This window comes from Spiribacter salilacus (assembly GCF_009649225.1).
In the GTDB taxonomy this organism is placed as follows: domain Bacteria; phylum Pseudomonadota; class Gammaproteobacteria; order Nitrococcales; family Nitrococcaceae; genus Spiribacter; species Spiribacter salilacus.
Genome location: NZ_WJPP01000002.1, coordinates 396806 through 452722, shown reverse-complemented (window position 1 = coordinate 452722; position 55917 = coordinate 396806). Strand labels below are relative to the sequence as shown.

General features: G+C 54.3%; 60 protein-coding genes (2 of these 60 only partly in view). 24 read left to right on the top strand and 36 right to left on the bottom strand.

Annotated features, from left to right (window positions below; genetic code table 11):
* Positions 1 to 382, bottom strand: partial view of a primosomal protein N' gene (locus GH984_RS05195; RefSeq protein WP_153719131.1) — the 5' end (the start) only. It extends 1808 nt beyond the left edge of the window; 382 of the gene's 2190 nt are visible here — the first part of the coding sequence; it begins with the start codon at positions 380 to 382; its stop codon lies beyond the left edge, outside the window.
* Positions 383 to 453: 71 nt separating this feature from the next.
* On the opposite strand from GH984_RS05195, the gene GH984_RS05190 reads away from it, so the two are divergent.
* On the top strand, positions 454 to 969 hold the full coding sequence (locus tag GH984_RS05190; RefSeq protein WP_153719130.1) for a TIGR02444 family protein: 516 nt from the start codon (positions 454 to 456) through the stop codon (positions 967 to 969).
* Here GH984_RS05190 and GH984_RS05185 read toward each other — a convergent pair.
* From GH984_RS05185 to GH984_RS05170, 4 genes are read right to left on the bottom strand one after another with little or no spacing between them, the layout of a single operon-like run.
* The gene (locus GH984_RS05185) at positions 966 to 1385 is read right to left on the bottom strand and encodes a hypothetical protein (protein WP_153719129.1); all 420 of its coding nucleotides are present in this window, start codon (positions 1383 to 1385) and stop codon (positions 966 to 968) included. The genes GH984_RS05190 and GH984_RS05185 overlap by 4 nt on opposite strands.
* A gap of 27 nt (positions 1386 to 1412) precedes the next feature.
* Complete coding sequence (locus GH984_RS05180) at positions 1413 to 2906, bottom strand: NAD(P)(+) transhydrogenase (Re/Si-specific) subunit beta (protein ID WP_153719128.1); 1494 nt, start codon at positions 2904 to 2906, stop codon at positions 1413 to 1415.
* On the bottom strand, positions 2903 to 3208 hold the full coding sequence (locus GH984_RS05175; protein ID WP_153719127.1) for an NAD(P) transhydrogenase subunit alpha part 2: 306 nt from the start codon (positions 3206 to 3208) through the stop codon (positions 2903 to 2905). Before GH984_RS05175 ends, GH984_RS05180 begins: the two co-directional genes overlap by 4 nt.
* Positions 3208 to 4341, bottom strand: a complete 1134-nt coding sequence (locus GH984_RS05170; protein ID WP_153719126.1) for an NAD(P) transhydrogenase subunit alpha — start codon at positions 4339 to 4341, stop codon at positions 3208 to 3210. The genes GH984_RS05175 and GH984_RS05170 overlap by 1 nt, the downstream gene beginning before the upstream one ends.
* Before the next feature lie 233 nt (positions 4342 to 4574).
* On the opposite strand from GH984_RS05170, the gene GH984_RS05165 reads away from it, so the two are divergent.
* Positions 4575 to 5129, top strand: coding sequence for an HNH endonuclease (locus GH984_RS05165; protein WP_153719231.1), 555 nt, complete (start codon positions 4575 to 4577; stop codon positions 5127 to 5129).
* Here the strand turns inward: GH984_RS05165 and GH984_RS05160 are convergent.
* From GH984_RS05160 to prlC, 6 genes are read right to left on the bottom strand one after another with little or no spacing between them, the layout of a single operon-like run.
* A complete protein-coding gene (locus GH984_RS05160) occupies positions 5126 to 5884 on the bottom strand; it encodes an MlaA family lipoprotein (RefSeq protein WP_153719125.1) in 759 nt (252 codons plus the stop codon). The genes GH984_RS05165 and GH984_RS05160 overlap by 4 nt on opposite strands.
* Entirely contained in the window at positions 5881 to 6897 is a 1017-nt protein-coding gene (locus GH984_RS05155) for a CDP-6-deoxy-delta-3,4-glucoseen reductase (protein WP_153719124.1), read from the bottom strand. The genes GH984_RS05160 and GH984_RS05155 overlap by 4 nt, the downstream gene beginning before the upstream one ends.
* Positions 6897 to 8372: a 4-hydroxy-3-polyprenylbenzoate decarboxylase gene (gene ubiD / locus GH984_RS05150; protein ID WP_153719123.1), complete on the bottom strand. Its 1476-nt coding sequence runs from the start codon at positions 8370 to 8372 to the stop codon at positions 6897 to 6899. The genes GH984_RS05155 and ubiD overlap by 1 nt, the downstream gene beginning before the upstream one ends.
* A 6-nt stretch (positions 8373 to 8378) precedes the next feature.
* Entirely contained in the window at positions 8379 to 9152 is a 774-nt protein-coding gene (gene xth / locus GH984_RS05145; RefSeq protein WP_153719122.1) for an exodeoxyribonuclease III, read from the bottom strand.
* Positions 9153 to 9186: 34 nt separating this feature from the next.
* Positions 9187 to 10290, bottom strand: coding sequence for an FAD-dependent oxidoreductase (locus GH984_RS05140; RefSeq protein WP_153719121.1), 1104 nt, complete (start codon positions 10288 to 10290; stop codon positions 9187 to 9189).
* A complete protein-coding gene (gene prlC / locus GH984_RS05135; protein ID WP_153719120.1) occupies positions 10290 to 12335 on the bottom strand; it encodes an oligopeptidase A in 2046 nt (681 codons plus the stop codon). Before prlC ends, GH984_RS05140 begins: the two co-directional genes overlap by 1 nt.
* Positions 12336 to 12412: 77 nt before the next feature.
* Between prlC and gorA the strand changes: the two genes are divergently transcribed.
* Positions 12413 to 13780 (top strand): glutathione-disulfide reductase, encoded by a 1368-nt coding sequence (gene gorA, locus GH984_RS05130; RefSeq protein ID WP_153719119.1) that lies wholly within the window; start codon positions 12413 to 12415, stop codon positions 13778 to 13780.
* A 10-nt stretch (positions 13781 to 13790) separates the two neighbouring features.
* Complete coding sequence (locus GH984_RS05125) at positions 13791 to 14315, top strand: gamma carbonic anhydrase family protein (protein WP_153719118.1); 525 nt, start codon at positions 13791 to 13793, stop codon at positions 14313 to 14315.
* Here the strand turns inward: GH984_RS05125 and aroE are convergent.
* From aroE to pilM, 14 genes are all read right to left on the bottom strand, one after another.
* Complete coding sequence (gene aroE / locus GH984_RS05120; protein WP_153719117.1) at positions 14312 to 15130, bottom strand: shikimate dehydrogenase; 819 nt, start codon at positions 15128 to 15130, stop codon at positions 14312 to 14314. The genes GH984_RS05125 and aroE overlap by 4 nt on opposite strands.
* 1 nt (position 15131) lies before the next feature.
* Positions 15132 to 16148 carry a porphobilinogen synthase gene (gene hemB, locus GH984_RS05115; protein ID WP_369691947.1) on the bottom strand — a complete coding sequence of 339 codons (1017 nt, stop codon included), beginning with the start codon at positions 16146 to 16148 and terminating at the stop codon, positions 15132 to 15134.
* A 25-nt stretch (positions 16149 to 16173) separates the two neighbouring features.
* Complete coding sequence (locus GH984_RS05110; RefSeq protein ID WP_153719115.1) at positions 16174 to 16626, bottom strand: NUDIX domain-containing protein; 453 nt, start codon at positions 16624 to 16626, stop codon at positions 16174 to 16176.
* Positions 16607 to 17683, bottom strand: a complete 1077-nt coding sequence (gene hemE, locus GH984_RS05105) for a uroporphyrinogen decarboxylase (RefSeq protein WP_153719114.1) — start codon at positions 17681 to 17683, stop codon at positions 16607 to 16609. The genes GH984_RS05110 and hemE overlap by 20 nt, the downstream gene beginning before the upstream one ends.
* Positions 17680 to 19098, bottom strand: a complete 1419-nt coding sequence (locus tag GH984_RS05100) for an FAD-dependent oxidoreductase (RefSeq protein ID WP_153719113.1) — start codon at positions 19096 to 19098, stop codon at positions 17680 to 17682. The genes hemE and GH984_RS05100 overlap by 4 nt, the downstream gene beginning before the upstream one ends.
* Before the next feature lie 11 nt (positions 19099 to 19109).
* Positions 19110 to 23573, bottom strand: a complete 4464-nt coding sequence (gene gltB / locus GH984_RS05095; RefSeq protein ID WP_369691946.1) for a glutamate synthase large subunit — start codon at positions 23571 to 23573, stop codon at positions 19110 to 19112.
* A 70-nt stretch (positions 23574 to 23643) separates the two neighbouring features.
* Positions 23644 to 24816, bottom strand: a complete 1173-nt coding sequence (locus GH984_RS05090; protein ID WP_153719112.1) for a deoxyguanosinetriphosphate triphosphohydrolase — start codon at positions 24814 to 24816, stop codon at positions 23644 to 23646.
* Positions 24809 to 25909, bottom strand: a complete 1101-nt coding sequence (gene aroB / locus GH984_RS05085; protein ID WP_253939124.1) for a 3-dehydroquinate synthase — start codon at positions 25907 to 25909, stop codon at positions 24809 to 24811. The genes GH984_RS05090 and aroB overlap by 8 nt, the downstream gene beginning before the upstream one ends.
* Positions 25893 to 26426, bottom strand: a complete 534-nt coding sequence (gene aroK / locus GH984_RS10890) for a shikimate kinase AroK (RefSeq protein WP_153719110.1) — start codon at positions 26424 to 26426, stop codon at positions 25893 to 25895. The genes aroB and aroK overlap by 17 nt, the downstream gene beginning before the upstream one ends.
* Positions 26423 to 27526, bottom strand: a complete 1104-nt coding sequence (gene pilQ / locus GH984_RS05075; RefSeq protein ID WP_153719109.1) for a type IV pilus secretin PilQ — start codon at positions 27524 to 27526, stop codon at positions 26423 to 26425. Before pilQ ends, aroK begins: the two co-directional genes overlap by 4 nt.
* Positions 27523 to 27942: a hypothetical protein gene (locus tag GH984_RS05070; RefSeq protein WP_153719108.1), complete on the bottom strand. Its 420-nt coding sequence runs from the start codon at positions 27940 to 27942 to the stop codon at positions 27523 to 27525. Before GH984_RS05070 ends, pilQ begins: the two co-directional genes overlap by 4 nt.
* On the bottom strand, positions 27939 to 28478 hold the full coding sequence (locus tag GH984_RS05065) for a type IV pilus inner membrane component PilO (protein WP_153719107.1): 540 nt from the start codon (positions 28476 to 28478) through the stop codon (positions 27939 to 27941). Before GH984_RS05065 ends, GH984_RS05070 begins: the two co-directional genes overlap by 4 nt.
* On the bottom strand, positions 28475 to 29020 hold the full coding sequence (locus GH984_RS05060; protein ID WP_153719106.1) for a PilN domain-containing protein: 546 nt from the start codon (positions 29018 to 29020) through the stop codon (positions 28475 to 28477). The genes GH984_RS05065 and GH984_RS05060 overlap by 4 nt, the downstream gene beginning before the upstream one ends.
* Before the next feature lies 1 nt (position 29021).
* A complete protein-coding gene (gene pilM / locus GH984_RS05055) occupies positions 29022 to 29918 on the bottom strand; it encodes a type IV pilus biogenesis protein PilM (protein ID WP_172973170.1) in 897 nt (298 codons plus the stop codon).
* A 66-nt stretch (positions 29919 to 29984) separates the two neighbouring features.
* On the opposite strand from pilM, the gene GH984_RS05050 reads away from it, so the two are divergent.
* A complete protein-coding gene (locus GH984_RS05050) occupies positions 29985 to 32255 on the top strand; it encodes a penicillin-binding protein 1A (RefSeq protein ID WP_153719104.1) in 2271 nt (756 codons plus the stop codon).
* Positions 32256 to 32275: 20 nt separating this feature from the next.
* A complete protein-coding gene (locus GH984_RS05045) occupies positions 32276 to 32878 on the top strand; it encodes a hypothetical protein (protein ID WP_153719103.1) in 603 nt (200 codons plus the stop codon).
* Here the strand turns inward: GH984_RS05045 and GH984_RS05040 are convergent.
* Entirely contained in the window at positions 32875 to 34176 is a 1302-nt protein-coding gene (locus GH984_RS05040; protein ID WP_153719102.1) for a citrate synthase, read from the bottom strand. The genes GH984_RS05045 and GH984_RS05040 overlap by 4 nt on opposite strands.
* Before the next feature lie 57 nt (positions 34177 to 34233).
* Positions 34234 to 34500 (bottom strand): type B 50S ribosomal protein L31, encoded by a 267-nt coding sequence (locus tag GH984_RS05035; RefSeq protein WP_153719101.1) that lies wholly within the window; start codon positions 34498 to 34500, stop codon positions 34234 to 34236.
* A 121-nt stretch (positions 34501 to 34621) separates the two neighbouring features.
* On the opposite strand from GH984_RS05035, the gene GH984_RS05030 reads away from it, so the two are divergent.
* Positions 34622 to 35002, top strand: coding sequence for a SirB2 family protein (locus GH984_RS05030; RefSeq protein ID WP_153719100.1), 381 nt, complete (start codon positions 34622 to 34624; stop codon positions 35000 to 35002).
* Positions 35003 to 35008: 6 nt separating this feature from the next.
* On the opposite strand, the gene GH984_RS05025 is transcribed toward GH984_RS05030, so the two are convergent.
* Genes GH984_RS05025 through rph form a run of 4 tightly spaced genes read right to left on the bottom strand, consistent with a single transcriptional unit; the run spans position 35009 to position 37675 of the window.
* A complete protein-coding gene (locus GH984_RS05025; protein ID WP_153719099.1) occupies positions 35009 to 35191 on the bottom strand; it encodes a CPXCG motif-containing cysteine-rich protein in 183 nt (60 codons plus the stop codon).
* Positions 35188 to 36357 carry a radical SAM family heme chaperone HemW gene (gene hemW, locus GH984_RS05020; protein WP_153719098.1) on the bottom strand — a complete coding sequence of 390 codons (1170 nt, stop codon included), beginning with the start codon at positions 36355 to 36357 and terminating at the stop codon, positions 35188 to 35190. Before hemW ends, GH984_RS05025 begins: the two co-directional genes overlap by 4 nt.
* The gene (gene rdgB / locus GH984_RS05015; RefSeq protein ID WP_153719097.1) at positions 36339 to 36956 is read right to left on the bottom strand and encodes an RdgB/HAM1 family non-canonical purine NTP pyrophosphatase; all 618 of its coding nucleotides are present in this window, start codon (positions 36954 to 36956) and stop codon (positions 36339 to 36341) included. The genes hemW and rdgB overlap by 19 nt, the downstream gene beginning before the upstream one ends.
* A complete protein-coding gene (gene rph / locus GH984_RS05010) occupies positions 36953 to 37675 on the bottom strand; it encodes a ribonuclease PH (protein WP_153719096.1) in 723 nt (240 codons plus the stop codon). Before rph ends, rdgB begins: the two co-directional genes overlap by 4 nt.
* Before the next feature lie 58 nt (positions 37676 to 37733).
* Between rph and gmk the strand changes: the two genes are divergently transcribed.
* Genes gmk through ubiA form a run of 7 tightly spaced genes read left to right on the top strand, consistent with a single transcriptional unit; the run spans position 37734 to position 44817 of the window.
* A complete protein-coding gene (gene gmk, locus GH984_RS05005; protein ID WP_153719095.1) occupies positions 37734 to 38372 on the top strand; it encodes a guanylate kinase in 639 nt (212 codons plus the stop codon).
* 46 nt (positions 38373 to 38418) lie between these two features.
* On the top strand, positions 38419 to 38724 hold the full coding sequence (rpoZ, locus tag GH984_RS05000) for a DNA-directed RNA polymerase subunit omega (RefSeq protein WP_153719094.1): 306 nt from the start codon (positions 38419 to 38421) through the stop codon (positions 38722 to 38724).
* 10 nt (positions 38725 to 38734) lie between these two features.
* Positions 38735 to 40906 (top strand): bifunctional GTP diphosphokinase/guanosine-3',5'-bis pyrophosphate 3'-pyrophosphohydrolase, encoded by a 2172-nt coding sequence (gene spoT, locus GH984_RS04995; RefSeq protein WP_153719093.1) that lies wholly within the window; start codon positions 38735 to 38737, stop codon positions 40904 to 40906.
* 13 nt (positions 40907 to 40919) lie between these two features.
* Positions 40920 to 41312: a RidA family protein gene (locus GH984_RS04990; protein WP_153719092.1), complete on the top strand. Its 393-nt coding sequence runs from the start codon at positions 40920 to 40922 to the stop codon at positions 41310 to 41312.
* Between the two features lie 3 nt (positions 41313 to 41315).
* On the top strand, positions 41316 to 43391 hold the full coding sequence (recG, locus tag GH984_RS04985) for an ATP-dependent DNA helicase RecG (RefSeq protein ID WP_369691944.1): 2076 nt from the start codon (positions 41316 to 41318) through the stop codon (positions 43389 to 43391).
* 3 nt (positions 43392 to 43394) lie between these two features.
* Entirely contained in the window at positions 43395 to 43955 is a 561-nt protein-coding gene (locus GH984_RS04980) for a chorismate--pyruvate lyase family protein (RefSeq protein ID WP_153719091.1), read from the top strand.
* Positions 43945 to 44817 (top strand): 4-hydroxybenzoate octaprenyltransferase, encoded by an 873-nt coding sequence (gene ubiA, locus GH984_RS04975; RefSeq protein WP_153719090.1) that lies wholly within the window; start codon positions 43945 to 43947, stop codon positions 44815 to 44817. Before GH984_RS04980 ends, ubiA begins: the two co-directional genes overlap by 11 nt.
* On the opposite strand, the gene GH984_RS04970 is transcribed toward ubiA, so the two are convergent.
* Positions 44810 to 45484 (bottom strand): ComFC family protein, encoded by a 675-nt coding sequence (locus GH984_RS04970; protein WP_153719089.1) that lies wholly within the window; start codon positions 45482 to 45484, stop codon positions 44810 to 44812. The genes ubiA and GH984_RS04970 overlap by 8 nt on opposite strands.
* Positions 45485 to 45539: 55 nt before the next feature.
* Here GH984_RS04970 and GH984_RS04965 point away from each other — a divergent pair, with 55 nt between their 5' ends.
* The 5 genes from GH984_RS04965 (at position 45540) to GH984_RS04945 (ending at position 50545) form a co-directional block, all read left to right on the top strand.
* Entirely contained in the window at positions 45540 to 46481 is a 942-nt protein-coding gene (locus tag GH984_RS04965) for a methyltransferase domain-containing protein (RefSeq protein WP_253939123.1), read from the top strand.
* Between the two features lie 76 nt (positions 46482 to 46557).
* Positions 46558 to 47085: a DUF2244 domain-containing protein gene (locus GH984_RS04960; RefSeq protein WP_153719087.1), complete on the top strand. Its 528-nt coding sequence runs from the start codon at positions 46558 to 46560 to the stop codon at positions 47083 to 47085.
* Positions 47082 to 47927 (top strand): cytochrome c oxidase subunit II, encoded by an 846-nt coding sequence (gene coxB / locus GH984_RS04955; RefSeq protein WP_253939122.1) that lies wholly within the window; start codon positions 47082 to 47084, stop codon positions 47925 to 47927. The genes GH984_RS04960 and coxB overlap by 4 nt, the downstream gene beginning before the upstream one ends.
* A 29-nt stretch (positions 47928 to 47956) precedes the next feature.
* Entirely contained in the window at positions 47957 to 49531 is a 1575-nt protein-coding gene (ctaD, locus tag GH984_RS04950) for a cytochrome c oxidase subunit I (RefSeq protein WP_153719086.1), read from the top strand.
* 153 nt (positions 49532 to 49684) lie between these two features.
* Positions 49685 to 50545, top strand: a complete 861-nt coding sequence (locus tag GH984_RS04945) for a cytochrome c oxidase subunit 3 (protein ID WP_153719085.1) — start codon at positions 49685 to 49687, stop codon at positions 50543 to 50545.
* Between the two features lie 6 nt (positions 50546 to 50551).
* Here GH984_RS04945 and GH984_RS04940 read toward each other — a convergent pair whose 3' ends face one another.
* Positions 50552 to 50770 carry a twin transmembrane helix small protein gene (locus GH984_RS04940; RefSeq protein ID WP_153719084.1) on the bottom strand — a complete coding sequence of 73 codons (219 nt, stop codon included), beginning with the start codon at positions 50768 to 50770 and terminating at the stop codon, positions 50552 to 50554.
* Between the two features lie 66 nt (positions 50771 to 50836).
* On the opposite strand from GH984_RS04940, the gene GH984_RS04935 reads away from it, so the two are divergent.
* From GH984_RS04935 to cyoE, 4 genes are read left to right on the top strand one after another with little or no spacing between them, the layout of a single operon-like run.
* On the top strand, positions 50837 to 51589 hold the full coding sequence (locus GH984_RS04935) for an SURF1 family protein (protein ID WP_153719083.1): 753 nt from the start codon (positions 50837 to 50839) through the stop codon (positions 51587 to 51589).
* A complete protein-coding gene (locus GH984_RS04930) occupies positions 51590 to 52180 on the top strand; it encodes a redox-active disulfide-containing membrane protein (protein WP_153719082.1) in 591 nt (196 codons plus the stop codon). It abuts the gene before it with no gap.
* Positions 52177 to 53187 carry a COX15/CtaA family protein gene (locus tag GH984_RS04925; protein WP_153719081.1) on the top strand — a complete coding sequence of 337 codons (1011 nt, stop codon included), beginning with the start codon at positions 52177 to 52179 and terminating at the stop codon, positions 53185 to 53187. Before GH984_RS04930 ends, GH984_RS04925 begins: the two co-directional genes overlap by 4 nt.
* Positions 53184 to 54122: a heme o synthase gene (gene cyoE, locus GH984_RS04920; protein ID WP_153719080.1), complete on the top strand. Its 939-nt coding sequence runs from the start codon at positions 53184 to 53186 to the stop codon at positions 54120 to 54122. The genes GH984_RS04925 and cyoE overlap by 4 nt, the downstream gene beginning before the upstream one ends.
* A 216-nt stretch (positions 54123 to 54338) precedes the next feature.
* Here cyoE and GH984_RS04915 read toward each other — a convergent pair whose 3' ends face one another.
* The 3 genes from GH984_RS04915 to GH984_RS04905 form a co-directional block, all read right to left on the bottom strand.
* Positions 54339 to 54653 (bottom strand): HigA family addiction module antitoxin, encoded by a 315-nt coding sequence (locus GH984_RS04915; RefSeq protein ID WP_153719079.1) that lies wholly within the window; start codon positions 54651 to 54653, stop codon positions 54339 to 54341.
* A gap of 109 nt (positions 54654 to 54762) precedes the next feature.
* A complete protein-coding gene (locus tag GH984_RS04910) occupies positions 54763 to 55140 on the bottom strand; it encodes a TM2 domain-containing protein (RefSeq protein WP_153719078.1) in 378 nt (125 codons plus the stop codon).
* 3 nt (positions 55141 to 55143) lie between these two features.
* Positions 55144 to 55356 carry a DUF4177 domain-containing protein gene (locus GH984_RS04905; RefSeq protein WP_153719077.1) on the bottom strand — a complete coding sequence of 71 codons (213 nt, stop codon included), beginning with the start codon at positions 55354 to 55356 and terminating at the stop codon, positions 55144 to 55146.
* Between the two features lie 130 nt (positions 55357 to 55486).
* Here GH984_RS04905 and GH984_RS04900 point away from each other — a divergent pair, with 130 nt between their 5' ends.
* Positions 55487 to 55917 carry the 5' portion of an NAD(P)-binding protein gene (locus GH984_RS04900; RefSeq protein ID WP_153719076.1) on the top strand. The gene runs 748 nt beyond the window's last position, so 431 of the gene's 1179 nt are visible here — the first part of the coding sequence; the start codon lies at positions 55487 to 55489; its stop codon lies beyond the right edge, outside the window.

The following is a 55917-nucleotide window of genomic DNA, read 5'->3' as shown; positions in this document are numbered from 1 at the left end:
TTTTTCCCTGCTCGGTGATCTGCCACTGGCGTTGTGCCGAGGGCATTGCTGGATGCCCTTGGCGCAGCCTGACCGGTAATGCAGTTGCCAGACATTCTCCGATGGGGTGATGGTAATAGCGCGCAGTCCACTCGATTAGGCCGAGCAACTCTGGATCTAGCACGGGCGTATCATCCAAAACCTTAATGATGGCGCGAAGCCGTGAGGCATCGATTGTGGATTGCGCCACCTGCTGCAGCACAATTCCAATCACCCGACGCCTGCCAAGGGGTACCTCCACACGAGCACCGATCGGCGGGGCTTTTTGGTCTTCTGGGAGCAAATAATCCAGGGGTTCTGGAAATGGCCCCGGTAGGGCAATGCGTAAGATCGGCGAACTCATGGGTATGATTGTTGGCTGCTGCGGGCTGTTGTGCAAGCCATACAGATGACTGGTTTTGCTAGGATAACAAAATGACCGATCAAAACATGGCTTGGGCATTGATGTTAAAACTGTATGACGCAGAGGGCATACAGCCGGTGTGCTTGCAGTTGCAAGATGAGTTTGATGTAGGCGTTAGCGCTTTGCTAACAGTGATGATTATTGGCTATTTAGGCCAGCCGCCATTGACCTTGCCTGTGATTCAACAGGCGCTCAAGCGCGCAACACATTGGCAGCAGACGGTGATCGAGCCTTTGCGGAACGTGCGCCGTGGGCTGCGCGAAGTGACGCCAGCGGATCAATCCGAAGCCGCTGAGGCGCTAAGAAAATCACTGTTAAGTCAGGAGATTGCGGCAGAAAAAATTCAGCAGGCGTTGATTTGCCATGATGCGCCGGCGACAAAACCGCTTACCCTGTCGCGCCCTGAATGCATGGCAAATGCCCATGCTAATGCACTGATGTACTTAAGTTATATTGGCCAAGCAAACAATAAAAAAGCCGCTGAGCCATTGCTGCAGCGGCTGGTTGAAGCGTTAGGTACGCTTTAGCGCATCTGGATGCCGCCGCCAGGCGCACCGCCGCCACCGCCCATACCACCCATGCCACCGCCAGCAAGCTGATCAGGCGTCATGATTCGGGAGGCTTGTTCGCGCTGCATTTCACGCAGTTGCTCCATCGTCTGCTCTAGCGCTGCATTGGCGGCCGCAGGGAAGGCTTGGGCAGCTTCTTCTAAGCTGCCAGCTTCGAGCTCAAAGTTTAGCGGCAGTGCTCCTGCGGGGGTCATTACCTGTGTCTGCCCGACATAAAGGACGGGGCGGCTCGGGTCTGATTGCCCGTCGCTTGTAACCGGGGTTAGCCGCTGAATGCTGCCAACACGCCGATCTGTAAAGACCTCTTCCTGATACAGCCCATCGGTATCTAAGCTGAGCTGAGCCAGTGCGTCTTGTTCGTTAGACTCGTTCATTTAAACTCCACAATTCGTTAATGGGGTCTACAGGCCTTTAACAGCCTGAACCATGGCGCCAGCTACTTTTTGTCCATCACCAAACACCATGCGGGTGTTTTCGCTGAAGAACAGGGCATTTTCTACGCCTGAGAAGCCAGTTCCCTTGCCGCGTTTGATGACCAGTACATTCTCGGCTGCATCAACATCAAGAATGGGCATGCCAAAAATGGGGCTGGAAGGATCGTTTTTAGCGGCTGGGTTCACCACATCGTTAGCGCCGATGACAACGGCAACGTCAGTAGTTGCAAACTCCTCATTGATCTCTTCCATATCAAAGATCATGTCGTAAGGAACGCCGGCCTCTGCCAACAGCACATTCATATGCCCCGGCATCCGACCTGCCACGGGGTGAATGGCAAATTTGACATCAACCCCGCGCCCTTGCAGAAGCTCGACAAGCTCCCAAATCTTATGCTGAGCCTGCGCAACTGCCATGCCATAACCCGGCACGATAACCACTTTGTCGGCAAACGCCATCATGATGCCGGCATCTTCTGCGCTCACATCTTGCATTTCGCCTTCCGGCCCTTCAGAGCTGGCTTGTACCGTTGTTCCAAAACCAGCAAACAGCACATTGGCTATGGATCGGTTCATTGCCTTTGCCATTAGCTGCGTGAGCAGGGTGCCAGCAGCACCCACCACGGTACCGGCAATAATCATGGCCGGGTTGCCAATGGCATAGCCCTCAAACGCCACGGCCAGACCGGTGAGGGCGTTAAACAGCGAAATAATGACGGGCATATCGGCACCGCCGATCGGTACCGCCACAAACACCCCAAACAGCAGGCCAAGGGCAAAGAAAATCACCACAATGGCCACACTGTCTGTAAAGAAGGTCATGATGCCGAAGATAACTGCTAGCGCGAAAACCACCACATTGACGATCTGCTGCGCAGGCACCAGCGAGTTACGCTGCATGCGACCATCTAGTTTGGCCCAAGCAATGAGCGACCCTGAAAATGCCACCGTACCAATGAGCGCGCCGAGAATGGCCAGCACGGTAACGTCTGCGCCTAATGCCGCAGCGATAGACCCGCTTGCTGCACCCTCTGCTCGCAGTGCTGCCTCAGCAGCTGCAACGCTCAGGCCAGACTCTTCCGCTAGAGACGCTGCCCGGGCCTGCAGATCATCAGGGAGCATGCGCAATGCACGTAGCATTTCAACCGCCGCGATAGCGGCCGCGGCGCCGCCACCCATGCCGTTATACAGGGCTACCATTTGCGGCATTTCGGTCATGGCCACACGCCGACCCGACCACCAAGCCAGCACACCGGCAACAGCAATACCAATCACAATAAGAATGTAGTTGGAAACGCCATGAATATCTGGGTGCAAGAAGGTAACCAGCGTAGCCAGCACCATACCAAATCCGGCCCAAATAATGCCCTTACGCGCCGTGCGAGGCGAGCTCATGGCCTTGAGGCCAAAGATAAAAAGAACGGCGGCGAGCAAGTAGCTCAGTTGTACAAACCAACTCATTTCTCAGCCCCCTTCTTTTCGTCCTTACTCTTAAACATCTCAAGCATGCGTTCGGTGACAACGTAGCCGCCAACGGCATTGCCCGCGCCAAGAATAACGGCGATAAAGCCAATGATTTGCTCGGTTACCGTTTCGGCATGACCCAGCACAACCATGGCGCCAACAATCACGATGCCGTGCACAAAGTTAGAGCCTGACATTAAAGGGGTATGCAAAATAACGGGCACGCGGCTGATGACCTCAAAGCCAACAAAGCCGGCGAGCATGAAAATATAGAGTGCGACAAAGCCTTCGATGGCCATTACGGGTTGCCTCCTTCAATACGCTCGCGAGTGGGGGCATGACGAATTTCGCCATCATGCGTCAGGCAACTATCGGCGACGACTTCGTCATCCCAATTCAAATCGATGTTGCCTTCCTTAATAATCAGAGCCAATAAATTGCAGAGGTTGCGTGCATACATTTCACTGGCATGCGTGGCCGCCATGCTAGGAATGTTGCGTGGCCCTGCAATCAGTACGCCTTGATGCTGAATTTCTTTACCAGCTTCAGTTAGCTCACAGTTGCCACCGGTTTCTGCCGCCATATCGACAATAACGGAACCTGCCTTCATGCGCTCAACGGTGGCTTTGTCGATAATTTTTGGTGCTGGGCGGCCAGGAATGGCGGCCGTTGTGATGACTGCGTCTGCCTGAGCAATATGTTTTGCGAGCACCTCAGCCTGCTGGGCCTTTTCTTCATCAGTTAGCTCACGGGCATAGCCGCCTTCGCCCTCGGCGCTAACGCCGGTATCGATGAACTTACCACCTAACGACTCGACCTGCTCACGCGTGGCCGATCGTACATCGTAGGCCTCAACAATGGCTCCAAGCCGACGTGCCGTTGCAATGGCCTGCAAACCCGCCACGCCGGCGCCAACCACAACAACGCGGGCGGGCTTTACGGTGCCAGCAGCGGTTGTCAGCATTGGAAACAGCTTGGGGCTTAAGTGGGCCGCAAGCAGGGCACATTTATAACCCGCGATGTTGCCTTGAGAAGACAAAGCATCAATTGACTGAGCTCGGGTAATGCGCGGTACCAGCTCTAGGGCAAAGCTCGTGACCTTGCGCTTGACGAGATTGCTAATGCGCGAGTCGCCCTCATGCGGCGTCATATAGCCGGCAATAATAATATTTTCTGGCAGCTTGGCTGCCTCTTCTGCGGTGGGGGGCTGAACGCGCAAGACAATGTCAGCACCTTTGTACAGCTCGGCTGTGGTTTTTGCCCACTCCACCCCATCGTATTGATTGTCTGTAAACCCGGCCGCATCGCCAGCGCCATGCTGGATGCGCACGGTGGCACCGAGTTTTGTCAGCAACTTAAGTGCGCTGGGAACCATGGCAACCCTGCGCTCTCCGTTGGCCGTTTCTTTGGGTACGGCGATGGTGATGCTCATCGACTGTCTCTCCTGTCCGTAGAACGTTTCCGCCACCGGCGGACGGATGATTTTACAGCATCTGGCACAGGAAACACCCCCAGTCTTGGTCATATTGCTGTAACCCTTGCACATTAGGCTAATCTCGGTGATGATTTGAAGAGGTATTGAGGGTTACGACAACGCGGCAAGGGCCGGAGGGTGAAAGCGTGGAGACGCTGCAGCACCACATCCTGCGCACCGACGTTTCAGGCATGCCACTTGAGTGGATTACCTATCAAGACGCGGTGCGGCTTTACCATCTCGATCAGGTGGCTTACGCCTGCGGCAACGAGCTATACCGCATTCGCGGCGGGCATAACGCTAAAACCGGGCGCCGTAGCGTCATCGCCGTCAACTCAATTATTGCCACTGCCGGTGCAATGCAGGCCACGCTGAAAGGCAATCCGGCTTATACACCACCACTAAACAACGCCACGCTTTTTCGGCGCGATGATCACTTCTGTTTATATTGTGGCGACCAAAAGCTTGCCCGCGATCTCTCACGTGATCACGTCAAACCGATTAGTCGCGGTGGGCAGGATATTTGGAATAACGTGGTCACCGCCTGTAAACGATGCAATAACCTCAAAGGCAATCGCACGCCCGAGCAATCACGTATGCATCTGCTTGCGGTGCCCTTTGTGCCGACGCATGCTGAGTATGTTTACTTACAAGGTAGGCGGATTCTGGCTGACCAAATGGAATTTTTGCGAGCGCATTTTCCGCGCCGCAGCCCGCTTCGCGAGCGATTGACACGACTGGCCTAGTTATCGCCTTCTAACTCATCAAAAAAATCGCTGTAGGGGTCTTCGTCCAGCGGTGGGTTGCCATCGTAAACTAGGCTTTGTCGGCGCTGCAGGTAGGCAGAGCGAGAAAACGCATACGGGTCGGGCGCATCACGCTGCATTTGTACCTGCTGCTCAAACCGCGCGCGTGTATTAATCACATAAAGGGCGGTAAAGGCACCAAGCGTTGCGCTATCCAGTGCTAACCACACCAAAGCATCGGTGTACCAATCTACAGGGTAGCGGGCAACATCACGGGTGCTTGAAGACCCTAAAAGTGGCAATACAAGATAGGGCCCTTGCTCAACACCCCACACGCCCAAGGTTTGGCCAAAATCTTCACGATCGGTGTTTAGGCCCATTGAGGCGGCGGGATCAAACAGCCCCAGCAGGCCGATGGTGCTGTTTACCACAAACCGCCCCGATACCTCGCCGGCTTGCCCCCATTTTCCTTGTAAGGCCGCATTGAGCGCATGGCCTGGAGCCGCTAGGTTGCGGTAGAAATTGGTTACCCCGGTACGCATACCGTCTGTTGTTATCGCCACCCAGCCGCGCGACAGGGGGCCGACTGCGTAGATGTCGACTTGTTCGTTAAATGTGAATACGCCGCGGTTAACGCTCTCTAGTGGGTCATTAACCTGTTCTGGGCCATTGGTACTGGCACAGCCAATCAATAAACTGGCTACCAGCAGCATAACGCCTAGTTTAATAAAGCGATTGAAGCGTATCTCCATCATGCTGCACCGCCCGCTTCAAAAGAGTCATAAAAGAGCCGCTCCGGCGGCAGTCCCGCTTGAGTAAATCCGGCTTTGGCCGCATTAATCATAGGAGGGGGCCCTGCCATGTACACGTCGTAGGCTTGCATATCCGGATAATCGTTTAAAACCTGCTCGTGAACAAACCCAACCGCACCTGACCAGTTATTATTTGGACTAGGCTCAGATAAAACCGGGGTGTAATCGATATGCGCCTGCGTTTGAGCCCATTGGGTGGGCAGATCAGTTAGGTAGAGATCAGGCACATCGCGTGCGCCCCAGTAAACGTGCATGGGCTGTGTGCAGCCGATATGTAGGGCATGTTCAATGATCCCCTTTATGGGCCCAAATCCGGTGCCGCCCGCAATAAACAGCATGGGGCGGTCGCTTTGTTCTCTTAGGTGGAAGTTGCCCAAGGGCCCTTCAAATCGAAGCAATGCGCCTTGTTTAAGCGTGGTAAACACCTGCTCTGAGAATACGCCGCCGGGCAGGTGACGAATGTGTAATTCCAGCAATTCACTAGCATGCGGAGCGTTTGCTAGAGAATAGCTACGGCGCTGCCCATCGCGCAGTAAAATATCAACATACTGGCCTGCCAAAAACGGCATCGTCTTTGCAGCGGGCAGGCGTAAAAAGAGCCGGCGTACATCAGGGGCGCAGGTTTGAATTTGCTCAACGCGAGCGGGTAGGCGCTGGGGCCGGATTTCGCCAGCCTCTTGGACTTCATTAACCGCAATGACTAAATCACTCGCGGGCCTGGCTTGGCAGAAAAGCGCCATGCCGGCCCTATCTTGCTCGCTATCAATGGCCGGCGGTAAGCCGTTAAGATATTGAATTTGCCCCTCAACAACGCGGCCCATACAACTGCCGCATGTGCCGTTACGGCAGCTGTAAGGCAGCATTAAACCGGCGCGCATTGCCGCGTCAATCACAGATTCTTCGGGCTCTACGGCAAATTGGTAGTCCGTGCCATCAATGCTCACGTTAAAGGTCATTAATCTTCTCCATCCAAGCCAAGCTCTGGCCATAAGGCATCCACTCGGGCTTTGGTTGTTTCATCCATCACAATCGGGTTACCCCATTCGCGCGTGGTTTCTCCGGGCCATTTATTGGTGGCATCAAACCCAATTTTTGAGCCTAAGCCAGAGACGGGCGAGGCAAAGTCGAGATAATCGATGGGCGTATTTTCTACCATAACGGTATCGCGGGCAGGATCCATTCGGGTGGTCATCGCCCAAATCACATCCTCCCAGCTGCGCGCATTCACATCTTCGTCTACCACAATAATGAACTTGGTATACATGAACTGCCGTAAAAACGACCAGGCACCCATCATGACGCGTTTGGCATGCCCCGGGTATTGCTTGCGCATAGAGATAACGGCCATGCGATAACTACAACCTTCGGGCGGCAGGTAAAAATCGACAATTTCAGGAAACTGCTTTTGCAGGATGGGCACGAAAACTTCATTGAGCGCAACGCCCAGCACAGCCGGTTCATCGGGTGGGCGGCCGGTGTAGGTGCTGTGATAAATCGGATCTTTGCGCTGAGTGATGCGCTCAACCGTAAAGACCGGAAACTCATCAACCTCGTTGTAGTAACCGGTGTGATCGCCAAATGGACCTTCTGGCGCCATGTCATCTGGGTAAATATGGCCTTCTAAAACAATTTCGGCAGACGCGGGCACTTGCAGATCAGAGCCAATACAGCCCACTAACTCGGTACGACTGCCGCGCAGTAAGCCAGCAAAGGCATATTCCGATAATGTATCTGGCACTGGTGTGACGGCGCCTAGGAGTGTGGCCGGATCAGCACCAAGGGCAACGGCAATGGGGAAAGGTTCGCCCGGATGGGCTTTTTGCCAGTCGCGAAAATCCAGAGCACCACCGCGATGCGACAGCCAGCGCATAATTACACGATTACGCCCAATGACCTGCTGCCGATAAATGCCGAGGTTTTGGCGCTTTTGATGTGGGCCGCGGGTAATCACCAACGCCCAGGTAATGAGTGGCCCCGCATCGCCTGGCCAGCAGGTTTGGATGGGTAGATTGCCAAGATCAACCTGATCACCCTCTAACACCACATCTTGGCAAGCGGCGCTGCGCCTGACCTTGGGTGCCATATCCAGCACCTTGCGAAAGATAGGTAGATTTTGCCAAGCATCACGCATCCCTTTGGGCGGTTCGGGTGATTTTAAAAAGGCCAGCAGCTCGCCGATTTCACGCAATGCACTGACTGATTCGGCGCCCATGCCCAGTGCCACGCGCTGAGGCGTGCCAAAGAGATTGCCCAGCACGGGTACGGAATGCCCCACCGGGTTTTCAAACAGCAAGGCAGGCCCGCCAGCACGCAGCACCCGGTCGCAGATTTCGGTCATCTCGAGGTTGGGGTCAACCGCCGCTTTAATGCGTTTAAGCTGACCGCGGGCTTCGAGTTGGTTAATAAAATCCCGCAAATCTTTGTATTGCATAGCGCCCTAGCCCTGGTCAGTAATGTCAGCAACCGCCGGTGCATGGTCCGATGGCCGCTCCCAAGTGCGCGGCTCGCGATCGATGGTGCTACTGACCAAGCGCTGGGTGAGCTCAGCACTGGTTAGCACCAAATCAATCCGCAAACCGCGGTTACGTCGAAAGTTATTCATTCGATAGTCCCACCACGAAAAAGTGCCCGCCGGGTGGTCAAACTGGCGGAAACTATCGGTTAGCCCAAGTGCAAGCAGGCGTGCAAAGGCTTCTCGTTCAGGCACAGAGCAAAGAATTTGATCTTGCCATTCGGCTGGGTCATGCACATCGGCATCGGCTGGTGCGATATTAAAATCACCCACCACGGCCACTTGTTTGTGCTCTTTGAGCTCTTCTGCAAGCCAGCGCTCTAAAGCGGACAGCCACTCGAGTTTATAAAGATATTTATCTGTGCCAACGGCTTTGCCATTGGGGACATACAAATTAATAAAGCGACAGCCATTAACGGTAACGGCCAGCACGCGGCGTTGTGGGTCTTCAAAACCGGGAATATCAGTGATGACATCACTGATTGGCGCACGCGCGAGTACGGCAACCCCGTTATAAGTTTTCTGCCCGCTAAAGACGACTTGGTACCCCGCCTCTGCCAGTGCATCGACCGGAAATTTCTCATCGGTTAGCTTGGTTTCTTGCAGGCCGAGAACATCCGGCTGAGCAGACTCAAGCCACTGCAGTACATGTGGCAGCCGTACGTTAAGTGAGTTCACGTTCCAAGAGGCAAGCTTCATGGGTTCATCCTGCGGTTATAAAAGGGGCAAGTCGTTAATTGTAACGTCGCATGAAGCGCCGATCGATCCAATCTTTATAGTGCCAAAGCCAGCGGCCGCTGGCGGTGAACGGCCCGCGCGAGGCCACGGCATACGGATCACCGGTGCTAATCAGCGCAAGCCAGTGCCGCTGCGGCCGATAGGGCTTCAATGGCTGTCCATTAAGAGCGCTGCGCAAGTTATGAGCAAGAATCGGGGCTTGCCTAACCGCTACAACACCTGATTTTTCAAGGGGGTAATTGAGCATGCTGGCCACATCACCGGCTGCAAAAATGCTTGGGTCGGTGCGCGTTTGTAAGGTGTCAGCCACCTCAATAAAGCCGTTTTGGTCAAGGGCAAGGCCGGTTTGTTTAAGCCAGTCGGCACCACTGGCACGAGTCACCCAAATCACCTCATCGGCAGTGTGATGTTGAGTATCAGCAGTGATCAGTCCGCTTGAGTTAACCGCGCTAACGGGTGCTTGGCAATGCACCTCAACCCCACGGGCTTGAAGTACTTGCATAAACTTTTTTTGCACGGCGGTGTTATGAGTGGGCAGGATTTTTGCGCCGCGTGTCCATAAGCTAAAGCGGGGCTGATAGGGTGCTAGGCGATACTGCATGGCAAGCAAAAGCTCGATACCCCCGGCACCGCCACCCACCACCGCAATATGCATAGGCGCTGGGGCTGCCTTTATGCGTTCAAGCAAATTCAGCCAGCGCTGATTAAAATCGCGAATGGGCTTAACGGCAATGGCATGCTCCCTCGCACCGCTGGCATCCGCTAAATTGGGGGTAGAGCCGATATTGATCGATAGCTGATCGTAGTGCAGCGGCGGGTGCTGCTCGGTATGTACCGCTTGCTTTGCCCGGTCAATACCATTGGCGGCGGTTTCATAAAACTCGGCGCCGGCGGCTTTGGCGAGTGGGCGAAGGTCGATATGCACCTGTTCATAACGATAATGCCCCGCCACATACCCCGGCAACATGCCGGAGTAGGGCGTGTGGGCAGTTTGGCAAATCAGCGTCAGGCGCGTATCTGGCAGCGGCTTTAACGCAAACTGACGAAGTACCTCGACATGACTATGCCCACCTCCAATCAGAACCAAATGATTTGGCATTAATGGCTGGGCACCAAACCGCTGGATGCCAGCAGTGGCTCAATGCTCGGCTCACGACCGCGGAACTCATAAAACAGCTTTGCTGCATCCTCTGAGCCGCCTTTTTCTAAAATATGCTCCAAAAAGGATCGACCCGTTACCGGGTTAAAGATGCCTTCTTCACTAAAGCGGGCAAATGCATCAGCGGAAAGCACCTCTGCCCACTTGTAGCTGTAATATCCGGCTGCATAACCGCCGGCAAAAATATGCGCAAAGCTATTGGGGAAACGGTTAAACGCGGGTGGGCGTACCACGGCCACTTGATCACGAACCTGTTCTAGTAGCGGGTAAATTTGCTCACCAACCGTACGGTCATGCTCGGCATGTAAGCGTAAATCAAATAACGAGAATTCGATTTGCCGAACCATCTGCATGGCAGCATGAAAATGCCGTGCCGCCGTCATGCGCTGAAATAGCGTCTCAGGAATAGGCGCATCCGTTTCATGATGGCGGGCAAATAGATCAAGCGCTTCACGCTCCCAGCACCAGTTCTCAAGAAATTGACTGGGCAGTTCAACGGCATCCCAAGCAACACCGTTAATGCCGGCAACGCTGGCTGCGTCAATCCGTGTCAGCATGTGATGCAACCCATGGCCAAACTCATGGAATAAGGTCAGCACCTCGTCATGCGTGATTAACGCAGGTTTGCCGGCCACAGGCGGGGTGAAGTTACAGGTGAGAAAGGCCACGGGTGTTTGCACTTGGTTGCCCATGCGCATGCGTGACTGACAAGTGGCCATCCATGCACCACCGCGTTTATGAGAGCGGGCATATAAATCGGTATAAAACTGCCCGCGCAATTCACCCTGCTCGTCGTGGATTTCGTAAAAGCGCACATCGGCATGCCAGGTTTCAACATCGCTGCGGGGCGTGATGTGAATGCCAAACAGGCGTTTAACCACCTCAAACATACCGCTCATCACCCGATCGGCCTGAAAATACGGGCGCAAATCTTCGGGCGATAGGGCAAAGCGTGTTTCGCGCAGGCGCTCGCTGTAGTACCCCACGTCCCATGCTTCTAGGGTTTCAAGCCCATCACGTTCACGCGCAAACTCAACTAGCTCGGCGTATTCCTGTTGGGCAATCGGCAATGCGCGCGTTGCCAAATCCTCTAAAAACGTAATGACCTGAGCGGCGGAATCGGCCATTTTGGGAGCCAAAGAAAGTTCTGCGTAGTTTGAAAAACCCAACAGCTCGGCTTGTTCTTGCCGCAAATCGAGAATTTCAGTCATGACGGGGTGGTTATCCCACTGCCCGGCATTGGGGCCAACATCTGAGGCGCGAGTCGAAAACGCGGTATAGACCGTTTGCCGCAATGCACGATTATGGGCATGCGCCAGTACCGCTTGCACAACCGGCATGTCTAGACTGATACGCCAGCCTTTAACCTCGGCCTGTTCGGCATTTTGTTGCATCACGCCTAACGCGGTTTCAGGAATCCCCGCCAGAAAATTGGCATCTTCGGTGTCTTGATGCCAGGCGTCAGTGGCATCTAGCAGGTTCTCCTGAAAGCTCGAGGCAAGCTTGGCAAGCCGTGCGGCAATTTCGGCGTAGCGCTTTTTGGCATCGTTTTCTAATGCCACGCCAGCGAGTTGAAAATCGCGCAAGGCATTATCGATGGTTTGCTTTTGAGCTTGGTTAAGCGCTGCGTAGCCATCGCTATTGCGTAATTCACGAAATGCCGAATAGAGCTTGGCGTTTTGGCCCATTTCGGTGTGATATGCCGATAGTGCAGGCAGGCAAGCATTATAGGCTTCTCGCAAGGCCTCTGAATTCATAACGCCGTTTAAATGAGAAACGGGCGACCACGCTTTTTCAAGCCGATCTTCGATTACCTCAAGCGGTGCAACCAAGGTGTGCCAAGTTGGCGTGCCCTGCAAGTTGGTCAGCTCGGCGATGGTGGCGCGATTTTGCGCCAATATCTCCTCAATCGCCGGTTTAACATGGGCAGGCTCGATTGCAGTGAATTGCGGTAACTGGTTGGGCTGAAGTAGCGGATTGGTCATATTGGTTTGGCTCGTCTTTGCAGCATGGGTCTGGGAGAATACCTGTAGTGGAAACCAAACAGTAGCAGGAGTTCAATATGACCGGGCAGAGCCAGCCTTATGATTTGATTTGCATCGGCGGCGGCAGCGGGGGCATTGCCACGGCAAGGCGGGCAGCAGCCTATGGCGCAAAATGCGCGGTTGTTGAGTCAAGCCGGCTTGGGGGCACCTGTGTCAATGTGGGCTGCGTTCCCAAAAAGGTCATGTGGCAGGCCGCGCACGCCACCGAAGTGATGGCGCGTGCGAGTGATTATGGTTTCAGCGGCGTCGCACCCCGGCTAGATTGGGCTGCATTAGTGGCCTCGCGCGAGGCCTATATTGAGCGGCTTAACGGTATTTATGATCGCAACCTGGGTAAATCGGGTGTTGATGTTATTCAGGGTTATGCGCGTTTTGTTGACCCACACACCATCGAGGTGGAAGGCGTGCGCTATCAGGCCAAGCGGTTTGTGATTGCCACGGGCGGTGTGCCGGGGCGCCCCGGCATTCCTGGGGGTGATTTGGGTATTGATTCTGATGGTTTCTTTGCCCTGCAGGATCAGCCGCAAAAAGTGGCCGTGGTAGGGGCGGGCTACATTGCCGTTGAGCTAGCCGGTGTGCTGCAGCAGCTTGGTAGTGATGTGCAGTTGGTGGTGCGCCGAGAACGGCCATTGCGTGAGTTTGATGAAGCCATTCAAACTGCTTACGTAGAATCGATTGCCGCACATGGCCCAACATTGGTTAATCACTTTACTCCAGTGGGTCTTGAGGCAGATTGGGGCGGGTATACGCTGCATGCCGAAGATGGCCGGCGCTTAGAGCAGTTAGATCAGGTCATTTGGGCAATTGGCCGTTTGCCCAATACCGACGAGCTCGGTTTGGAGGCGGCGGGTGTTGATCTTAGTGAGCAGGGCACCGTGCCGGTGGATGACTGGCAGACAACCAATCAGCCGCATATTTTTGCGCTGGGCGATGTAACTGACACCCCTTATCCGCTCACGCCAGTGGCCATTGCGGCGGGGCGCCGTTTAGCGGATCGACTGTGGGGTGGGCAGCCCGAGCGGCGATTGGATTATCGCGATATTCCGACCGTGGTCTTTACCCATCCGCCAATTGGTACCGTGGGCCTGACCGAGGCGCAGGCGCGGGCGGAGCACGGTGATCAGGCCGTTAAGGTCTATCAAACGCGATTTACCGCAATGGACTATGCCCTATCAGCGCCCGAAGCCAAGCAGCCAAGCGTGATGAAGCTCGTTTGCCTGGGCGAAAAGGAGCAGGTGATTGGAATCCACTTATTTGGCGTGGCCAGTGACGAAATGCTGCAGGGCTTTGCCGTTGCGCTAAAAATGGGCGCAACCAAACAAGATTTCGACGACACCGTGGCAATTCACCCCACGAGCGCCGAAGAACTGGTCACCATGACATGAGGGCAGTGCATTGATCGAGAGTTTTGAGGGCCATTGGCCGATTATCCCTGAGTCGGCATGGGTGCATCCTTCTGCTGTGGTGATTGGCGATGTCACTCTAGGCGAGTCTGTTTCAGTCTGGCCAACAGCTGTTTTAAGGGGTGATGTGCACCGCATCGAGATCGGGGCAAGGACCAACATTCAGGATGGTGCCATTGTGCATGTTGCCCATAAAGGGCCGTATCAGGCCGGGCATCCTGCCATTGTTGGAGAAGAGGTCACGGTTGGGCATCGTGCCACTATTCATGCCTGCTCAGTTGGCAGCCGTGTGCTGGTGGGAATGGGGGCTACGGTTTTAGATGAAGCGGTGGTTGAAGATGAGGTCATTATTGGCGCGCATGCATTAGTGCCCATGGGGCGAAGGCTGGAAAGTGGCTATCTTTACTTAGGCAGCCCTGCCCGAGCCGTGCGCGAGCTAACGGCTACTGAGCGTGAGCAGCTGCAATACTCCGCTATGCATTACACCCGCGTAATGGCAAGACATCGCGCCAATTAGGGGCGCATGTCATGCCGCAGCGCTTCGATCACTGGCTCGGTGGTCGGGCGGATAGAGCGCCATAGTTCAAAAGACGCAGCTGCCTGCTCAACGAGCATGCCCAAGCCATCGCTTAACCGAAATGCACCGGCCTCTTTGGCCCAGCGTAAAAAGGGCGTGGGCTCGGGGGAGTACATCAGGTCGTAAGCCGTTGCACCCTCTGCAACAATGCTTTCGGGTAATTTAGGTAAAGGGCCATTAATGCCGCTAGAGGTTGCGTTAATAACCACCTCAAAGCGCTCTCCATCCAGGGCATCGAGCCCAATGCCCTCTACCGCACCATCTGTTGCAAAATCGGCAGCAAGTTGTTGTGCCTTATCCGCGGTGCGGTTGGCAATGATTAGCATGGCGGGTTGCTCATCAAGTAGCGGCCCAAGTACGCCGCGGGCGGCGCCACCAGCACCCAGCATTAAAATGCGTTTGCCAGCAATGCCAACACCTAAGTGATTACGTAGATCATTCAGCAGGCCCTCACCATCGGTGTTATCGCCATACAGCGTATCGGTGCAGATGAGGGTGTTGACCGCACCGGCTCTCTCGGCGCGCTCACTGCGGTGGTCAGCAAGGCGCCAAGCCTCTTCTTTAAAAGGCAGGGTTACGTTTAGCCCGCAGCCGCCTTGTTCACGAAACGCGGCTAGCGCCTTGGCAAACCCATCAAGGGGTGGCTCTTGAGCCACATATTCCATTTGCTGCGCGGTTTGCTCAGCAAACAGCCGATGAATGCGGGGCGATAAAGAGTGCCCTACGGGATGACCAAAAACCGCATAGTGGTCCATATCAGTTCTCCTTTAGCCAGCCTGCAACGTCTTGTGCAAAATAGGTAAGAATTCCATCTGCACCGGCGCGTTTGAAGCTCAGTAATGATTCAAGCACGCATTGACGTCGATCGAGCCAACCATTGGCAAAGGCGGCGTTAAGCATCGCGTACTCGCCGCTAACCTGATAGGCAAAGGTTGGCATCTGAAATTGCTCGCGAACTCGTGTGATGATGTCTAAATACGGCATGCCGGGCTTGATCATGACCATGTCAGCCCCTTCGGCGATATCCATACCGACTTCTCTTAGGGCTTCCATGGCGTTGCCTGGGTCCATTTGATAGGTCCGCTTATCGCCGCCGCCGAGATTACTGGCCGAGCCCACGGCATCGCGAAATGGGCCATAAAACGCCGAGGCATATTTGGCGGAATACGCCATAATGCGCACATTAGGCTGCTGATCGGCTTCTAATGCCTGACGAATCGCGGCTATTCGCCCGTCCATCATGTCTGAGGGGGCAAGGATATCGACGCCGGCCTCAGCATGTGAGCGCGCCTGGCGGACTAAAGCATCAAGCGTGATGTCGTTGGCAACATAACCGTGCTCGTCGAGTAGGCCGTCTTGGCCATGACTGGTAAAAGGATCAAGCGCAACATCGGTAATAACGCCGAGATCAGGTACGCGCGCTTTGACTGCGCGCACGGCGCGCTGAGCCAGACCCTCAGGGTTCCAAGCTTCCGTTGCCTCGGGGGTTTTGGTCTCGAGCGGGATCACCGGAAAAATGGCGATCGCTGGAATGCCGAGCTCGGCAATTTGCTCAGCAAATACCACTAGCCGGTCAATAGTCATTCGCTCAACGCCTGGCATCGAGTCTACGGTCTCGCTTTTGTTCTGCCCTTCAATCACAAAAACCGGCTGAATGAGATCATTCACATTCAGTGTGTGTTCACGCACCAGCCGGCGGGTAAAGTCATCCGTACGCAAACGCCGCAGGCGTGTTGCGGGAAATTTAAGGGCAGAAGCAGGATTAGATTTCACAAATTCTCCTTTTAAAAACCGGATGCTAGGTAAGGCGCGTATAGGCCCAATCAAGCACTTGTTGTACGCGTGGCGCTGTTATTCGATAAGCTTCCGCGCGCTTTACCCAACGCCATTCATGATGTTCAGGAACTCCAAGTTCTGGTGCAATGCCCAGGACCACGTCTTTTGTTTGGGTAGAGGCTAAATAGTACCGGGCCACTTTACCCCGAGCGTAAGGGCCTGTTTCGATATAGTCTTCGCCCCAATCGAGCGATAGGTCGGTAATGCCAGTTTCTTCAGCCACTTCGCGGTAAGCGGCCTGCAGCGGTGTTTCGTTTTGTTCGGTACGGCCCTTGGGAAAATCCCAGTATTGATAGGCGCGCAGTAAAAGCAAGCGCCAGTCATTTTCATCACGACGAACCACAACCACGCCACAGGAGAGGATGCGTGGTGGGCGCTGATTGAGCGCCGCTGATTCAGCGTTGGTCGGGCACATGCCACTGTGGGCTGAGGTTATGCACGGCGTTGACCATTACCTCAACATGCTCGGGCGGAATCTGTGGGTGGATGCCGTGCCCTAAATTAAAAACATGGCCTGAGCCGTTGCCGTACTCAGCCAGCACGCGGGCAACTTCTTTTTCGATGACCTTGGGCTCGGCATAAAGCACGTTGGGGTCTAGGTTACCTTGCAGTGCAACCCGCCCTTGCGTGCGTTCGCGGGCTTCGTTTAATGGAATGGTCCAGTCTACGCCTAGCCCATCGGCACCGCAGTCGGCAATTTTATCAAGCCAAATCCCGCCGCCTTTGGTAAAGAACACCACGGGCACGCGACGGCCTTCGCGGTTGCGCTCAAGCCCGGCAATGACTTGCTTGGCAAAGGCTAAAGAAAAACGCTGATAGGCATCATGAGCCAAGGCGCCACCCCAGGTATCAAAAATCATTAATGCTTGGGCGCCGGCGGCTGATTGAGCATTTAAATAATCAATGACCGCGCTCGTGATTTTGCTTAGCAAGAGCTCAAGGGTGTCGGGGTCGCGATAGGCCATCCCTTTAATGTGGCGAAAGTCTTTGCTGCTGCCACCCTCTACCATGTAAGTGGCCAGGGTCCACGGGCTGCCTGAAAAACCAATTAATGGGACCTGTCCTTCTAGGCGGGATCGGATCAGGCTGACCGCATCGGTTACATAACCTAAATCGCGTGCAATATCAGGGGCAGGAAGTGCCTCTATTGCGGCCCGATCACGAACAGGGCGCTCAAAGCGCGGCCCTTCACCCTGCTCAAAATATAACCCCAAGCCCATGGCATCGGGCACGGTAAGAATGTCAGAAAATAAGATGGCGGCATCGAGCTTAAAGCGGCGCAATGGCTGCATCGTGACCTCGCAGGCAAGCTCAGGGTTGCGGCAGAGGTCCATAAAACTGCCAGCTTGCGCACGAGCGGCCCGATACTCTGGCAGGTATCGGCCTGCCTGTCGCATAATCCAAACGGGTGTGCGCTCGACGGGTTCGCGCAGTAGTGCGCGTAGCAACAGGTCGTTGTCTAGTGAGGTCATGCGTTCTCCGTAATGCCTAGCCAGGCCAGCATGCCTTTTGCTGCTTCGCGTCCTTCCCAAACCGCCGTAACAACTAAATCAGAACCTCTGACCATATCCCCCCCAGCAAAAACCTTTGGGTTGCTTGTTTGGTAAGGATAGTCACCTTGTTTGGCCACTTGCACGCGCTCGCGCTCATCGACTGATATTTTATGAGTTTCGAACCAGGCTGGTGGATCGGGCCGAAAACCAAAGGCAATGAGCACATGATCGGCCGGCAGGATTTCTTCACTACCGGGAATAACCTCTGGGCGGCGGCGGCCCCGTTCATCGGGGGCGCCCAAGCGGGTTTCCACCAGCTTTACGCCCTCTACGCGATCGGTGCCTACAATCTCAACCGGCTGCCGGTTGAACATAAATTTAACGCCTTCTTCCTTGGCGTTATGGACCTCACGGCGTGATCCCGGCATGTTTTGCTCATCGCGCCGATAGGCACAAGTCACACTAGCAGCGCCTTGGCGCAGCGCGGTGCGGTTACAGTCCATGGCGGTATCACCACCGCCAAGCACAACCACCCGCTTATCTGCCATATCGATGAAGTCTTCGGGCTGTTTTTCAAAGCCCATCATGCGATTAATGTTTGAAACTAAGTACGGTAGGGCCTCATAGACGCCCGGCATATCCTCGCCCGGAAAACCCCCACGCATGTAGGTATAAGTGCCCATGCCAAGGAAAACAGCGTCATATTCGGCTTCGAGCTCGGCGTAGGTAATGTCTTGGCCAATTTCAACGCCCAACCGGAATTCAACGCCCATGTATTCCATAATCTCGCGACGTTTGGCGATCACTTCTTTTTCCAGTTTGAACGGCGGAATGCCAAAGGTGAGCAGCCCGCCGATTTCGGGGTAGCGGTCATACACCACGGCAGAAACGCCATTGCGAACCAAAATATCAGCAGCGCCGAGCCCAGCCGGGCCAGCGCCAACAATGGCGACGCGCTTATCGGTGGGTACAACGCCGGTCATATCTGGCCGCCAGCCGCGCTTAAACGCCTCATCGGTAATGTATTTTTCGACCGAGCCTATCGTTACGGCACCAAAGCCATCGTTTAGCGTACAGGCACCTTCGCAAAGGCGATCTTGCGGGCAAACCCGACCACATACCTCGGGCAGTGTATTGGTTTTATGCGACAGCTCGGCTGCCTCAAATAAGTTGCCCTCGGCAATCAGTTTGAGCCAGTTCGGAATATAGTTATGGACCGGGCATTTCCACTCGCAGTAAGGATTGCCGCACTCTACGCAGCGATCAGCCTGAGCGGCGGCATGGTCGTTGCTGTAGTCGCCGTAGATTTCGCTAAATTGTTTAACTCGGGTGTCGGCCGATACCTTTTCAGGATCCTGCCTCGGAACATCAATAAACTGAAAATAATTACCCATAATGCGCTTTCTCAGGCTGCCTGACGCAGCGTATTCAAGACCTCGTTTATATCGGTTGCGCGTGGCTTAATGAGCCAGAAGCAGCCAACGTAATCGCGGAAGTTATCGAGGATTTGCTGACCCCAGTCAGAGCCAGTTTCAGCAACAAACTCCTGAATCGTGGCCCGCAAGAAGTCTCGGTGTTCAGTCATTGCCTCGGTCTGGACCCGACGAATATCAATTAGCTCGTGGTTATACCGATCAACAAAGCGGTTTTCCAAATCAAGAACAAAGGCGATGCCGCCGGTCATGCCTGCGCCAAAGTTTAGCCCGGTGGGGCCAAGCACGCAGACAACACCATCGGTCATGTACTCACAGCCATGATCGCCCACACCCTCAACCACGGCATGCGCGCCTGAGTTGCGCACGGCAAAGCGCTCGCCCGCTAACCCAGCAGCAAATAGCTTGCCACCCGTGGCGCCATAGAGGCAGGTGTTGCCAATAATGGTGGTTTCTTGGCTCACAAAGCGGCTTTCAGCCGGTGGCTGGATAACCAGTTTGCCACCCGCCATACCTTTGCCGACGTAATCGTTGGCATCGCCTTTGAGATACATTTCTAACCCGCCGGCATTCCATACGCCAAAGCTCTGCCCGGCGCTGCCCGTGAGGTTAACGCGAATGGGTGCAAGGCTCATGCCCAGGTTGCCATGCCGCTCAGCAATTTCTCCGGAAAGCCGAGCGCCGATGGAGCGGTCGTTGTTTTGCACTCGATAGCTAAATTCACCGCCGCTGGCCGCTTCGATAGCCGGCAGCGCATCAGCGACCATTTGCTCGGCAAGCTCACCGCGATCGAAAGGCACATTGCTCGGTGTCATGCAGTAGGCGGCTTTACTGGCATCTAAACCGCCGTCAGACAAAATGGGGCTAAGATCGAGCTTGCGCTGTTTTTCGGTTTGCCCCTCGGCACGTTCGAGCAAATCAATGCGGCCAATGAGTTCTTCGAGTGAACGAACACCCAATCGTGCCAACCATTCCCTCGTTTCCATTGCGACGAACGTAAAGAAGTTGGCCACCCGCTCTGGCGTGCCAATGAAGTGCTTCATGCGCAGCACTTTTTCCTGCGTTGCAACGCCTGTTGGGCAGTTATTTAAATGGCAAACGCGCAGATACTTACAGCCCATGGCCACCATCGGCGCGGTGCCAAACCCAAAGCTCTCAGCACCTAAAATAGCCGCTTTAATCACATCTAACCCGGTTTTCATACCGCCATCGGTTTGCAGACGAATTTTGTCGCGCAAATCATTGGCGCGCAGGGTCTGATGCGTCTCAGTCAGCCCAAGCTCCCACGGTGTGCCGGCATATTTAACCGAGGTGAGTGGGCTAGCGCCCGTGCCACCGTCATAGCCCGAGATGGTAATCAGATCGGCATACGCTTTGGCAACGCCAGCAGCGATGGTGCCAACGCCTGGCCCAGAGACCAACTTGACCGACACCAGCGCATTCGGATTGACCTGCTTGAGATCGTAGATCAGCTGCGCTAAATCTTCGATTGAGTAAATGTCATGATGTGGCGGCGGAGAAATTAGCGCCACCCCTGGCTTGGAATAACGCAGCCGGGCAATCATGTCATTGACCTTATGCCCTGGCAGCTGCCCGCCTTCGCCGGGCTTGGCGCCCTGAGCGATTTTGATTTGCAACACCTCGGCATTACGCAGGTAGTAAGGCGTTACACCAAACCGGCCTGATGCGATTTGCTTAATTTTCGACATCCGCTCGTTGCCGTAGCGCTTTTCATCTTCGCCGCCTTCGCCAGAATTAGAGCGCCCACCCAGGCGATTCATGGCAATGGAGAGAGCCTCATGCGCCTCGGGTGACAAAGCACCCAAAGACATTCCCGCCGAGTCGAAGCGCTTGAGAATAGACTCAAGCGGCTCCACCTCTTCAATAGGGATGGGGGTGGTGTCTTTTAACTGCAAAAGATCGCGCAGCGCGCTAACCGGGCGCGTATTGACCGTTTCGGCATACACCTTGTAGCGCTCGTAATCACCCGTGTATGCGGCTTCCTGCAGTGATGCCACCACATCAGGGTTGTACGCATGGTATTCACCGCCATGCACATACTTCAGCAGGCCACCTTGCTTGATTGGCTGACTGCCGCGCCATGCGCTGGCATGCAGGGTGCGCTGATCCATCTCCAAATCATCAAAATCAGCGCCTTCGATACGCGAAGTGGTACCAATAAAGCACAGATCAATGACCGAATGATGCAGGCCAACAATTTCAAAAAGCTGCGCACCGCGATAGCTGGTGATGGTCGAAATGCCCATCTTTGAGAGGATTTTGTAAAGCCCTTTGTTAAGCCCTTTGCGATAGTTGCGCAGCAAATCAGCGAGCGGTACGCCCTTTATTTCACCCGTGCGCAACTGATCTTGAACCAAATCATAAGCCAAATAGGGGTAAATGGCCGTAGCGCCATAGCCAATGAGCACGGCGCATTCATGGCTATTGCGCGCTGTGCCCGTTTCTAGCACTAGGTTGGCATTGCAGCGCAATCCCGTTTTAACCAAATGGTGATGGATAGCACCGGTTGCGGGCAGGGCGTGAATGGGGATTCGGTTTTCATCCACCGCACGGTCTGAGAGCACCAACAAGCTAGCGCCATCGCGCACGGCTTTTTCGGCAACCTGACAAAGCGCGCGAATCGCATCTTCGAGCCGTTCATTTAACCCATAGCTTAGCTCAAGGCGGCATATGGCCTCGTCCTTCTCATGCTCATCAAGTAAGCCTAAGAATTTGCCATCAGACAGAATGGGCGAGTCTACAACCAAACGGCGAGCATGATCTTCCACTTCCTCAAACAGGTTCTTCTCCGCCCCAAAGCAGGTTTCTAAAGACATCACAATCTGCTCACGCAGCGGGTCGATTGGCGGGTTGGTAACCTGCGCAAATTGCTGGCGGAAGTAATCATAAAGCGGGCGTACTTGGCGGGAAAGCACCGGCATGGGCGTGTCATCGCCCATTGAGCCCACGGCTTCCTGGCCCCCCATAGCAAGAGACCGAATAACAATATCGCGCTCTTCAAACGTCACGCCAAACTGTTTTTGGAAAATATCCAGCGTTTTGGGTGGCACCGGCTCACGCTCGCTGTCGCGATTGACCAACGAGGGCACATCACGGGCATGTGCGGTTAGCCAGCGCTTGTAAGGGGCGCGATTTTTTAGCCGGTCATCAATCATCTCGGGCAATAAAAGCTCGCCGGTTTGGGTGTCTGCCGCTAGCATTTCGCCTGGACGCAGCCGACCTTTTTGAACCACATCTTCGGCGGCATAATCCCAAACGCCAACCTCAGAGGCGAGCGTGATATGCCGATCGTTGGTAATCACCCAGCGCGCTGGGCGCAGTCCGTTGCGATCGAGTGCGCAGGCGGCATGGCGGCCGTCTGTGAGTACGATGCCGGCCGGGCCATCCCAAGGCTCGATATGCTGGGAGTGGAATTCATAAAACGCCCGCAAATCGGCATCCATCGTTTCGACGTTTTGCCAGGCTGGCGGAATTAATAAGCGCAGGGCACGAAAGATATCCATGCCCCCAGTAATAAGCACATCTAGCATATTATCGAGGCTTGATGAATCAGAGCCGGTGAGGTTGACCAGGGGCTGAATAGCTTCGATATCTGGCAATAATGGTGTTTTAAACCGACTGGCACGCGCCAGCGCCCAGTTACGGTTGCCCTGAATCGTATTAATTTCGCCGTTGTGCGCCAAATAGCGAAACGGCTGAGCAAGCCGCCACTGTGGCAGAGTGTTTGTTGAAAAGCGCTGATGGAATACCGCTAAGGCCGTTTCAAGCCGCGGATCCTGTAAATCTTTGTAAAACACCGCCAGATTTTCTGGCATGACCAAGCCTTTGTAAGACAACACCCGTGAAGACAGGCTTGGGATATAAAAGTCTGGATCGGTGGTTTCGAGCTGTTTTTCAGCGCGACGGCGGGCCATAAACAGGCGGCGCTCAAATTCAGGCTCTGTCATTTCGCTTGGCGCATTCACATACACCTGCTCAATGATGGGCAGCGTGCTTAGTGCCTGCTCTCCGCAAGCTGAAGGGTCAGTGGGCACGGTGCGCCAACCAGCAGCTGGTACTTCATAATGCGCAAGTGCTTCTTCAACCGCTTGCTTGGCCGCCTCAGCAACAGCCACTTCTTGCGATAAAAACACACAACCCACAGCAAACTGATCAGCAACCGTTAGGCCGATTTCATCGGCCGCTTGGCGCAGGAAACCGATAGGCGGCTTAATTAATAGCCCGCAGCCATCGCCACTTTTGCCGTCGGCCGCTACTGCGCCACGATGCGTCAACCGGCCGAGTGCGGAGATGGCAGTCTCTAACAGCCAGTGGCTCGGTTTACCATCCATGTGCGCAATCAGGCCAAAGCCGCAGTTATCGCGCTCAAATTCGGGACGGTAAAGTGACGGACGAGTAAAGGGAAGTTGCCTCACACAAACTGCCTCTTGGGTAGTGGATTTTTGATAGACAAATGGGCAGGTAATATAGCTTGATTGGCTATTTTCAGCAACCAAAGCCTGCCTGAAACAAGCGGTCGTGCTCGGCAATTGCGAACCGATCCGTCATCCCCGCAATGTAGTCGGCCACCACTCTTGCCTGCCCTCGCGGCCCACGCTGACGCGCTCTTTCAGTGGCGTCGTTTCTAAACGAAGTGGGCAACAGCGCGGGGTCATTCATAAACGCATCAAACAGCGCGGTGACTACTTGATGGGCCTTAATGGTCATGCGATGCACCCGATAATGCCGATAAAGATGCTCATGTAAATAGCGCTTGAGCGCATGATGCCGAGTTTGCATGTCATCGCTAAAACCAATGAGCGGCTTTTTTAATTGACGCACGGCGTCTGCCGAATCAGGGGCAAGCTCAGCAATCCGTTGCTCAGTGCTGTGAATTAAGTCGTGGACTTGATCGGCGATTAGGTCACGAACAATCTGATGCACTAACCGCCGATCTTTTAAGGTGGGGTGTTTTTTTAAAGCAGCCCGCGTTAGTGCGTCTATCCACTCAACTTCTCGCAACTGCTCTAGTTCGAGCAATCCGGCGCGCAGGCCATCATCAATGTCGTGGCTGTTGTAAGCAATTGAATCGGCAATGTTGGTTAGCTGGGCTTCGAGTGCTGGTTGAGTGCCATTTAAAAAGCGTAAACCGACCTCGCCAAGCCGTTTGGCACGCTCAGGCGAGCAGCGTTTGATTAATCCTTCTCGCGTCTCAAACGTCAGGTTTAAGCCATCAAAATCGGCATAGCGGGTTTCTAGCACGTCTACTACGCGAAGCGACTGCAAATTATGTTCAAACCCGCCATAGTTGTGCATGCAAGCATCAAGGGCATCTTGCCCAGCATGCCCAAACGGGGTGTGGCCCAAATCATGGCCGAGTGCAATGGCCTCGGTGAGGTCTTCGTTAAAGCCCATCGAACGCGCAATGGTTCGGGCAATCTGCGCCACCTCTAGGCTGTGCGTTAGCCGATTACGAAACAGATCACCCTCATGATTCACAAAAACCTGCGTTTTATATTCCAGCCGCCGAAATGCAGCGCTATGAATAATACGGTCGCGATCGCGCTGAAAGGCATTGCGAATGTCTATGCCTGTTTCTGGATAGCGCCGGCCATGACTGGTAGATGGGCGAGATGCCCAGGGTGCCAAGCCAAGTGGATCTGCGCCGGGGCTAGCCATCACTGTATTCCTGGAGTGTTTCTAGCAGGGCAGACTCTGGATAATCTGCGCTCACCACGGCGTTACCCAGCCCTTTGAGTAAAACGAGGCGCAACTGCCCGCCTCGGTTTTTTTTGTCTCGCTGCATAAAATCAAGAAAAGTTTCGGGAGTGATTTGCGAAGGCGGCTCAATCGGTAAGCCTGCGCGCTGGATCAGCGCAATCCCCCGGGCGCATTCCTCAGCCGTAATCCAGCTCAGTCGTGCAGAAAGACGCAGCGCCATGCACATACCCGCCGCAATGGCCTCGCCATGCAGCCAGGGCCCATATCCGGTGGCGCCCTCAATGGCATGCCCAAAGCTATGCCCTAAGTTAAGTAATGCGCGCTGCCCCGCTTCTTTTTCATCGGCCTGAACAATGGCGGCCTTATTTTGGCAAGAGCGCTCCACAATGTAGGCCAATGCTTCTGTGTCTCGCGCAAAAACCTCCGGTAAATGGGCTTCTAACCATGCTAGGAAAGCCGCATCACCGAGTAGTGCGTATTTTATGACCTCGGCCATGCCGGCCCGAAACTCGCGATCTGGCAGGCTGCTCAGTAAATCTAAATCAGCGATGACGGCCTTGGGCTGATGGAATGCACCAATCATGTTTTTGCCGCATGGGTGATTAACGCCTGTTTTACCGCCAACAGAAGAGTCCACCATAGCCAGCAGCGTGGTGGGGATTTGCACAAAAGCCACGCCGCGCTGATAGGTGGCCGCCACAAACCCAGCTAGATCACCAATGACTCCGCCACCTAGCGCAACCAGGTAGCAGTCGCGATCAAACCCGTTGGCCAGCAGTTCATCGAACACCGGTAGCATCGAATCTAAACGCTTTGCTTGCTCACCATCCGGTAAAACACACGTGGCAACTTGCTTGGTGCCCAGCGATTTTACAAGGGCATCCAAATATAACGGGGCGATGGTTTCGTTGGTTACAACCATGACCTGATTGGCCGGTATCAGGGCATGCAGCAGCGATGAATCGGTAAGTAACTGCTGCCCGATTTCGATGTTGTAGCTACGCTCGCCTAAGGCAACCTCAACGCGGCGTGTTTTAGTGTGGGTCGACAATGCCTGATTCCTCCAGTGCCCGAGCGAGATCTTCAGCCAGTCGCTCTGGGTGCCCATCTTCGGTATCAATTACCCGATCAGCAAGTGCTTCATAGATTGGACCACGCGTTTGCATTAATGCACTAAGGCGAGTGGCGGGATCTTCTCCATTTAACATCGGCCGATTGGTGCCGTGGGTGCGCTTGATTTGGGTATCCAGCGTGGCGCGCAGATAAATAACCAGACCGCGCGCGCCCAAATGGCGTTGATTGTTGGGATCGATGACCGCGCCGCCACCGGTGGCCAGCACAATGCCTTTGCGTTGTGTTAGCTCATCAAGGAGCTGAGATTCACGGCGCCGAAAGCCCGATTCGCCTTCAATGTCAAAAATTCTTGGAATATCGACACCCGTTCGCTCTTCTAAGGCCGAGTCTAGGTCAATAAACTCAAGATGCAGGCGAGACGCCAAACGGCGTCCAATTGTGGTCTTGCCAGCCCCCATTGGACCCACCAAGAAAATGCGGTCATAAGATTTCATGGGGGTGATTCTAACGCGTTCCGGTGCTCGAGCGAGGGTTCAAGGATTCTGGGGGTTACAAAAACGAGCAGTTCGGTCCGATCATCCACTTTGGCGCGGCGGGTAAAAAGCCCGCCCAAAACAGGCAGGCGGGAGAGAAGTGGAACACGGCGCACATCTTCGCGCTGGGTTTGCTCAAAAACACCCCCCAGCACAACGGTTTCGCCATCGCCAACAAGCACATGCGTACGCACCGATTGGGTGTTAATTGCAGGGCCATCGGGGGTTTCCTCACCACGGCTATCTTGGTTAACGGCTAGCTGCAGTTGCACCTGATCATCTGGGGTAATGCGCGGGGTTACGACCAGGCCAAGCACGGCATCTCTAAACGCGATGCTGGTTGCGCCGCTGGAGGTGGCCTGCTCGAAGGGAATTTGCACGCCTTGCTTAATTTCCGCTTCCTGGCCGCTTGCGGTAACAACGCGTGGGCTTGAAATCACTTCGCCGCGGTTTTCTGTTTCCATCGCTGAGAGTTCAAGCTCAAGCAGTCGGCTGCCAATTCGTCCAATGGCCAGCCCAGCCGTGCCGGCAGCATTGGTTATAGGTAAATCAACCATTAACCCGCGATTACGAAACTGACTACCCGATTCGCCATCGGGTGTGCCGCTCATATCTTGGGCGTTAAAACGCACGCCAATGGCATTACTAAAATCACGCTGCGCAATCACGATTCGCGCTTCTATTAGTACTTGCCGAATGGGAATGTCTAGCTGCTCAACGAGATGGCGAATCTTTTCAAGCCGTGCTGGGGAATCGGTAATAACCAAGGTGTTGGTGCGTTCATCCACAAATAGGCTGCCGTTGGCCGAAAGCAGTCCGGCTGCACTTTGCGCGCCGTTAATAAGCTCCCTAAGCTCAGCGGCATTGGCATAGCGAATAGCAATGACCTGCATTGTGGTTTGCGCCTCGGGTGATTCTTCTGATTCTTCGCGCAGCGTATTGAGTTCTTCCATAAGGGCAGGTAGCTCGATATCCACTACATCGACGCGGATGTTTTCGTTGTCTTGCGCAAACGCGGTGGCAGCTAATAAAAGGGATAACAGCAATAGGATTATTCTCATCGAAGGGGCCTCCCCGTTTCGTTTGTGCGCTCAATGCGATGAATTTTTCCTGTCAGCGATAGCGCAATATGGCTTGGGTTGATGGCGTTCAGCTCAAGCCACTCGGAATAGGGGGCTGGATCACCCACCTGCAACGAGTGCAGCTGACCTTCGGGTGTTCGAATCAGCGCCCATACCTGGTCATCAATAAAAATTCGCCCCAGATACTCAAGGTCAATCGGCGTGACGCGCGTTAAATCAAAAGGGTCAGCGGGCGGTGGCATGGGCAAAGCCCAGTCTGATGATGCGGGGCGGTTTGGCAAGGGCTCAATGGCACCACCGGGCCTTTGCATAACATCGGCAATCCATGTCTCTAAATCAGGCACGGCCGGTTGATAACCCATCAATACTGCCATCAAAGCAATTCCGGCATTCATGGCGTGGCCTCGGTGTTGCCCTGCCAGTAGGTAATTAACGTGAGCCGAGCGCTAAGCGGCGTGATTTCAATGGTGTCTAACGTCACCATGCGGGAGAGCAAAGCCATTTGGTGAATAAACGTATAAATGCCTTCCCACTGGCCGCTAAGCGCAATTTCGATAGGAACAGCGGTATAAAACCCGTGCTCAGTGGCAGGGCGTGGGGTGAGCTGAATTACGCTAAGGCCATGGGTTTGCGCTTGGGTGTCTAATTCGGCAAGGAGGCTATCGAGCATGAGTTGCTCGGGTAGCTGCTCAAGTAGTTGAACATAGCGCGTCTGCATTTGCCGCAGTTGTGCTTCATAACGATTGAGGTTGGCTGCCTGAGCTTGTTGTTTCTGCAAAGCTTTGCGCAGTGATAACTCTGCACTTTGGGCAACGCTGAGCTGATTGGCTGCCGGCCCTCCAAAAAACGGCCAGCTCAGCAATAGGCCGGCAAGCAGCGCGATGCTTAGGAAGCAAAAGGTGATCAGGCGACGTTTAATAGGCAGTCTCATGGCAGTGCCTTTGCCCGAATATGAAAATGCTTAAGTGTGCTGTTGGGTTTTTGGGGTGCATCGATGGAAACCAGCGTGGCCTCGCCAAAATGCGCAAGCTGCTCGATGCGCGACATCAAAGTTGCCACGGCAGTGATTTGCTTGGCCGTACCGGTTAAATCGAGCGTATCGCCTTGCATCGACCAGCGCTGCAGGGTCAGCGTATCAGGCAGTGCCCAAGCGATGGCCGCAAAGCGTTGTAAGGGCTTTTCTTGATTATCTGCTAGCAATTGCAGCGTTGCCATACGCTCGGTCAGACGCTCTCGGGTGCCCTGTAAGTCGTCAATCGCGCTGATGCGCTGGTCAAGGCTACTAATCGCGGCTTCAAGGCGAAGATTACGCTGCAACTGCTCGTTATTTAAGGCGTGAATGCCCTGCGACCCTGCTACACCGAGCAGCAGCCCTAGTAGCAGCATTACAGCACTGCCGCTAAGTCTGAGTCTTAGCGTGCGTGCGCGCTGCATGGCTCGCCACGGCAGCAGATTGACACCGTTAATGGTCATGCTAGCCACTCGGTAGCGCCAGACCAACGGCGGTGATAAGCCGCGCAGCGGTATCGGGTTCTGGACAGCCTTTGAGGACTAACGACAAATCAGGCCGGCTAGCGGGCAACGCGGTTACCTGCTCAATGCGCGAAAGTAGATCAGCATCACTGGCCCGCCCGCCACCAATCATTAATTGTGCGGGTCCGGCGGTGGTGCCGCTGCCCGTGAATAAGGCTAGCAAACGCTTGACGGCATCCGCGGTTTGTTGGGAATCGCTCAAATCACCGTGTAATACCTGATCGCGAGCTTGCATCAATTGCCCGTTACTCAGAACAGTTAGGTTGAGTGTGTCTTCTCCTAAATCAACAATGCCGATGTTGGAGTGATCATTGGCTGACTGGCCCAGTTTGATTGCGCGAATCACCGCGTAGGCTTCTAGATCGATGCCGCCGGCCCTCAGTGCAGTGCCTTGTAATAATTTGGCCCGCTCATCTACGTTGCATTGGCGGGTGGCCGTTAGCGTTATCTGCTGGTCTTGGGCAGCGCAATAATCAACGCATAAGGGCTCGGTGGCACTACTAATCTGCTCCTCGGCTGCCAGGCTAACGCGGGCTTCAATAGCCATGGCATTTAAGCCGCTGGGCAAGGTGATTTGCCGAGTAGTTGCCGAAGCCGTTGGAATGGCCAAATAGGCAAATTGCGGGTGCTGCCGAAGTTTTTTGCAGGCAGCTTTAAGTGCGGTATTGACCAAAGAAACGCGGCGTATGTGTTTTGCCTCTACCGCGTCTTGTGGCAGAGGCTCAATCACATAATCCAGTAAAACCGGAGCCCGGCGAGGCGGGCTTTTGACAACCGCAACCTTTACAGCACTTGAGCCAATATCAACCCCCAGTCTTAGCTGCCTGCGATTCGGCATGAAGATCTGCGCAACCCGGCGTATACTTGCGTTCACTATTCTGACCGCTGGACGGTGCGTGCGCCCATGCCCCGAATTGTTCGACTGTTTCTGCATCTCTTGGCTGGCCTAGCTGCCCTCTCGTTGCTTTTAGTGGGTGGGTTTTTGGCGGCATACATTGCGTTGGCTCCTGGGTTGCCGAGCGTAGAAGAGGTGCGCAACGTTGAGTTACAGGTACCGCTGCGCGTGCATGCCGCTGACGGCACCCTCATGGCAGAGTTTGGCGAAATGCGCCGCACCCCCATTCGTTTTGATCAAGTGCCGGTTTCTCTTCGACAGGCGTTTATTGCCGCAGAGGACCAGCGGTTTTATCAGCATCCGGGGGTAGATTATCAAGGGCTTGTTCGCGCAGTCTGGTACCTAGTTCGCACTGGAGAAAAAGGGCCGGGTGGTAGCACAATCACCATGCAGCTGGCGCGCAATCTGTTTTTAACCCGTGAGCGCACCTACTTACGCAAAGTGCGCGAAATTATGCTGGCGCTGCGCATTGAAAGAGAGCTCGATAAAGAAACTATTTTTGAGCTGTATCTCAATAAAATCTATTTGGGTCAGCGTGCCTACGGCGTGGCCGCGGCTGCCCGGGTGTATTACGACAAACCGCTGGCCGACTTAACCCTTGCTGAGCAAGCCATGATTGCGGGCCTGCCAAAGGCACCCTCGGCGGCAAACCCGATTACCAATTCAGAGCGCGGGCTGCAGCGACGTGGGTATGTGCTTGGCCGCATGCTGGACTCTGGGTTTATCGATGAGCCCGCCTACCTGCGGGCCATGGCCGAGCCTGTTACCGCCCAGCGGCACTTGCGTCGCCCAGAATTTTCTGCGCCCTATGTGGCAGAAATGGCGCGGCAGTGGGTGGTTGAGCGCTATGGCGCAGATCAGGCCTACACCGCGGGTTTTGAGGTTTACACCACGGTTGACGTTACTCAGCAAAAAGCCGCCCAAGAGGCATTAGTGCGAGGTTTGCATGCCTACGACGAGCGGCATGGCTATCGGGGTGCGATCGAACAACTAGCGGTAGATACGCTCAATTCAGCCGAGCTGATTGAGGCTTTATCAGAAATACGCACCGCCGGCGCATTGCGTGCGGCGGTTGTTACCGAAATTGCTGAAAACGGCGCGCAACTGCTCACGGCTCAGGGAGACGAACTTGAGCTGCCATGGACTGGCGTGGCCTGGGCCAGTACGCAGCCTGCCGAGCTGCTATCACCCGGCGATGTGATTTATTTTCGTGAAACTACGAGTGGGTATCGATTGGCTCAATTACCACAAGCGCAGGGTGCAATCGCAGCATTGGACCCTGTCGATGGTCGGGTATTGGGGCTGGCTGGGGGGTATAGCTTTTCGCTGAGCTCATTTAATCGAGCCACGCAGGCGCGCCGCCAGCCAGGTTCTGCATTTAAGCCCTTAATTTACTCCGCCGCACTTGAGCATGGCATAACGCCGGCAACCATCATTAACGATGCGCCGGTGGTGTTCTCTGATGTTTCACTTGAGGGTGTTTGGCGGCCTGAGAATTATAGTGGTCAGGTGTTTGGGCCAACGCGTCTGCGTGAGGCTTTAATTCATTCCCGAAATTTGGTTTCAATTCGGGTATTACGCCAGATTGGCCTGCCGGCAGCGCTAGAACATATTCAAAAGCTGGGTTTATCCACCGAGCAAATGTCGCCCACGCTATCGTTGGCGCTTGGCGCGGCTGAAGTCACGCCAATGGAGCTAGCGGCCAGTTATGCCCCCTTTGCTAACGGAGGTCTGCGGGTTAAGCCGTGGTTTATTGAACGGGTGACGACTAAAGACCGAGAGTTACTGTTTGGCGTGCGTCTTGAGCGCGGAATCAGTGCGGGTAACGCTTGGTTAATGCGCTCAATGCTAGAAGACGTGGTGCGCGAGGGTACCGGGCGCAGCGCACTGCGTTTAGGCAGAGAGGATTTAGCCGGCAAAACTGGCACAACGAACGATCAAAACGATGCTTGGTTTGCTGGGTTTAATGGCGATGTTGTGGCAACTGCTTGGGTGGGCTTTGATGAGCTGCAGTCGTTAGGCCGTTATGAAACGGGCGGCCGCGCCGCATTGCCGATTTGGATTGATTTTATGGAGCAGGCGTTGGAGGGCAAGCCTAACACCAACTGGGTCAGGCCTCCCGGCGTGGTCACACTGCGTATTGATGCCGAAACGGGCGAACGAACATCACCAGAAAACCCTAATGCGCGGTTTGAGACGTTTCTTGAAGGTAGCCTGCCGCCACAGGGTGACGTTGCACGGCGTGAGACTGAGGGCAGTGACGCAGAACCCATCTTCTAATTTGAGAAAAGGATGCTCTAATGGCACGCGGTAGAGAATCACGTGATGCAAGAATGCGTGAGCGATTGACGCAAGAAGCGGCACGCATTATGGCAGTTGAGGGTGTGCGTGATTTCTCACAGGCAAAGCGCAAGGCGGCCGCGCATTTGGGCGCGCCCAGCACCACAAACCTTCCCCAAAACAAAGAAATACAGGCGGCGCTAGTTGAATATCAGCGCCTGTTTGGCGGTGAGGAACAAGCGCAGGCGCTACATGCCTTACGGCAAATGGCATTAGAGGCCATGGATTTTTTTGCTGCTTTTAGGCCCCGGTTAGTTGGCGAGGTGCTGGAGGGAACGGCCGCAGAAGGTGCGCCGATTGAGCTGCATTGTTTTGCAGATACGCCCGAAGACGTTGTCTTTTTTCTGATGGATCAGGGCATTCCGTTTGATACGGATCAACGACGTCTGCGCTTTGATACCGACCCCGTCACTTTGCCCTGTCATCGCTTTTTAGCGGGTGATGCTGAGGTTCAGTTGGTGGTCATGGATCCAAAAGGGCTTAGACAGCCCCCGCGCAGCCCAATTGATGGCCGGCCGATGCGGCGAGCCAGCCGTAGCCAGCTCGCCGAAATGCTTAACTAGCCTCTACGACGGTGCAACGGCACGTATTTGCGCCGGGCAGCACCCGTGTAAAGCTGACGTGGCCGTCCAATGCGCTGCTCTGGATCGGTTAGCATTTCCATCCACTGCGCAACCCAGCCCGGTGTTCTGCCGATAGCAAACATCACTGTAAAGAACTCGGTGGGAATCCCAAGTGCTCGATAAATAATGCCTGAGTAAAAATCAACATTCGGGTAGAGCTTGCGCTCAACAAAATAATCATCAGCCAAGGCAATTTCTTCAAGCCGCATGGCTAGCTCAAGCTGAGGATCGTTTCCTACCCCAAGCTCGTTAAGCACATCGTGGCAGGTTTTGCGAATGATGGTGGCGCGTGGGTCGTAGTTTTTATAGACCCGATGCCCAAAGCCCATCAGCCGGAATGGGTCATCTTTATCTTTAGCGCGGTCAATAAATTTTGGCACCGCATCAACGGAACCAATTTCGCTTAGCATATTTAGGACCGCTTCATTAGCACCGCCGTGTGCTGGGCCCCATAAGGCCGCACAGCCCGAGGCAATTGCCGCAAACGGGTTGGCCCCGGTGCTACCTGCCATGCGAACCGTGGATGTGCTGGCGTTTTGCTCATGATCGGCATGCAGAATCAGCAGCTGATCAAGCGCGCGCTCGGCCACTGGATTAATCTCATAATCTTCGCTGGGCCGAGCAAACAGCATATTGAGCAAATTGCCTGTGTAAGAAAGCTTGTTCAGCGGATGAACAAAAGGCTCTCCTACCATGTGTTTGAATGCGGCTGCTGCGATTGTTGGGATTTTGGCGATGATGCGATGTGCGCACAGCATGCGGTTTTCAGGGTCGTTAATATCGATGGTGTCGTGATAAAACGCCGATAACGAACCCACGACACCGGTGAGCATTGCCATCGGGTGTGCGTTGTAATGAAAGCCGTTAAAGAAAATCCGCAGGCTTTCATTCACCATGGTGTGACGCGTGATCGAATCTTCAAACCCAACCAACTCGCTTTGCGTTGGCAAATCACCATTAATTAGCAAACTGGCAACTTCCAAAAAGGAGCTTTGCTCAGCCAGCTGTTCAATCGGATAACCACGGTAAAGCAGGATGCCCTGATCACCATCGATAAACGTGATATCGCTTTGGCAGCTGCCGGTGGAGCTATAGCCCGGGTCGTAGGTAAAATAACCTAATTCCGATGACAAACTGCGAATATCAACCAGGTCAGGCCCGTGCGTGCCGCTTCTTACAGGTAGCTCAACACTTTTGCCTGTTTCATTATCAGTGACCGTGACGGTTTTTTCAGTCATGCGGTGCCTCCTGCTATCGTCTGACGAAAACCCCGGTGCAGTGCACCGGCAGTAAACCTACTGGCGGTTGCCACCGCGGGCCTTGTCGCCAAAGCGCCGGCGGAACTGATCCACCCGGCCGCCACTGGAGAGCGTGCGTTGCTTACCCGTGTAAAACGGATGGCTGGCACTGGAAATTTCGACCTTTACCAACGGATATTCCTGACCATCTTCCCATTGAATGGTGTCTTTGGTCTGGACCGTTGAACGGGTCTTAAACGAAAAATCAGAGGAGATGTCTTGAAACACGACCTCACGATATTCTGGATGAATCTCTTTTTTCATTGCGCTACTCGGTACGCTGCATTAACAGAACGCGGTATCTTAGGCGCTCGAGGGGATGCGTACAAGTCATTTTGCACTGCCGCATTACCAACTCATCAGTTAGCAACAAGAGATTGAATGAATGTCGTATATCGCGTTGAAGCATTTGCACACCACCGTTGTGACCCTGTCGCTGGTGCTCTTTTTGGCCCGTAGTGGCTGGATGGTGATGAATTCCAGCCTACTGCAAAAGACCTGGGTGCGTGTGTTACCGCATGTGGTGAATACCGTGCTTTTGGTCAGTGCTTTAAGCGTTGCCTGGATTGGTTGGCAATACCCCATGGTTAATCATCCCTGGATTACCGCTAAGGTGATCGCTTTAGTGCTTTACATTGTTTTTGGGGTGATGGTCTTTAAGCGTGATCGTTCTGCCGGCGTGCGGGTTGGTGCGTTTATCGGGGCCCTGGCAGTTTATGGCTATATGGTGCTGGTGGCATTAAGCAAGTCGGTGGTGCCGTTTTAAGGCGTCTTAGTCGTCATCGCGCCGCGTTTCTAGGTAAACCCCATCGGCGGTAACGGTAAGCCGGCACTCAATGGGCTGGCAACACACGGCGCAATCCTCAATGTAGGCTTGATTGCCTGCGGAACCGTCAACCACGGTTTCGTAGGTTTCTCCACAGTACGGGCAACTCAGCATGACGGTTTCGATCATGTTTGGGGTTCTACCACGAACAAGGCCAATAGATCATCAAGAAATCGGCTGCCCAAGGGCGTGGGTTTAAGCCAATCAGGATTGGGATCGATCCAGCCATTATCGCGCGCAATGCTAAGACCAGGCTCAAAGGCAGCAGCTGTTAAACCGGTGCGGGTAATTGCCGCGTCTAGCGATGTTCCGCGGGTTAGTCGCAATGCGTTCATCAGATATTCAAGTGGGCGCTGGTCTGGGCTCACTTCATGGGTTTCAGCAATAGCCTCTGGTGTACCGGCTAACGATTGGTAAAGGCGAGGCAGGCGTACACGCTGGTAGCGACAGATTGAGCCATCTGGCTGGCTAACTTTGCCATGGGCTCCCGCGCCCAGCGCCAAATAATCGCCAAACTCCCAATAGTTAAGATTATGACGGCATGCCTGATCTGGCGTGGCCCATGCCGAAATTTCATAGCGTTGTAAGCCGTGTTCGGCAATACGCTCAGCGCAGGCGGCTTCGATGTCTGCGCGTTTGTCATCATCGGGCAGTTGTGGGGGGCGGTTAAAAAAGGCCGTGCCCGGCTCAAGCGTTAATTGATAATGCGATAAGTGAGTTACCCCCAGCGCAAGGGCCTGTTCAACATCGGCCAGTCCGGCAGCCAGCGTTTGATTGGGTAAACCATGCATTAAATCGACGTTGATTCGGTTAAATCCGACTGACTGTGCTGTTTTAATCGCTTGGATGGCGGCATCACCATCATGGATGCGCCCCAGCGACTGAAGATGTGCTGAGTTAAAACTTTGTACGCCAATCGATAGGCGATTAACACCAGCCGCAAGAAAACCCCGAAAGCGGTTTGCCTCGGTGGTGCCGGGATTGGCCTCGAGGGTAATTTCGATGTCTTTGGCAAATGGAATCTGCTTTTCCAGATGTTCAAGGACGTGCTGAATGGCGCTGGCGCTAAATAAACTCGGTGTGCCGCCGCCAATAAAAATACTGCTTAGTGGTCGGCCATTAGCGCGCTCGGCCTCGGCAGGAATATCTCTTAAAATCGCGGCTGTGTATTCCTGCTCAGGTAATTCGCCACGCAAGGCATGCGAGTTGAAATCGCAATAGGGGCATTTTTGCACACACCATGGCAGGTGAAGGTATAAGCCAAGCGGCGGTGGTGTTAGACGTGCGATGTCCATTCCTGCTCTAAAGCTTGGCGTAAATCTCGAAGGGCTTGGCCACGATGGCTGCAGCGGTTTTTAGTGGCTGAATCCAGCGCCGCCGCGGTACATTGATGCTCGGGTAAGTAAAAATGCGGATCATAGCCAAAGCCTCCGGTTCCAGAGGCTGTTTCAACCACTTCCCCCTGCCAAACGCCCTCAGCAATTAGGGGTGCTGGATCAGCGGCATGCCGCAGGTACACTAAAACACAGCGGTAGTAAGCCAGCCGTTCATTCGGCGCAAGATCGAGCAGTGCATCAATCAAATGCGCATTATTTTGTTCATCATCGGCATCAGGCCCAGCCCAGCGTGCGGAATAAACACCGGGTTCACCGTCAAGCGCCGGAATTTCCATGCCCGAGTCATCGGCAATGGCCGGCAGCCCGGTATGTGCGCAGGCGTTGCGGGCTTTGATAATGGCGTTTTCGACAAACGTGGTGCCAGTCTCAGCCGCCTCGGGTACGGCCCAATAAGATTGCGGCCGTACTTGCGTGCCAAAATTAGCCAGTAGCATATTAAATTCGGCCACTTTTCCTGGGTTGCCAGTGGCTAAAACAATGCTGGCCGGCACCGTCATAGGGCCTGCTCCAGTGCCTCGCGTTGCAGTTTGATTAGGGTTTCTATGCCGTCGCTGGCTAGATCCAGCAACGTATTGAGCTCTTCGCGCCGAAAGGCATGACCTTCGGCGGTGCCCTGTACCTCGATGAAATGTCCGGCGTCATTCATCACCACATTCATGTCGGTTTCAGCTTCTGCGTCTTCTGCATAATCCAGATCAAGCACGGGCGTGCCGGCATGAATCCCTACCGAAACGGCGGCCACTTGGCCGTGCAAAGGGTTGCGGCGAATACGACCAGCGCGCAAAAGCGTACCAACGGCATCGGCTAGGGCAACATAACTGCCGGTAATGGCGGCGGTTCGTGTGCCGCCGTCAGCCTGCAAAACATCACAATCAACCACAATGCGACGCTCGCCTAGCGCTTCTAAATCAACAATGGCGCGCAGCGACCGGCCGATGAGACGCTGAATCTCAATGGTACGTCCCTGCTGTTTGCCACGGCTTGCTTCACGATCAGTGCGGGTATTCGTTGCGCGTGGCAGCATGCCGTACTCGGCCGTGACCCAGCCGCGTCCGGAGTTACGCAGCCAGGGTGGCACTCGTGACTCGACAGAAGCGGTGCAAAGTACGCGGGTGTGGCCGAACTCCACAAGGACCGAGCCTTCTGCATACTGAGTAAAACCGCGCGTCAAGCGAACGGCGCGAAGCTGGCTTGGTGACCGGCCACTAGGGCGCATAAAGGATCTCCTGTTGAAAGCGGTGCGCAAATTGAGCGCAAAAGGTACCATGCCCGGTATGGAAAACGGCACTGTTGAAACGGTTTATGTGGTCTCCGCGGCTTCGGGGGCGGGTAAAACCTCGTTGTTGCGTGCGCTGATTGAGCAGGACTCGGGTTTGGCGGTGTCGGTATCGCACACCACACGTGCGCCACGCTCTGCTGAGCGTGATGGCGTGGATTATCATTTTGTTGATGATCCTACTTTTGTCGGGCTAATCGAGCAAAATGCCTTTGTAGAGCATGCGCATGTGTTTGACCGACGCTATGGCACGAGCTGGGCAGCCATTCAGTTAGAGCTTGAGCAAGGCCATGATGTGCTTTTGGAGATTGACTGGCAGGGCGCTCGGCAAGTGCGTGAGCGGCTGCTCAATGTGGTGTCTATATTTATTTTGCCTCCCTCGCTGGCAGCACTAGAGCAGCGTTTGCGAGCCCGAAACCAGGATAGCGATGAGGTAATTGCTCGGCGCATGGAGGCGGCCGTAGCCGAGATGCAGCACTGCACCGAATATGACTATTTGGTGGTGAATGATGACTTCCAGCAAGCGCTAACCGATCTTAATGCGATTATTCAGGCACGTCGGCTTCAGTTGCGCCGGCAGTTGACCGCGCAGGCTGAGATAATTTCGGCTTTGCTTGAACAGCCCGGTTCAGGCTAGACTGCACCTAGAATCATACACTTGAAGAATACCCGGAGGTTGCCCCATGGCACGTGTGACGGTCGAGGACTGTCTTGAGACAATTGATAACCGATTCGAGTTGGTGCTGGCGGCTACCCGCCGGGCGCGCCAAGTCGCACGCGGCACCCAGCCGCTGGTGGAGTGGGAAAACGACAAACCCACCGTCGTCGCTTTACGCGAAATTGCCGAAGGGCATGTAACTTCTGAGATTTTGAGCGTTGAGCACGAAGCTGCTGAAGCCCTAGGCGCATTGCAGCAGCAGGCAGACGAGGCCGCGGCTGACGCAGCGGCAAGTGAAGACGCGGCAAATGGAGATCAGCCTGTCGGTTGATTAGCACCTCATGGCAAGCAGTGATGCGGTAGTGAATCGGGAGACGGTTAGCGTCGATTCCGCTAGCCGCGCCGCTGATTTATGCTCGCTGCTTGAAGAATATCTAGACCCCCTTCAGGTTCAAAAGGTCTACCGGGCCTACCAATTTGGTGCAGCGGCGCATGAAGGTCAGCGCCGCTTGTCTGGCGAGCCCTACATTACTCATCCGCTGGCAGTGGCCCGGTCGCTTGCCGAAATGGGGCTCGATGCTGACAGCTTATGTGCCGCCATCCTGCACGATGTCATTGAGGATACGCCAACGGCGAAGGCAGAAATTGCCGAGGCGTTTGGCCCCGAAGTGGCGCAGCTGGTTGATGGTGTCTCTAAGCTCACCCAAATTAATTTTCGCAGTAAAGCCGAAGCGCAGGCCGAAAACTTTCGCAAGATGGTCTTGGCTATGGCTCAAGATATTCGGGTCATCTTAATCAAGCTGGCCGATCGGCTTCATAACATGCGCACGATTTGGGTGATGCCTCCGAGCAAGCGTGGCCGTATCGCTCGCGAAACGCTTGAGATTTATGCGCCCATTGCACAGCGCCTTGGCATTAATAGCTTGCGGGTGGAGCTGGAAGATCTTGGGTTTGCGGCGCTGTATCCCATGCGCTATCGCGTGCTGAAAGAGCGACTTCGCAGACAGCGTGGGTCGCGAAGAGAGCTTTTAGATACGGTTCGATCGGGCTTTGATCAGGCTTTAAGCGAAGCCAAGATTGATGGCCGCGTCATTGGTCGCGAAAAACACCTTTGGAGCATCTATCAGAAAATGCGGCTCAAGCAGGCCGGGTTTGATGACATCTTCGATGTGTATGGATTCAGAATTGTGGTTGGCGATGTAGATACCTGTTATCGCGCCCTAGGCATTTGCCATGCACTGTATAAGCCGCTGCCCGGTCGAGTTAAAGACTATATCGCCATTCCAAAAATTAACGGCTATCAAAGCCTGCATACCACTTTGCTCGGCCCGCGCCGAATACAGGTAGAGGTGCAAATTCGCACGGCTGATATGGATCGCGTGGCTGAAGCGGGCATTGCCGCGCACTGGTTATACAAAGACCAAGGCAGCGCGAGCAATGCCGCGCAAAGTCGAGCACGTGAATGGGTGCACGGGCTGATGGAGCTACAAGAAAGCGCAGGCAATTCCTTAGAGTTTATTGAAAACGTCAAAATTGATTTGCTGCCGGATGAAGTCTACGTGTTTACGCCAAATGGCGACATCATGGAGCTGCCAAAAGGCGCTACGGCCGTAGACTTTGCCTATGCGGTGCACTCCGATATTGGTGATGCCTGCATTGCCGCCAATATCGATAATCGGTTAGCACCGTTGCGCACGCCTTTAGAAAACGGCCAAACCGTTGAGGTGATTGTTTCGCCAATCGCACGGCCCAATCCGGCTTGGCTCGATTTTGTGGTAACCGCGAAGGCAAGAACCGCCATTCGACATAGCCTAAAGCGGCTGCAGGGCGAGGAGGCAGAAGCGTTGGGTCGGCGATTGGTCGATCAAGCATTGACTGCAATGAATGTTCCCTTATCTGAAGTGGATCATGAGCGCGTTAGCGCAGCGGTTCAGGCGCTCGGCGCAGAATCTGAAGCCGAATTATTTGCTGAGGTGGGTTTGGGTAGACGGATGCCTTGGCTGGTGGCGCGTCGCCTTGCCGGCACACCGGCTGATACGCCTGATGCCCAAGATGAGTCAGAATCAATGGGTTCGCTAAGCATTCGGGGCACCGAAGGCGCCGTGGTTACTTTTGCCCGTTGCTGCCGGCCTATTCCTGGTGATCCGATTGTGGGCTTTGCCAGCGCAGGGCGCGGTGTGGTGATTCATCATCAGGCGTGTCATAACATTCGCGAATATCGCAATCATCCGGAAAAATGGATTGATGTGCAGTGGGATCCGGAGGCCGAGGGAGAATATCCCGCAGCGCTGAGTGTTGAGGTTATGAACGACCGTGGCGTTCTCGCTAGCGTGGCCGCTGTGATTTCGGACATGGAAGCAAGTATCGATGGCATTAAGATTGATGAAAAAGAGGGTATGATCGCCACTATTCGCTTGGTGCTCGGTGTGCAGGATCGTATCCATCTGGCTCGCATCATGCGGCGATTACGGGGTTTGTCTGCGGTTTTAAGAATTACCCGGCAGCGGGGTTAAGGAGCTTACATTTATGGCACGCAAAATTATTCAGACCGATCAGGCCCCTGCCGCTATCGGACCTTACTCTCAAGCAGTTCGGGTGGGCGATCTTGTTTTTTTATCGGGTCAAATTCCGCTAGACCCCATCACCATGGAAATGGTTGGGCCAGATATTGAAGCGCAAACCATTCGAGTCTTCGAGAATCTGTCTAATTTGTGTATGGCAGCTGGCGGTGGGTTAGAAGATATCGTCAAGCTAACCATCTTTTTAACTGACCTTGGCCATTTTGCCACTGTGAATCAGTTGATGGCCGAGTATTTCAGTGAGCCTTATCCCGCGCGGGCTGCCATTGGTGTAGCCGCATTGCCGCGTCAGGCAATGGTAGAGGTTGAGGCGATCATGAGTCTCGCAGATCAGGCCTAATCCGTGCCCCCTGAGAAGGGAGTAGGCACCGCGCTGACCCGACTACCGGGCATCGGCGCGCGGCTTGCTGAAAAGTTAGGCAAGCTTGGCATTCGCCGCGTTGAAGATCTCCCGTTTCATCTGCCGGCCCGCTATGAAGATCGTACACGCGTGCTGCGCGTTGGCGAGCTTCGTCCGGGTGTGAGTGCGTTGGTAGAAGGAGAAGTGACCGCCAGTGAGGTTACGGGCGGGCGGCGGCAACGACTGGTGTGCCGCATTAGTGATGGCACTGGACATTTAGAGTTGGTGTTTTTTCATTTTTACGGGGCGCAACGCCAAAAGCTCGTGCGTGGCGCCCGACTTAGGCTGTTTGGCGAGGCACGGCCAGGGCCAGTCATGTTGCAAATGGTGCATCCTGAGTGGTCTTTGGTAGAGCCCGATGCGCCACCACCCACCGGCGGTTTTATTCCGGTCTACCCCTCAACCGAGGGCTTGACCCAGCTGCAAATTAGACGCGCTATGGCCGCGGCACTTGAGCAAGTAGACACCCTGCAAGAATGGCTACCCGAAGCGCTGCGCGCAGCGTTGAAACTGCCTTCTCTTAGCGCCGCTTTACGCCACGTCCACGCTCCAGAGACGGATGCCGACATTGCGGCTCTTATCGAAGGGCGTGATCCTGCGGTGCGGCGTCTTGCTTTTGAAGAGTTGCTGGCGCATCGCTTAAGTCTATTGCGTCTGCGGGCCGAGCATCAGCGCGTGGCCCCGGCGCCTGCGCTGAATGTAGAAGGCGAGTTACCGGGTGCGTTATTAACGCAGTTGGGATTTGCCCTGACTCAAGCGCAGCAACGGGTGCATGCAGAGATTAAAGCCGATTTGGCCACCACAGAGCCCATGCTAAGGCTGGTGCAGGGCGATGTGGGCTCCGGTAAAACCGTGGTTGCCGCACTGGCCACCTTGAGTGCCGTGGAATCCGGCTGGCAGGCGGCGGTGATGGCGCCCACCGAATTGCTCACCGAGCAACATTATCGCAGTTTTATGGGCTGGCTTGAGCCGCTGGGCGTGCAGGTGGACTGGCTCGGCGGGCGGCTATCTGCTGCGGCGCATCGCCAGGCATTGCTTAATCTGGCTGAAGGTCGTACCCAAGTCGTGATTGGTACGCATGCTTTGTTTCAAGAGGCCGTCGTATTTCATCGCTTGGGGCTGGTCGTGGTGGATGAGCAGCATCGCTTTGGGGTGCATCAGCGGCTTGCGCTTCGCGATAAAGGTGGCGGCCACATTCAGCCGCATCAGCTTGTCATGACGGCCACACCAATACCGCGCACTTTAGCGATGACAGCCTATGCGGATTTGGACGTGTCGGTTATTGATGAGCTGCCGCCGGGGCGTACCCCGGTGCAAACGGTGGCGCTGCCCGATAGCCGGCGTGATGAGGTCATGGATCGCGTGCGCGTTGCCTGTAAGGAAGGGCGCCAGGTTTACTGGGTTTGTGCCTTGATTGAAGCCTCTGATGTGCTTGAGGCCGAGGCGGCCGAAGCAACGGCCGAGCGTATGCGCACCCACTTGCCAGACGTGCGCGTTGGGCTGGTGCATGGCCGGCTAAAAGCAGAAGAAAAAGAGGCCGCCATGCATGCTTTTGAGCAAGGGGAGCTTGATTTGCTCGTTGCCACCACGGTAATTGAGGTGGGCGTGAATGTGCCTAACGCCTCACTGATGGTCATTGAAAATGCCGAGCGTTTTGGGCTTGCTCAACTGCATCAGTTGCGCGGTCGGGTGGGGCGAGGAGAGGCCGTCAGCAGTTGTGTGCTGTTATACAAATCACCACTAAGCCAAACCGCTCGCGCGCGATTGTCGGTATTGCGCGAAAGTAACGATGGCTTTCGCATTGCCCGCCGAGATTTAGAGATTCGTGGGCCGGGTGAGTTGTTAGGAACACGGCAGACGGGTGAGTTAAATTATCGGATTGCTGATTTGCTGCGCGATGGCGATTTGCTTGATCATGTTCAGCAGGCAGCAGCAACGCTACTACAACAGTATCCAGACGCCACGCAGGCTCTTATCGATCGATGGGTTGGCGCTGGCGAGCGCTACGCGCAGGTATAATTGATGAGTGAACCGGGAACCCGTGGCTGGCGGCCGCGTCGATTATCGGCAATTACCGCTGTGCCAAAAAAACTCAAGCCTTGGTTGGATGAGCCTGGCTCATTAACCCGGCGGCTTCGCGGTATTGCCGGCCAACAATTTCGGGTGCGAGTGATTCGAGAATGCTGGGTTCAGCCTTGGCCTGATGAGCGGGCTCGGTTAGCGGTGCGCGAGCCGCGCAAAGTTTGGCTGCGAGAGGTGGAACTGTGTCGGGGTTCAACACCCCTAGTTTATGCGCGAAGCATTATTCCCGTCAGCAGCTTACATGGGCCACTGCGGCGTTTTCGTCGGTTGGGTGCACGTCCGCTTGGGGCGCTTTTGTTCGGTCGATATCCCGTGGCCCGCGGGCCAATTGAGGTGGCGCCAGTGCCAAGAGAGAGTCGGCTTGGTTTATCTGCGAGTTTTGGGGGAAAGGCCACATCGGCATGGGCTAGACGTTCCATCTTTCGTATTGGGGGGCGCCCCCTTTTAATTACCGAGGTTTTCTTGCCGGCTTTATTAGAGGAGTTAACCAATGTGGGTTGATCGTGTGGACTGGCGCCATCGCGCTGGGCTGTATGCCCGCTTGGCACGATTGGACCGCCCCATCGGCAATTTTTTGTTGCTCTGGCCCACCTTATGGGCACTTTGGTTAGCCGCAGATGGGTTGCCTCACCTTGATGTGCTGATCGTGTTCATCTTAGGTGTATTGGTGATGCGCGCAGCCGGTTGTGTCATTAACGACTATGCAGACCGCGATTTTGACCGCCACGTTAAACGCACACGCGAGCGACCCTTAACCACCGGGGCAGTTAGCGAGCGGGAGGCACTGTTGTTATTTGCCGCGCTGTGTTTAACGGCATTTGGTTTGGTTTTGTTAATGAACCGCTTAACCGTGTTGCTCTCGTTTGTGGGGGTGGTAATTGCGGCAACGTATCCTTTTATGAAGCGTTACACGCATTTACCCCAAATCCACTTAGGTGCGGCGTTTGGTTGGGCGGTGCCAATGGCGTTTGCTGCACAAACCGGCGCGGTTCCTTCTATTGCGTGGTGGGTTTTTGGTGCCACTGTTATTTGGGCCACCATTTATGACACCCAATACGCCATGGTAGATCGCGATGATGATGTAAAAATTGGCATTCGCTCCACGGCCATTTTATTTGGTCAATACGATCGGCTCATTATTGGCATTTTACAGCTGATTTTAACGGGGCTTTTGTTGTGGATTGGCCTGCAGGCTGAGCTTGGCGTGTGGTGGTATGTTGGCGTGGTTGTTGGGGCAGGTTTTTTTGTTTGGCAGCAAAAATTGATTTGGCATCGTGAGCGTGCCGATTGCTTTCGGGCATTCTTAAACAACAATGTTTACGGCGGTGTGATCTTTTTAGGTCTTGTTCTGCAGTTTATATAGCCCGCGCTAAGACGAAGCATTCAACCCTTTCGACTCCCGTGGCCTTTAGCGTGGCAGCGGCTTCGCGCGTACTTGCGCCTGTGGTTAAAACATCATCAAACAAAATCACCTGCTTTGGAGGTGTTGCCGTGAGCGTAAATGCCTGGGCCAGATTTTTGGCGCGCGCAGCGGCATCAAGGCCGCTTTGCGGTGGGGTGTGGCGCTGCCGTTTGAGTAGTTGACCAGAAACGCTGCAGCCCATCCATTTGGCAAGGTGATGAGTGTGGTCAAAGCCTCTGGATCGGCGGCGTTTTGGGTGTATCGGCATGGGAATAACGGGTGCATCTAACAAAGACTGACGCTGTTGCAATGTTTCTGCAGCTAACTCGGCCAGTAGTCGTCCCGCAGCAAAATCTTCCTCAAATTTATAAGCTTGGATTAGCCGTTGAATATCATCGCAATAGCGCCAAATGGCGATTGTATGCGTGAATGGCGGCGGGCTACTCAGACAATCGGCGCAGTACACCGCACCAGATGCCAATGGCAAGCCACAGGCATAGCACGCGGCAGTAATCCACGGCAGATCCTCTTTGCAGGCAGGGCAAATATCCTGCTTTGAGCAGGGGATATGGCAGAAACGGCATCGACCATCGAATAGTTGGTGAAGCCAAGTGTTAATAGTGGACATCCACCGAGTCTGACAGGTGCATACGGCGCGCAGAGTGCGGCAGGCCCACGTGCCGATGGGCGGTAAAATGTGGCAGCATGAGCGGATGCAAACATCTCAGCTTGATCCATTGTTAGTTGATAATCGCGCGCTGAATCGTCGGCTTACGCGTGCGGCTCACGCAACAGCCAATTCATTTGCCGACGCGGCTGTCCTGCATCGAGAAGTTGCCAAGCGCCTGCTGGAGCGCTTGGAGTTTATTAAATTACAACCTAAGCGGGTGCTTGATTTGGGCTGCGGCACGGGTCTAGCAACACCTGGCCTGCGGCGGCTCTATCCCAAGGCGCAATTAATGGTGGCTGACCAGGCACCAGGTTTTGTGCGCGCAGCGCGGAAAAGCGTTTCAAGATGGCGGCGCTTGCCCGGTTTAGTGACGGGACTTAACCGATTGCCATTTGCCACCAGCTCGGTGGATTTGATTTTCTCATCACTGGTGCTACACCGGATCAGCGACCTAGCAACGACAGTTAGAGAATTTCAGCGCGTATTAACCCCGGGTGGCGTTTTAATGTTTGCCACGTTTGGGCCAGATACCTTAAAAGAGCTGCGCGCGGCTTGGGCCACGGTTGATAATGCCGGGCATGTGCAAAGTTTTGTGGACATGCATGACATTGGTGATGCGCTGGTGGGTGCGCGTTTGGCAGACCCTGTGATGGATTTAGATCACTTTACCCTGACCTATGCGGGTGTTGATGCTCTAATCAAGGATTTGAGCGCATTGGGCTTTCGGAATGTGCTGGCCGCGCGAGACCAAGGACTAACCACGCCAAGGCGGCTGCAGGCTATGCGGGCGGCGTATCAGCAGCAGCAAGATAGTGCGGGGCGTGTGCCGGCAACCTGGGAGGTTGCTTACGGGCATGCCTGGGGAACAGAAGGACAGGCACAAATTAAAAGTGAAACTGGCGAGGTTCATGTGCCGATTGCCGGTGGCGCCATTCCTCGGCGCAGTAGTGAATAGTTGTTGTGCTTTTCTCGGGCTGCAGAATTCTCTAGAATTGACGCACATCAACTTTGTCGATTAGACAGGGATTGTAATGACAACACAGGCTTCAACCGATTCGCTAGCAGGCCGGCGCTTTGTGCTGGCACCAAATATTGCGCCTAACTGGCCGCAAACGGTGCGCATTTTCATTGGGCTAAGTGCGGTGTGCTTAGGAATTGGTGTGGTTTGTGCCGCTTGCGGGCTATGGCCCATCTTGACCTTCGCGGGGTTAGAAGTCTTGGCGCTGGGTGCAGCGCTGTATGTGTCTGCACGGCGCTCGCTCGATAGAGAAGTGATTAACGTAACGGATAACAATATCCGTATCGAAAAGGGTCGTGGCCGGGTTGAGCAGGCCTACGAGATGGAGCGAGCGTGGACGCAGGTAGAATTGCGACGGCTATCACGCCGATGGGATGAAACACAGTTAGTTCTGCGCTCACGCGATCGAGAGGTTACACTAGGCAGCTTCTTAGATCCGGATGAACGGCTGAGCCTGGCGCGTGAACTAAAAGGATGTATCGGACCGATGGCACGATGCGGTGGCACCTTGTTTAGAACATTGGGAGAAAAAGCAGGATGATGATGCGTATTGGCAAACAATGCCAAAAGAGCGTGTTAGCGCTGGCGTTACTATTTATGGCAGGGCCTGCGCTGGCAGATCTCTCGCTGCTGAATATGACCCAAGGTGTTACCGATATGAGTAACCAGGTTTATGGTCTGCATATGACCATTTTCTGGATTACTGTGGTTATCGGTGTTTTAGTTTTTGGCGCGATGTTCTATTCCATCATCCGGCATCGTAAATCTCGCGGTGTTAAACCTGCTAAGTTTCATCACAGCACCGCGGTAGAAATTGTGTGGACGATTATCCCACTGGCAATTCTGGTGGGTATGGCTATTCCGGCAACGCGGGTGCTGATTGATATTAACGACACCACGGGCTCTGAGATGACCGTCAAAGTCACCGGTTATCAGTGGTTTTGGGGTTATGAATACATCGATGAAGACGTGCAGTTTTTAAGCCGTCTAGATGTCGAAAGTGACCGGGCCCGGCAGCTTGGCTCGGGCGTTTCGCCAGCTTCGGTGCCGTACTATTTAGAGAATGTTGATAACCGATTGGTATTACCGGTAGATACACGCATCCGCTTTCAAATCACCGCTGCCGATGTCATTCACAGCTGGTGGGTGCCTGACTTTGGCTGGAAGCGAGACGCTATTCCTGGGTTTGTGAACGAAACATGGACGCAAATTGATGAGCCAGGTATTTATCGCGGGCGCTGCGCGGAGCTGTGTGGCCGAGACCACGGCTTTATGCCTATTGTGATAGAAGCTGTAGAGAAGGATGAATTTGAGACCTGGCTAATGGCACAGCGCGAAGGTTCATCCGCTGACGAAGCATCAGATGCCGTGGCATCTCGTTAATACAAAGTCTTTTGAGGGAGACGGGATCAATGACCGCAACAACGCATGATCATGCCCATCACGCTGCTGAAGCCACGGGTTTTAAGCGCTGGCTGGTAACAACAAACCATAAAGACATCGGCTCGATGTACTTGTTGTTTTCGCTGGCCATGTTCCTTGTGGGTGGCGCCATGGCTTTGGTAATTCGAGCAGAACTTTTTCAGCCTGGCTTACAGCTTGTCGATCCGTACTTCTTTAACCAAATGACCACCATGCATGCGTTGGTCATGATTTTTGGTGCGGTTATGCCAGCCTTTACGGGCTTGGCTAACTGGATGATTCCATTAATGGTGGGGGCGCCAGACATGGCCCTGCCACGAATGAACAACTGGAGCTTCTGGCTGCTGCCCTTCGGGTTTGCCGTTCTGCTTTCAACGCTCTTTATGCCGGGTGGCGGCCCAGCCGGCGGCTGGACGATGTACCCACCGCTGATGCTGCAAACGGGTACTGCGTTCCCATTCGTCATTTTTGCGATTCATATTCTTGGCATTAGCTCGATCATGGGTTCCATTAACGTGGTAGCCACCATCTTGAATATGCGCGCACCGGGCATGACCCTCATGAAGATGCCGCTCTTCGTTTGGACTTGGTTGATCACGGCCTATTTGATGATTGCCGTTATGCCGGTGCTGGCTGGCGCCATCACCATGCTGCTAACCGATCAGTACTTTGGCACCACGTTCTTTAGTGCGGCCGGTGGTGGTGATCCGGTGCTCTATCAGCACATCTTTTGGTTCTTCGGGCACCCCGAGGTTTATATCCTAATCCTCCCGGCGTTCGGTATTGTTTCCACCATCATTCCTGCCTTTGCGCGTAAGCCGCTGTTTGGCTACAGCTCAATGGTATATGCAACGGCCTCTATCGCATTCTTGTCGTTCATCGTGTGGGCTCACCACATGTTTACGGTGGGTATGCCGTTAGCGGGGCAGCTGTTCTTTATGTACGCCACCATGCTGATCGCAGTGCCAACCGGCGTAAAGGTGTTTAACTGGGTGGCTACGATGTGGCGGGGCGCCATGACCTTCGAAACACCCATGCTGTTTGCATTGGCGTTTGTGTTTTTGTTCACCATTGGTGGGTTCTCTGGGCTGATGTTGGCCATCGCGCCTGCTGATTATCAGTATCACGACACTTATTTTGTGGTGGCTCACTTCCACTATGTGCTGGTAACTGGCGCTGTGTTTGCCATTTTGGCAGCGGCTTATTACTGGCTGCCTAAGTGGACGGGGCATATGTATAGCGAGCGACTGGGTAAGGCGCATTTTTGGCTGTCCACCATCTCGGTCAACGTACTGTTTTTCCCGCAGCACTTCTTGGGTCTGGCGGGCATGCCACGGCGTATTCCCGACTACTCAGTGCAGTTTGCAGACTGGAACATGATTTCTAGTATTGGCGGCTTTGCCTTTGGCTTTTCTCAGCTAATCTTTGTTTGGCTGTTAATTAAGTGCATTCGTGGTGGCGAAAAGGCTGAAGCGCGTGCATGGGAGGGCGCTGAAGGCCTTGAGTGGGAAGTGCCATCACCGGCGCCGCATCATACGTTTGATACCCCACCGGTGGTGCGCTGATTGAAGATCATTAATGAAAAGGCAGATCGCCGCGCGCGTCGCGGCATCCGCTGGACGGTGTTTTTATTAGTCCTAGTCGTGCTGGGAATTTATTTTGGGGTTTTCCTCGATCGGTTATAGACTGACCTGAGGCTAGAGTGGAGAGACAAGCGCATGGCGCAAGCAGAGAGCGGATATTACGTACCCCACGGCAGTAACTGGCCGATCATCGGCAGTGTTGGGCTTACCTCACTGGTTATTGGCATTGCGCTTTACTTAGAGGGCATGGGGCTAGGCTTGTGGGTAATGGGGGCCGGCGGTGCGCTTCTGATCTACATGGTGTGGGGCTGGTTTGCTGATGTGATCCGCGAAAGTGTGGGCGGCCTTTACAGCGCGCAGGTAGATCGCTCTCTTCGCTGGGGCATGATTTGGTTTATTTTCTCTGAAATTATGTTTTTTGGCGCCTTTTTTGGCGCGCTTTTTTATGCGCGCTTTTTGTCGGTGCCATGGCTTGGCGGTGAAGATCCGGCCACCAGCCGAGTGCTTTGGGATTCGGCTTTGCTGGCCTGGCCAACGGCAGGCCCTGGCAATTTGGGTCTTGACTGGAAGCCGATGGGGCCCTGGCCGCTGCCTACAATTAACACCCTAATCCTGCTCACCTCTGGCGTTACGCTCACCGTTGCTCATCATGCGCTTAAAGAGAACAATCGCCGTCGCTTGATCACCTTTATGTGGATGACGATTGCGCTGGGTCTAGCTTTTATTTGTTTGCAGGCTTATGAGTATTACGAAGCCTATGCGCATCTGAATTTACGTTTAGATACGGGTATTTACGGCTCTACGTTCTTCATGCTGACCGGTTTTCACGGTGTGCACGTTTTGCTTGGCACGATTATGCTGATCGTTATCACGCTGCGCTGTATGAAAGGGCATTTCGAGGCAGACTCTCATTTCGGTTATGAGGCAACCGCCTGGTATTGGCACTTTGTTGATGTGGTCTGGCTGGGGCTGTACGTGTTTGTCTACATTATGTAGCGACAGCTAGTTAAGCGGGCTGCCATTTGGGGTGATGACACCTGTGAAAAAGCCCAGCAAAATTAGCAAAAACAGCGTAACCGACAAGACGATTCTAACTTTCAGTGCATTGAGTGTGCGATTGGTTTGGCCGCGATCTTTGATCAAATAAAATAGGCTTGAACCAAGGCTCGCAATAATGATCAAAATGGTTGTTGCGATGGCAATGCGTATGGCGAGGTCCATGCAGGCTTCCTTCTGGTTAGCTAAAACATCGGTTTAGAAACATCAGTATAGAGTGGTCAGACAGGCATGCACATCGGTAGTTTCCAGTTTGCACCGCCGCTGCTCCCCACGCTTGGTTATCTGGTCATGCTGATGTTTTTGATCTTCCTTGGGGTTTGGCAGCTTGATCGGGCGGAACAAAAGCATACCGAGCTTGCTCACAGAGCAGCGGCTATTGAGGCTCCGGTGGTTTCTTTAAATGATAAGCCCGCTGAGTCTGGCTTAGCAGCTTTTGAATTTCGCAGGGCTCGTGCCACTGGCGTATATGATACACAGCGGCAGTTTTTACTGGATAACCAAGTAGAGGATAGTGAAGTGGGTTATCGCTGGCTTGTGCCGCTGCGGATTGAAGGTCAGGATCAGGCGGTATTGGTTGATCGAGGTTTTCTGCCTGTCGGTGATGATCGCCGTCAGCTGCCTGCCGTTGTCATCGAGCAGCCCGAGCAAACCGTGACGGGGCAAATTGCCCCACGCCCCACCGTTGCAATGCAGTTAGGTGAGCCCAGTGACAATGCGGGTGAATGGCCGCGTCGCGTGCAGTACCTTGATTACGAGTATTTCGACTCGCAAACTCCCTACCCGTTACTGGCCGGTCAGTTATTGATCGAAGGATCGCTGGACTTAGCACCACGCATCGAGCGCACTGGTCGTGAGGCGTGGCGATATGGCCCTGAGCGGCATGAAGGATATGCGTTTCAATGGTTTTCAATGGCCGCAGCCCTTACCGTTATTTGGCTTGTGGTCAATACCAAACGGCGCCAGCCAAGGAATAAAAGTTAAATGTCACGTACAAAGGGCCGACTGCAGCTACTGTTTTTGATGGGTGTCTTTTTTCTACCCGTTATAGCGGCTGTGATTTTAGTTTCAAGCGGATATATGCCGGGTGGGGTAACCACCAATCACGGCACCCTAGTGCAGCCGGCCGAGCAGCTGGATACTAAGAACTGGGAGCCAGTTCGCGGTGAAGCGCCGGTAACCGGTGGTTTATGGCAGATCGTTGTGCCTTTTACGGCCGACTGCGGCGAAGACTGCCAAGCGCGTTTAGACCTGCTGACGCGTGCCCGGGTGGCGCTGGATCGCAGCATCGACCGAGTGTTGCTTGTTAGCGTTCAGCCGCCAGGGGTAGAGCCGCCACCCGAAAGCCAAGACAGCGTTATCGCCATGACCGCGCCAATGGCCTCCGTAAACGCGTTGGCGCAGGCGGATGGCGTTGCTATTGCGGCCAATATTGTTGATTACCGAGGCTATCATGTGATGCGGTATGCCGAGCCGTTAGATGCCGCCGGTCTACTCGATGATTTAGAAAAACTTTTGCGCCTTGCTAAAGAAGAGGCGGAACGTCGTGCCCGAGAGGAGGCCCTTGCTCAATGAACGCGCATCCCTGGTTTTTTAGAACTTCGTTGTTTGCCACGCTGCTCACGCTCTGCGTTGTGGTGCTGGGTGCTTGGGTTCGCTTGACCGACGCGGGGCTGGGGTGCCCCGACTGGCCAGGTTGCTATGGCCATCTGGATGTACCGAACACGCCAGAGGCAATTGCCGCGGCCAACGCCGCTTTTCCGGATACACCCGTTGATATTGGCAAAGGCTGGCGAGAAATGGTTCATCGTTATGCTGCAGGTTTGCTGGGCCTATTGATTGCGGGCTTGGGCATTGCGGCATGGAAGTTGCGTAAACGAGCCGGTCAGCCCTGGAAGTTGCCGTTGTTCATTATCGTGCTGGTTATTTTTCAATCCACACTGGGCATGTGGACAGTCACTTGGCAGCTTAAGCCGGCGGTCGTGACCGCACATTTGCTTGGCGGGCTGACCACGTTGTCGCTGCTATGGTGGGTAACTCTGCGTTCTAACTATTTTGGCGGTGCAGGCAAGCTAGCTAAACAGCGCGGGCTTGGCTTTTTGCTCAGCTTAGGGATTATTGCCGCCATCGGGCAGATCACGCTGGGGGGGTGGGTTAGCACCAACTATGCAGCACTTGCCTGTAACGAATTCCCCACTTGTAGCCTTGGTGAGTACTGGCCAGAGCGCGCCGATTTCTCAGAAGGGTTTGTGTTGTGGCGCGGCCTTGGGGTGAACTATGAGTTCGGTATTTTGGATCATCCCGCGCGCATGGCTATTCATTTAGTCCATCGAGTTGGGGCGATTGTGGTTACCCTGGTCTTTGCCCTACTGCTATGGCGGCTTTGGCGCACAAATAGCGCTGGCCGAAGCATCGCTATTGTTATCGGAGGGGTGCTGGGTACTCAAATTGCCCTAGGCATTGCTAATGTGCTCTACAACTTGCCTCTGAGTATCGCGGTCGCGCACAATGCCGGTGCAGCGCTGCTGATGATGGCGCTGGTAACGGCCGTGCATCTAGTGCAACCAATTAGGCGAACATGAGTCGATTGCTCGAGGCATCTACCGCGTCCAGTACGCGCCCCGCTACTCTGCTGCAGCATGTGCAGCGGCAATGGCGAGATTATTATGAGCTCACCAAGCCTGGTGTGGTGGCACTCATGGTGTTTACTGCGGTTGTTGGTCAGCTGCTTGCAAGCCCCGGCACCATCCCCTGGAATGCGCTAATTGTTGGCAATATCGGTATTGCGCTGGCGGCGGGTTCTGCTGCGGCCATTAACCATTTGGTAGACCGGCGTGTAGACGGGATTATGAAGCGCACCCAGGCAAGGCCATTGCCCACCGGGCATCTGCGCACCGGCCATGCGGTCATCTTTGCTGCGACGATTGGCGCGGCAGGTTTAAGTGTGCTGTATTTCTTGGTCAATCCGCTAACGGCCTGGCTCACCTTTGCTTCGCTAATTGGCTATGCGTTTATTTATACGCTGTTTTTAAAGCGCGCCACGCCGCAGAATATTGTGATTGGTGGAGCAGCGGGCGCGGCACCCCCCGTTCTTGGCTGGGCGGCGGTCACGGGCACAATTGATCCTCATGCCTTGCTTTTATTTTTGATTATTTTTGTTTGGACGCCGCCACATTTCTGGGCGCTGGCCATCCATCGGCAAGAAGAATATCGCAGTGTCGACATTCCTATGCTGCCCGTCACGCATGGTGATCGATACACGCGCTGGCAGATTTTGTACTACACGATTTTGCTGGTTGGCGTGTCGGTGCTGCCGTTTGTTACTGGGATGAGTGGCTGGGTTTATTTACTTGGGGCGTTGGGTTTAGGTGCACGTTACTTGTGGTTTGGCGTTGTTATGCTGACTCGGGATCAAGATCGCTCGCTGCCCATGCGCTCGTTTGGTTATAGCATTTATTATTTGATGGCGCTGTTTGCGTTTTTGTTGGTGGATGCTTATTTGCCGGTGATTTTTTAGGTTTGGTTATCTTTAGCTTCCTTCCGTTACCTTAAGCTTCCGTTATCCTTACCCTCCATTACCTTTAGCTTCCGTTATCTTTATCCCCGCTCACAATTCGCTTTCGCGAATTGAAAAACGCGGGGTTAAAGATAACGGAAGCTTAGGAATTTGGGGCCTTGAGAATAATACGGGGGCTTAAGAATAATACGGAAGCTTACGAATATGGGGCTTTTGTTAGTGGGGGCGGTTGGTTTGGGGGTTGTCGTCAAACGCGACCTTTTGGATGTGATCTAGTTTGATGGTTTTGGAGGTAAACCAGAGGTCGTGCATATCTTGCATTGCGAGCCAGCTTTTTGGGGTGCGGCCTAGCGCTTTTGAAAGGCGCAGTGCCATTTCTGGGCTAACACCACTTTGGGCTTTTAATAGGCGGTTTAGTGTCGATGGCGCTACATCGAGCTGTGCCGCCAAGTAGCGACAGCTCAAACCATAGGGCCGCATATAGGTTTCCATAATAAACTCACCGGGGTGGGGCGGGTTATGCATGGACATTAGTGGTAATCCTTATAGTCGAGCAAAAAATGTTACTCGCCCCAAACCGTACCACGACTATCATTGCCGCCATAAAATATTTGTGTCCACAGTAGCTGGGGAAAGCAGGCTAAACCCGCCGTCGGTAAAGCTCCTCTAGAACTTGATTGTTATGCTCTTGCACGATCAGTTGGGATTTAAAGAGTTCGTAGAATTCGACGAGCGTTACGCCGGCGATGAGTGCAATGCCCAGCCACATGGCGTCGGTGAAGAGCAGATATATGCCAGTCCAGAAGAGGGCGATCGCCAAAAGGCCGGCGCCCCATTTGCCCAAATAAAAGTAGTGGAGCCCTGCAATAAAGAAGTAGTTGAGTGTTGCGTAGGTGTCAGGATCCTTGAGTTTCTTTTCGGCCTCCTTGTACAGGCGGCTGCGATCTTCATCGGGCAGCTCACTAATTTGTTGCCGAATGCGCTCTTCTCTTTGTTCAACGGCGTCTTTGGATAGCATGGGTTAGCGCCCCAAAGTGATGATGACGGCTTCGCGTTTCCAGAAAAGCCAGAAGCGCTTTTGCTCGACTATCTGGAAGAGCATGGTCCAGCCATCGGCGGCTTCTTTGTTGAGGGCATTTTCCATCCGTTTGATTGGTACGCCTGATGCGCCCAGAAAGATGGTGCCCAGGCCGCCTTCAACAACGTGTAAAACTTTGTACTCTTTATAGGTCATAACACAGTTCCTTTGTATGGGTTGATTACAGGAGTTACATAATTTACCTGAGTGGGGGTTGGGTTTGTCGTGAACCCTGTCTCACAATGGACTTAGTCGATTGGCATCTTTAACCAGAGCGATAGTATTTATGACCCATCAGTTTAGCGTGGCAATCATTGGCGGGGGCGTTGCTGGCGCTGCGGTTGCAAGGGGCTTGGCAACAAATCTGCCAGATCCGTCCAGTCAGATTATTCTGTATGAAATTGGCAGGGGCCCCGGAGGGCGTAGCGCAACCCGAAAAACCCGCTCAATCTCAGAGTTCCGCATTAATCATGGGGTGCCGTATGCGGATATTTCCACCCATGAGGGGATGGCGGTTATTTCATCACTTGGGCAATCGGTTCAACCCTATGCGGGTAAGCGCGCTGTTATTGATGGTAAAAGTGGCGCTATCGTTGAGCGAGAGGCGAATAAGGATGTGCAGCTGGTGGTTGGGGCTAATGGCGAGATGGCCAATATTGCTGCCTCGCTGCTGCCAAACATAACTACTACCTACTCAACCATGGTTCGAGGCCTTGC

Excerpts from the sequence above, each read along its gene's own strand:
- GH984_RS05190 (WP_153719130.1), top strand. The coding sequence starts at position 454 with ATGACCGATCAAAACATGGCTTGGGCATTGATGTTAAAACTGTATGAC.
- GH984_RS05185 (WP_153719129.1), bottom strand. The coding sequence starts at position 1,385 with ATGAACGAGTCTAACGAACAAGACGCACTGGCTCAGCTCAGCTTAGAT.
- GH984_RS05180 (WP_153719128.1), bottom strand. The coding sequence starts at position 2,906 with ATGAGTTGGTTTGTACAACTGAGCTACTTGCTCGCCGCCGTTCTTTTT.
- GH984_RS05175 (WP_153719127.1), bottom strand. The coding sequence starts at position 3,208 with ATGGCCATCGAAGGCTTTGTCGCACTCTATATTTTCATGCTCGCCGGC.
- GH984_RS05170 (WP_153719126.1), bottom strand. The coding sequence starts at position 4,341 with ATGAGCATCACCATCGCCGTACCCAAAGAAACGGCCAACGGAGAGCGC.
- GH984_RS05165 (WP_153719231.1), top strand. The coding sequence starts at position 4,575 with ATGCCACTTGAGTGGATTACCTATCAAGACGCGGTGCGGCTTTACCAT.
- GH984_RS05160 (WP_153719125.1), bottom strand. The coding sequence starts at position 5,884 with ATGATGGAGATACGCTTCAATCGCTTTATTAAACTAGGCGTTATGCTG.
- GH984_RS05155 (WP_153719124.1), bottom strand. The coding sequence starts at position 6,897 with ATGACCTTTAACGTGAGCATTGATGGCACGGACTACCAATTTGCCGTA.
- ubiD (WP_153719123.1), bottom strand. The coding sequence starts at position 8,372 with ATGCAATACAAAGATTTGCGGGATTTTATTAACCAACTCGAAGCCCGC.
- xth (WP_153719122.1), bottom strand. The coding sequence starts at position 9,152 with ATGAAGCTTGCCTCTTGGAACGTGAACTCACTTAACGTACGGCTGCCA.
- GH984_RS05140 (WP_153719121.1), bottom strand. The coding sequence starts at position 10,290 with ATGCCAAATCATTTGGTTCTGATTGGAGGTGGGCATAGTCATGTCGAG.
- prlC (WP_153719120.1), bottom strand. The coding sequence starts at position 12,335 with ATGACCAATCCGCTACTTCAGCCCAACCAGTTACCGCAATTCACTGCA.
- gorA (WP_153719119.1), top strand. The coding sequence starts at position 12,413 with ATGACCGGGCAGAGCCAGCCTTATGATTTGATTTGCATCGGCGGCGGC.
- aroE (WP_153719117.1), bottom strand. The coding sequence starts at position 15,130 with ATGGACCACTATGCGGTTTTTGGTCATCCCGTAGGGCACTCTTTATCG.
- GH984_RS05110 (WP_153719115.1), bottom strand. The coding sequence starts at position 16,626 with ATGTGCCCGACCAACGCTGAATCAGCGGCGCTCAATCAGCGCCCACCA.
- hemE (WP_153719114.1), bottom strand. The coding sequence starts at position 17,683 with ATGACCTCACTAGACAACGACCTGTTGCTACGCGCACTACTGCGCGAA.
- GH984_RS05100 (WP_153719113.1), bottom strand. The coding sequence starts at position 19,098 with ATGGGTAATTATTTTCAGTTTATTGATGTTCCGAGGCAGGATCCTGAA.
- GH984_RS05090 (WP_153719112.1), bottom strand. The coding sequence starts at position 24,816 with ATGGCTAGCCCCGGCGCAGATCCACTTGGCTTGGCACCCTGGGCATCT.
- aroK (WP_153719110.1), bottom strand. The coding sequence starts at position 26,426 with ATGAAATCTTATGACCGCATTTTCTTGGTGGGTCCAATGGGGGCTGGC.
- pilQ (WP_153719109.1), bottom strand. The coding sequence starts at position 27,526 with ATGAGAATAATCCTATTGCTGTTATCCCTTTTATTAGCTGCCACCGCG.
- GH984_RS05070 (WP_153719108.1), bottom strand. The coding sequence starts at position 27,942 with ATGAATGCCGGAATTGCTTTGATGGCAGTATTGATGGGTTATCAACCG.
- GH984_RS05065 (WP_153719107.1), bottom strand. The coding sequence starts at position 28,478 with ATGAGACTGCCTATTAAACGTCGCCTGATCACCTTTTGCTTCCTAAGC.
- GH984_RS05060 (WP_153719106.1), bottom strand. The coding sequence starts at position 29,020 with ATGACCATTAACGGTGTCAATCTGCTGCCGTGGCGAGCCATGCAGCGC.
- pilM (WP_172973170.1), bottom strand. The coding sequence starts at position 29,918 with ATGCCGAATCGCAGGCAGCTAAGACTGGGGGTTGATATTGGCTCAAGT.
- GH984_RS05050 (WP_153719104.1), top strand. The coding sequence starts at position 29,985 with ATGCCCCGAATTGTTCGACTGTTTCTGCATCTCTTGGCTGGCCTAGCT.
- GH984_RS05045 (WP_153719103.1), top strand. The coding sequence starts at position 32,276 with ATGGCACGCGGTAGAGAATCACGTGATGCAAGAATGCGTGAGCGATTG.
- GH984_RS05040 (WP_153719102.1), bottom strand. The coding sequence starts at position 34,176 with ATGACTGAAAAAACCGTCACGGTCACTGATAATGAAACAGGCAAAAGT.
- GH984_RS05035 (WP_153719101.1), bottom strand. The coding sequence starts at position 34,500 with ATGAAAAAAGAGATTCATCCAGAATATCGTGAGGTCGTGTTTCAAGAC.
- GH984_RS05030 (WP_153719100.1), top strand. The coding sequence starts at position 34,622 with ATGTCGTATATCGCGTTGAAGCATTTGCACACCACCGTTGTGACCCTG.
- GH984_RS05025 (WP_153719099.1), bottom strand. The coding sequence starts at position 35,191 with ATGATCGAAACCGTCATGCTGAGTTGCCCGTACTGTGGAGAAACCTAC.
- hemW (WP_153719098.1), bottom strand. The coding sequence starts at position 36,357 with ATGGACATCGCACGTCTAACACCACCGCCGCTTGGCTTATACCTTCAC.
- rdgB (WP_153719097.1), bottom strand. The coding sequence starts at position 36,956 with ATGACGGTGCCGGCCAGCATTGTTTTAGCCACTGGCAACCCAGGAAAA.
- rph (WP_153719096.1), bottom strand. The coding sequence starts at position 37,675 with ATGCGCCCTAGTGGCCGGTCACCAAGCCAGCTTCGCGCCGTTCGCTTG.
- gmk (WP_153719095.1), top strand. The coding sequence starts at position 37,734 with ATGGAAAACGGCACTGTTGAAACGGTTTATGTGGTCTCCGCGGCTTCG.
- rpoZ (WP_153719094.1), top strand. The coding sequence starts at position 38,419 with ATGGCACGTGTGACGGTCGAGGACTGTCTTGAGACAATTGATAACCGA.
- spoT (WP_153719093.1), top strand. The coding sequence starts at position 38,735 with ATGGCAAGCAGTGATGCGGTAGTGAATCGGGAGACGGTTAGCGTCGAT.
- GH984_RS04990 (WP_153719092.1), top strand. The coding sequence starts at position 40,920 with ATGGCACGCAAAATTATTCAGACCGATCAGGCCCCTGCCGCTATCGGA.
- GH984_RS04980 (WP_153719091.1), top strand. The coding sequence starts at position 43,395 with ATGAGTGAACCGGGAACCCGTGGCTGGCGGCCGCGTCGATTATCGGCA.
- ubiA (WP_153719090.1), top strand. The coding sequence starts at position 43,945 with ATGTGGGTTGATCGTGTGGACTGGCGCCATCGCGCTGGGCTGTATGCC.
- GH984_RS04970 (WP_153719089.1), bottom strand. The coding sequence starts at position 45,484 with ATGTCCACTATTAACACTTGGCTTCACCAACTATTCGATGGTCGATGC.
- GH984_RS04965 (WP_253939123.1), top strand. The coding sequence starts at position 45,540 with ATGGGCGGTAAAATGTGGCAGCATGAGCGGATGCAAACATCTCAGCTT.
- GH984_RS04960 (WP_153719087.1), top strand. The coding sequence starts at position 46,558 with ATGACAACACAGGCTTCAACCGATTCGCTAGCAGGCCGGCGCTTTGTG.
- coxB (WP_253939122.1), top strand. The coding sequence starts at position 47,082 with ATGATGATGCGTATTGGCAAACAATGCCAAAAGAGCGTGTTAGCGCTG.
- ctaD (WP_153719086.1), top strand. The coding sequence starts at position 47,957 with ATGACCGCAACAACGCATGATCATGCCCATCACGCTGCTGAAGCCACG.
- GH984_RS04945 (WP_153719085.1), top strand. The coding sequence starts at position 49,685 with ATGGCGCAAGCAGAGAGCGGATATTACGTACCCCACGGCAGTAACTGG.
- GH984_RS04940 (WP_153719084.1), bottom strand. The coding sequence starts at position 50,770 with ATGGACCTCGCCATACGCATTGCCATCGCAACAACCATTTTGATCATT.
- GH984_RS04935 (WP_153719083.1), top strand. The coding sequence starts at position 50,837 with ATGCACATCGGTAGTTTCCAGTTTGCACCGCCGCTGCTCCCCACGCTT.
- GH984_RS04930 (WP_153719082.1), top strand. The coding sequence starts at position 51,590 with ATGTCACGTACAAAGGGCCGACTGCAGCTACTGTTTTTGATGGGTGTC.
- GH984_RS04925 (WP_153719081.1), top strand. The coding sequence starts at position 52,177 with ATGAACGCGCATCCCTGGTTTTTTAGAACTTCGTTGTTTGCCACGCTG.
- cyoE (WP_153719080.1), top strand. The coding sequence starts at position 53,184 with ATGAGTCGATTGCTCGAGGCATCTACCGCGTCCAGTACGCGCCCCGCT.
- GH984_RS04915 (WP_153719079.1), bottom strand. The coding sequence starts at position 54,653 with ATGTCCATGCATAACCCGCCCCACCCCGGTGAGTTTATTATGGAAACC.
- GH984_RS04910 (WP_153719078.1), bottom strand. The coding sequence starts at position 55,140 with ATGCTATCCAAAGACGCCGTTGAACAAAGAGAAGAGCGCATTCGGCAA.
- GH984_RS04905 (WP_153719077.1), bottom strand. The coding sequence starts at position 55,356 with ATGACCTATAAAGAGTACAAAGTTTTACACGTTGTTGAAGGCGGCCTG.